This window comes from Furfurilactobacillus entadae (assembly GCF_045862745.1).
In the GTDB taxonomy this organism is placed as follows: domain Bacteria; phylum Bacillota; class Bacilli; order Lactobacillales; family Lactobacillaceae; genus Furfurilactobacillus; species Furfurilactobacillus entadae.
Genome location: NZ_BQXN01000004.1, coordinates 26,532 through 84,202, shown reverse-complemented (window position 1 = coordinate 84,202; position 57,671 = coordinate 26,532). Strand labels below are relative to the sequence as shown.

The following is a 57,671-nucleotide window of genomic DNA, read 5'->3' as shown; positions in this document are numbered from 1 at the left end:
AAGTCGTTATGGGGGCCCTTGGAACCCATAGCCTGACGGGAAACCTTCTTGGTTCCGTGACGGATTACGTCATTCGGCAATCAAGCAAAACAGTCACCGTCGTTAAGTAACACCAAAAAAGCAATCGGACTCATTTCATAATGAGCACGATTGCTTTTTTAATTTTAAATCATCGCTTTTAATGATGCTGATCTTCCTCGGTAGCTAACGCATTCAGTTGTTCCTCGGCCATGACCATCGTTTTATTAACCACGCCAAGACACTGGTCCAACATCTTTTCACCGGCAGTCGTAACTTGATAGTGCTTCAGTCGCCGATCACCATGAATCACCTGGACGGGGGCAATCAAGCCCGCTAGTAAGAGATTTGTCAGCGTTGCTGATAACATGCTCTTACTTAGTTGATAATGTTCACCAATTTCCGATGTGCCACATTCCTCGCGCAGTCCTTCTAGAGCAGCAATTTCAGCAAAGCCAACATCGAAACGATGCAGCTGTTTAATGGTCGTTAGGTAAACGTCACGGTATTGGTATAACCGGTTCACCATTTCAGCTGATTCTGTCACATTTTTCATCATTTTTAATCATCCTCTCCTAGACTTCCGTCGTATTTGACCTGTATCTCTTTCCGTTATGCACTTTGTTCAACGACTACCGGTTCACTCATCAACCGTTTTGTTCCGTCCAAGTTCACCCAACACGAGGGCCCCGCTAACAAAACCGCCGTTGTCGCTTCATGCGTTAGCTGAATTTCTAGCAGTGACGCGCCCACTTGAAGTCGGAACGTCAGGTCCGTTAATTCCGTTGGGAGGCGGTTTTGAACGGTAACCACCCCATCTGTGACGGTTAATCCGGCCAATCCGTTCGTTAACGTTAACCACGTACCGCCAAAATTAGCTTCATGCAAGCCATCCGCCGTGTTATGTTGCAGATTCGCCAAATCCAGTTGCGCCGTATGTTTCAGGTACGTCATCACCTCCTTTCGGTCACCCAACCGGGCTGCAATGATGCCAAAAATTGAGCGTGACAACGATGAATCATGGGTTGTCACCCCTTCATAATAGGTAAACTCACGTTGCACTTGTGCCAGCGAAACATCACCTTCAAACAGGTATTCGGCCATCAGCGTATCCGCTTGCTTAGCAACCTGATAGCGATAGATCACTAAGGGGTGGTAATACCGAAGGAGGGGCCGTTGATTGGTCGCCATCGTTTTCACCGGCCAGCGTGGTTTATCCAAGAAGTCGTCATCCTGGGCGTTAATTTTTCGCTGCTGGTCGTACGGTAAGTACATCGCGTTCGCAATTGCCAGGAGTTCGTTCACTTCCTCCCAGTCCGTGCCGTAGTCCGCCAGATTATGGTGACCACGCTCCGTTATGAGCCGCGCAATCTGGTGAACCAGGCGCAAATTCTCTTTCGCACACCGGTTTGTATAGTAGTTATTATTGACCATGGCTGTGTATTCATCCGGACCGGTCACCGTCCACAATTCAAACTGGCGGTGTCCATGGGTCGTTGCCCACGAACCAAATTCACGCCAAAACCGGGCCGTTTCCAACACCATTTCAAAACCCGCCGTTTCCAAAAATCCCAGGTCATTTGTTCCTTCATAGTAGCGCCACACTGACAGCGCAATGGCTGCGTTGATGTGATACTGCGCCGTTCCGGCCGGGAAAAAGGCTGATGTTTCCTCGCCACCAATGGTTCGCCACGAAAACAAAGCGCCCGCCGTTACCCCAAGTTCCCGTGCCCGGTGCCGGGCTGTTTTCAACAACCTGTAACGGTACATCAACAAGTCTTTAGCGACCGCTGACTGCGTGTGAATGAAGTACGGCAACATGTACATTTCCGTGTCCCAGAAGTAGTGGCCCTCATAGCCGCTCCCCGTCAGGCCCTTAGCTGGAATACTTGTCTGGCCTCCCCGTGGTGCCGCTTGATTCAGCTGAAACAGATCATAGTGGATGATCCGGTTCAGTGCTGGTGCGCCGCCTACCGTTACGGTCGCTGTCGTCCACACCTGTTCCCAATAGCGTTTCGCGGCGGCAGCCACCTCATCGTAGCTCCCAGGTTGGCGCGTTATTTTCGGTGGTTGGCTACCGCCCACTTCTGAAATTTGTGTGGTGTACACGAGCGTTGCCGGTTTCGCTACGTTGACCCGCTGCCCATGAAGGTGCGCGCCATCATGCACAGATTGTTGTAGCAAAACGGAGCGCTCACTTAGCGTGGCCACCACGGCCAACTGTTCCCTATCAGCCGCCAACCACCGCTTTTGGGTCGTTAACGTTGATAAGTGTCGTGATTGGCGCGGATCCGTCGACGCCACCTGTTTTTCTGTGGTCAGATAATCCAACCGTTTATCCACCACCACATCCCCATGGTAGGTGCCGGCCGACAACACGAGCTTCATCGCATACGTCGTTTCCGCCTCATGATCCATTACCGTCACAAGTTTGAGCTTAATCATTTCATCAAACGCTGTCACAGCGTCATACCACTCCATCAGCTCCCCAGTTTGGAGATTAAGCTTTGCGTTCGTCAAATGTGCCGTTGTGAACGGATGGTTTTCACTGGTCTTTAAGCTGAGTTGCCGCAGGTTCGGTAAATTCACGATGGTTTGATGATCTTTTGGGTACCCAACAGCCGTTTCACCATACACAATTGGGCTTATTTCGTAAAAGCCGTTCACTAATGTCCCCTGATTTATCGGTTCCCCCACCGGGCTTTGGGCCTGCACCCCCACCCGGCCGTTCGCAAGGGTAAAAATACTCGCTAGGTAGTTTGGCTCCCGTTGGGTAACCTCCGCCAATGTTAAAATCATGTCCGCTTCTGTCCTCAACTCGTGCCCCTCCATTCGTTACTGTCCCAGCCAAAAGTCATCCAGATGCCATAATTCAGTGAGCCACTGGAGCTCGCTTTCAAACCAGGTGGCCACTTGTGGCACCACGTAATCATGACCAAACGTTGGCCAGCCACGATCAAAGTTCTTGGGAAAGGCGGACTGTGCTGTTGCCAGTGAGAGACCATGTGGCCCCTGATTGTAAATCACGCTTTCAACCGGAATCCCCGCCTGATTAAGCGCTTCTACATATTTAATGGTGTTCACGACCGGCACCAATTCATCCGTTTGGGTTGCCCAGATAAACGTGGGTGGGTTCTTTTGATTAACCAGTTCATCAGCTTCGACGTTTTCTAAATCCCCCCGGATTTTTGTTGCGACACCTGCGTCGGTTGGCCAGCCTAAACGTAGTCCGATCACCGGATACCCTAGCGCAATGGCACTCACCTTCACGTCCTCATTGGCCGCCAATTCCAGTGGGGCGATCGTTTCCTCCGCCCACCACCGGTCAGCATACATCGCCGCAACGTGACCACCAGCTGAAAACCCAGCCAACAAGATGTGGTTCGCAGAAATTCTCAGTGAGCCAGCATGCCGTTTCAAATACAACACAGCGTTACCCACCTGAGTCAACACCGTTGGGTAAATGGGCCCGTCCTCTAGCAGCCGATATCCCAGCGTTACGGCGACAAACCCCTTCGCTAAGTAATTCAACGCAACCATCTCTTTTTCACGGTCAGACTGATATTCAAAACCACCGCCAGGAATAATGATGACGACGGGACGGCGGCGGGTCATGTTAAAATCCGCCACTTGATCCGGGACATAGATTTTGATTGTGGCCCCCGTTTTCATGAGTGAAACCTGCTTGATTTGCATGGATTACCCCTCCATCTCTTCACCGGTTACTGCTGTTGTTACTGAAGTGACTTCTTCCCCAACAGATTCAGCGTTAGGCAACTTCTTTTCATTTAAATGGTAGAACTGCAACAAGATGATGATGACAAACGCCAAAATAATTGGTAGCCAGACAAAGTCGAGATTAATCGCATGCATGGCACCCGCCGACTGAATCTTCGCCTTGGAGGCAAATCCACCAAATGACAGAACCCATCCGGCAATTCCACCACCTAGTCCCATACCAAGCTTTGCACCCACCATCGGTACTGATGACAGGAACCCTGGCTCATTGATTCCCAACCGCAACCGCGAATACTCTACGGTGTCGGACACCATCACGAAGATAATGGTGAAGATGATGCTCATGGCAATCATGGACAGAATGTTCCCACCAAACAGGATCACTAGACTTTGGGTCTTCACCCCAAGAGGCAAGACGCCTTCACCAACGATCATCAGCACCAAAGCCCCCGCCATGATGTGGCGGTTCTGGAATCGTCTGCTCAAGATTGGTACCAGCACGTTCCCGATGACTGCAATGATGTTTAAACTAACAAACAAACTTGTTAGATCCACCCGGTTATAAATAAACTGAAGGTAATAAATTTCCGTCGTCATCCGAACGACCCAAAACGTTTGAACCAGAATGCAGCTCACACTGAGAATGACCCACGGCCGGTTTGCCGCCGCTCCCTTCAGTGATTGACCGATTGATAACTTTTGCTTTCCTGGTTCCGTAGTCGCCGCTTTAGGCACTTGTTCATGCAGATTTAAGAACGCCAATGTGAACAAAACCGCAATCCCGATTCCAACGATGATGCCCCACAGCTGCCAACCGGTGCGGCTAGTATTCGATCCACCGAGCCACTTGACCATCGGCAGTGTTGCGGCGCCCATCAGTGTGGCCCCGATGTTTGTCATCACTAACCGGGCACTGGCTAGATTAGCCCGCTCGCCCGGATCCTTTGATAAATTAGGCAGGATGGCCGTAATTGGTGTGTTTGCCCCTGAGTAGGTCAGGCTAAACAACGTGTAGATCACACTCACCCACACCATTTCGAAGACCTTATTGCCGGCAAACGTTGGGTTGATAAACAGCGCTGCTGATAACACCCCAAGCGGAATCCCGAACCAGATAAAGTACGGTCGGGCCTGCCCATGTTTTGTATTGGTATGGTCAATTAGAAACCCGAAAAACATCCCATCAAACGCATCGATAAACCGAACAACCATGAACAAGGTCCCAACAAATGCTGCGGTCAGACCTAAAACCGACGTGTAGTAATACAGCAAGTACAGTCCAACAATTTGCCAGATAAAGTTTCCCGCCATATCCGTAGCACCATAGAAAATCCGTTGGCGCCACTTTCCCGTTGCCTTCATGATTTCATCTCCTTAATCGTTTATGAAAACGCTTTCGATACGAGTATAACGATAATTGGTCTAGGTTAAAATCCATTCACTTACTGAATTAATCCGGTTTTTTAACTTAAATAATTGAAGATTTGCAACCAGTGAATCGTTCCCGACCGTTAAGTTCTTCAAAAAATCGCTTCATAAAAAAGACTGCTTTCCCCAACAAGTTGAAGAAGCAGTCGTTTTATCGCAATGTCACCATTACCAGTCACCGGAGTTCATTTCGAGCCCGGCGGTACTGCGATGGCGTTTGCTCATAGTGCTTTTTAAACAGGGTGAAGAAATTCTTGGCCGATCCAAACCCCGTTTGCTCCGCCACTTCGTTAACCGTTAACGTCGTCGTTCGCAATAATTTCTCCGCCTGCTCTAACCGCACCGAAATGAGGTACTCCCTGGGTGAAACGCCGGCAAACGAACGAAAGTATTTTGAAAAATATTGTGGCGACAAATTATGGGCAGTACTAAACGCCTGAAGATCGATCCGTTCAGCATAGCGTTGGCGTAACTCCGCCTGGATCTGTTGGATATCCTCTGGAAGAACCGTGACATCATCCTCGCGTTTTGTCAGGATCAAAAAGCGACGTAAAATCTGACTGGCAATGTCATGCAAGTTTTGCAACATCTTGATCGACGCAACCGTTGTCGTTTCACCCTGCCGCTCCTGACTCGCAATGTTTTGTAAACACTGCCGAATTCGGGCGTAGTCACTGCCGACCAAACTTACCGGCTGATCCATGAACCGAATCTCATTTCGGGGAACCCGTTCGCTCACCAACCACTCTAACGGAAATAGCAGCGTCAGTATTTCATCATTCGGTGTAATGTACGTATCAAAGCTATGAATCACATTGGAATTAATGAGAATCATCATTTCTGTCGCTAATTGGTATGTTTGCTCACCAATGCGGGCAATGCCGGGCGTGCCTTTAAGCACATAGGTCATCTCCACTGAATTGCGCCAATGCGGATCAACAACCCGGTGTAACTGACCCTTGTGTAAAAGAATCCCCACCGGAAAATCCGTCTTATACACAGGTTGCTCGTGGCTAACCGTTTTCATAATCCGCCCCTCCGTTCATTTTTCAAAAACATTTATCATCCAATAAATTACCCAAACCATACGCCATTGGGTGTTGCGTGCTTTCTCACCTTTACGAAAGATACTGTTTTTTTGTATAAAATATTTTATAAAAAATAAAGCACGGTCCCATTCGTTAACTTTTTAATGGATTATCCACTAAATCACGTTTTTAGCGAAAAACTTTTTATCCCATAGACCAATCAGATTCATCACTCTTGTTTATCCATTAAAATGCTGACATGACGGGCATTCTAGTTGTAAACAACCTGTCGTAATTAGCCAAACCAATCAGTAGTTTTTAAATTAAATCATTCAATTCATTCGGTTATCAAGTGATTGTCGCTTTCATTGGTGGTATTATAATGATGTAAACGATTAACAAGTGCACAATTTATTTGAGCCCTACATAATCTGCTAATCTTAACCATGCACACATGGCAACTAACCACAGGTTTTATCCCAACGTGACGTTGGCTTACCGGAGGAACCCATTGATGGAAAAATGGACCATTGAACTCACAGAAGATGAGGCTGACCTAGTTAACTGGGTCTTTGCCGTCAAAAAATTTAAGCCCTCAGCCATTGATCTCTTTGATGACTTTGAAGATTATCAAGGCGAGTTGCTTCAAATTTTAGAAAAGGCTCGTGAACGTAATACCATGACAATCGTCAAAGAAGCTTAATTTTCAAGACCAAAAATAACGGACGGATTATCGAGAGTGACTTCTCGACGATCCGTCCGTTATTTTAATTGGCTTGTTATCCTAACAAAAAACCGTCAGCCACGGCCCACGGTCAATCGTTAGCATGAGGTGGTCACCTAAATGTCATTGGCTTTGAACAAGTAAGTGAAATTCATTAGGGAAAAGCTCGCCCGTGTGTTTACACGGCGATACAACCCTCAACAAAGCGTAGGGGATAATCCACGCTTACCGGTGACCTTCAACACTAATTGATGTCATGTCAACAGTCTTTGGCATGACTATAACAATGGTGTCATTGTAACGGCTTTTCCATAATCAAGCAACCGTTAATTTTGCCACCCGATCCGTTGCTACTCCTTTAATTGAAGACAAACGTTAATGGATCAACCATTGCCACAATTAACCAGAAGCAATAATAAAATTAACTTTCTTAAATTAGTTCTTCTTCTTGACACATAAAACATTAAACTATCTAATTAAAAACCATTTCCTGTCCCATCCAATAGTATGCCAGTACCTAGCCCTAACATTTGTCAAAGTGGGCATGGATGAACTAAGATACGGTTATTACTCGAACTGTCAATCCCATTGACAATAAGGCGGCCAGTTCATCCCCTTCGACCCTGATAAGGATATTAACCCATGTTTAGAGAACAATTATTGACCCCGCATGACACTTTGATTTTTAAACTCATCAACCGCGTCAACGCGCAAAATGGTCCCGTCCGAAAGGCCGATTTAGCGGACCACTTAAAGATCAATGCGTCATCATTAGCGGCGTTATTAAATGAAACACAGCAGTTCATTGATGCTGATGACCATCATGAAGCACTCTATTTCAAGGTTAATCCGCGCTCCGTTGAGTTGAACCTTAACGGCCAGTGTACCATTGCGGATTTTTTATACCCGCTTATCCACCGTTCCGACCTCTTTCAAATCATCATGCACCTGTACCACGCACCGACACTGACCATCACCCAATTAGGCACTGAGCTATTGGTGAGCGATGCCAGTATCAAACGCCGGCTGGCGGATCTTAATGACTTACTGGCCGAATTCAATTTATCCTTTCAGCAGGGGCGCCTCGAGGGTTCAGAACTTCAAATTCGTCACTTTGCCTTTGAATTCATGACCCATTTAATTCCCGAAAATCGACGCGCGCTCCCTGTACCTTCAGCCAACATTAACGATTTTATCGTGGCGTTTCAGCGGCTTTTCCACGTTACCCTAACGCCCATTCAGGAACAGCAACTAATTGTTTGGCTCCAGCTCTCGTTAACACGCACGAAGGCAAACCAGTCGCCAGATAAAACAACGCCTGACTTTAGCGCCCTCGCTGAATTTGACGACCTCACCATTCTCTTAAAGCGGTCCCTTTTTTACCAACGGGAAGACGCGCTCCCCTTTGAAGTCAACGCGTTACTATGTCACTGTTTCACTGACGACCTTTTTACCAGTAATGATGACCTCCTGACCCGCATGGTCACCATTATCGAAGCACTTGAACCACGAATCAAGAAGACGAACACCTTCATGCTCAGTGAAATGACCCTGTCCCACCTGACCTCAGACAATCAGGATCACTGGCTTCACCAAAACATTACGAAGACCCACTTTCAGGCCCGCGTTTTGCCGGGTTACATTTTCATCATGGACAAGCTCTACCTCCACTACTATTTCGAGGCCCACAAAAATCTGCTTGATCAAGCGTTTCTAACAGAACCCGTTATTCGTCAAGCAACAAAGCTTCTGGGCGTTCCGTATAGTCGTGAAGCGACCTACATCCGTGCCAGTTACACCCGGTTATCAGCGGATCTCATTCATCATCCAGATCATTACATTACGGTCGGGATCGACTTTACGTTCCCAATGTCGCTTGATGGCAACATTGCGCAGCAAATCCGCCACGCAATTTCGTCAGGGATCGACGTCGTCTTTTTGCCCAACTCACGGCACCAACAATTCGATCTCATGCTTATTGATCACTCGGTGCCAACGTTTCATCACCAATGTCCCCACTACTACATTTCAAATTATGGGACCCAAAAGGATTACACCAATCTTGCCCATCAGATTACTGCCCTCTATGCTGCCAAATACGCCTAATTAACGCCTTATGCGCCAACAATCAAGTTATATGTGACCGTTCCTGTATACGTTCCAGAATAGTTATCTGGATAGATCAGGAGGTCAACGCCGCGATAGTTTTTATCCCAGTTCCCTTTTTCCGATGAATTAGTCAACACGTAGGTTTCTTTATCGGAAACGACCGTGTGCGTTTCCACCACTTGTGGGGTTGTTGTTAACGTCGCGAACGTATCCGTTTGTAGATAAACTGGTGTGGCGTCTAACGTCCGACCTGTTGATGAATCGACAAACGGAGTGGACGCTACCGCAAGTTGCCAGTTTAGACCCTGGGCGTTATTACTAACGACCGATAAATTCCACGTATTGTTCGATCCTAGAATCGGTGTGGACTGCATCCGCCCAGCCAATTTGGATGAGCTTCCCAGTGAAATGCTGTTAAAGCGCATGTTTTCAGACTTATCAACCAGGGTGATCATCCCCACTGGCCCACTCAAGGCAATCTGGCGCTGATTTCCACTGTTATCCACTGTTCGGAGCAAAACACTGTTATAGTCCGTCGTACTCAGTTGGTCTGGCGTCAGTGTTAACGACCACTTGCCCGCATCCGCCTGGATTGCAACTGGGGTGCCGTTTACCGTTGCAGTAATTGTTTTTAGATTCGTCGTCACCGTCCCGGACAACGTGTTGGTAGTCTGAAGGTATTTCACCGTTTGAACAATTGCCGGATGGGAGGCCGTTGCTGCATAATTCACATCTTGCTGATTCATCTTGGTGACGGTAAAGTCACTATCTGCCCGTTCTAAATCACGTTTGGTTGTTGTGTCGTTATCGTCCGTGGTTTTCTTCTCATCTGACGTTGGTGTCTTTTCTTGGTCATCACTATTAGATGATGACGTTTCGGTTGTCTCTTTCTCGTCTGCCGGCGCAACCGTTAATGTCAGTTGATTCGTATTGAACTCTTGATCAAACCCCTTAGCTTGCCATTCAATAGCAAGCTTTTGTTGTTTTTCCACACTTTTTGGAAGCTGTAACGTTGCCTGAACTTCGACGGTGGTGGCCCCCGCCGCTAACTTATCAGAATTGAGCTTGATCTCTTTCTCGTTATTCCCATCAAACGACTTTGCAACAACTTCATGATTATTTTGCAACACCTTGACCGTTTTGTACTGACCACCCGTAATGCTTGGCAACACAATGGTAACGGCGTCTGCATCCTTTTCCGTTGTCACCTTGAGCGTTCCCGTTAACGTTACCGTGCTCTCGCCAGCAAGTTCATCTGTTGACGTAACGGCTTGTCCATCCGCATTTTTTGCCGCTAAGGTAAAGTCAGCCGTTGGTGCCGCTGGTTCGGTTGTTGTTTCTGTTGGCGTTGCGTCCGTCGCATGCACAATCACCCGCGCTGGCCAGTTGAACGTTGCCAACAGAATCAGCAGGGTCAAGATGATGGACAGACTTCGGTGCCGGTGATTTTGCATGACCTTCCTCACTTTCGTTTATTCTTAAACAACTGCCAAATGATGATTCCAAGCGCGATGATCACCACCGCGAGCAATCCAATGATCAACCAGCTATACCACGGCATTGAGACACTTTCACTCGCAACTGCCTGATTTTTAGCGCGGTTAACTTCGTCCTTTGAAACGGTAAAATCACGCTTTTCGTTCAGCAGCGTTTGGTTGCCCTGTTTAACCGTCACGGTTGCCTGATACTTCCCGGCGGCTAACTTTTTATCGTTGTACTGCGTCCCGAGCTTCATTGTCGACTGTGGTGCTAATGCCAACGCTTCCTTCTTAGCAGACACCTTGTCCTTCCCATTTTGCTTCGTCACGGTCGTGGTCACAGTCAGATTCTTTAACACTTCTGGTTGCTTGTTTTCGATGTTCGTCTGGATGACTGTGTGGGCGTTCACGGTACTAGCCTTAACCGCACCTAACGAAACGTCGTGTTTGACCGCTTTAGCTGATTCCCGAATTTCGACACCAATCACATAGGCATACTTATTGGTTAGGCTCAATTGGCCGTCCTGTTTGTTTTGATCCGCATTCTTTTGATCCACCTGTTCCACTAAAAAGCCGCCAAGGATAACCCCAGCAAACTGTTTTTTCGGTGTGGACAAGGTAAACGTGACCCGTTTGCTATCCCGTGCTGGCACCGTCACAGTCTGCTTTGCCGATAGTAACGTGTGCATGGGGGTCGTTTGGTCCGCAGTTTGTTTTTTGCTCGTTGCCGAGTAATCGATCGCCCCGTTCTCATTTGTCGTGGCGGACGTTGGCGTCACCGTGTACTGGGCTTCCTGATCCGTGTTATTTGCGATCACTAACGATAGTGACTGCTTCTCGTTTGGTTTAACCTGTAATTTAAAGAAGCTCGCCTGATTATCGTATTGGTTGCTTGGTAACACTGGTGACACGCTGAAACCAACCTGATTGTCATCCGCATGTGCTTGAAGGGTCCCAACCAAGAAAATGCTTAACAATAACGTTAAGACACCCACCCATTTCTTCTTCATAAGTTACCCTCCTTCACCATTAATGAGATACCACTGAACCGTCCCGGTGTAATGCACGTTTGCTTTCGCCGTACCGCCATAAATTCGTAATTTTGTGTCACTGGCGGAAAAGTAATCCTGCCAGGTCGACATCCCGGTACCCGCCGGGGCTGTAAAAATGGTGGCACTCTGATTATTCGTCGGAATGGTCACGTTTAGCGCTGTTGGGGCGGGCGTTGAGTTATCACCGGTCTGGTTGATCACATTACTGCCACCTACCTCAATTTGCGCGCCCGTCAGTTGGTCCTTCCCGTCCGTCGATGTTAACGGTGAGACACCAACCTGTAATTGCCAACCATCATAAGAAGCCGCGTCGTACGTTAACTGGATGAACGGCTTTTTATTGTTCAGCGCGTACGTTTTTGTTCCGGCTGAGACAGCGTCCGTTTTGAAACTAAAGTTTGGTAAGTAGTCGATCACAAGGTCCCCAATCGCACCGGTGACAACGCCGTCACCCGTATGGTCATCCGCCTTTTGCTGATTTGGATAATTGGGGTCATACACCTCGTTAGCGGCCGTATGGGCACCACTGAAGTCAATGTTCGCGTCCCGGTCGTGTTACTGCTGTACGGCACTGCCAGTGCCGTTGAGGCTAATCCTAGGCTCAGCAACGCCACGCAACTTGCACAAAGCCACTTTGCTCGATTTAACTTCATGTTGTTGTCACCTCGCCTTTACTCTGCTGCCGTTATGGTCCACGTCAACGTGCTGGTGTAAGACAGATCCTTTTTCACAGCGCCCTTTGGCACGGTCAACGTAATCAAATTATTGTTAAAGTGGTCATCCCACACCCCGATCCCGTTGCCGTTGGTTGCTGACAATAACTTCACTGAATCAGCTGATTTACCGCTGGCCGTGATGGAACCGGTACTTGCCGTGGGGGCGCCCCCAGTCGTTCCCGAATCCGCCCGGGTGATCGTCTGACCGGTAACGCCACTATCTGGATCGCCGAACGTCAGCACGGCGCCATCCAGGGTGTACGTTTTGTTGGACGGTAGTGGGAACCAGGTAAACTTTGTTTTAGAAAACTTGCTGGCCTTTACGCTAACACTCCATCCGTTCCCAAGCCCCCGCGTGTCTGCGACTTCCAGCTGACTAACAACTGTTTTAGCAGTGTACGTCTTTGCGGCACTACTCACGTCACTACTGTTTTGCTTACCAAACGCGAAGCTTGGGACACTGACCAAACTTAACTGTTTTGAGGCGCTATTAATCGTCACTTGGGGCGTCGTGGCATGGGTTGCGGCAAGCTCAGCGTCATCGGCATGGGCACTCATGCCCATCACTGCCATGCTGCACATCATCATTAAAAGCGTTCTCCACAGTCGCATTATTTTCTCCTTCCAACCTTAATGTGGTAGATCAGCCAACCAATAACACCGAGGAGAAGTAAGCAGAAGATACTGAGCGCAATGATCCATGTTGTCCGCCGTGAATCATTTTCGTACGCATTCTTGATTGCGTCCATCGTGCTCACGTGAAGCCGTTCTTCAAACGTCTTTTTGTACTTCCCGTTTTCAGCCGTGACTGCCACTTTCACCGTGTAATTACCAGGCCGTAGTGTTTTGGTTGCCGCGTCCAGCTTCATTTTCATCGTGGTCTGTGGCGCCATCATCATGTGTTCACGGGTGGTTGTTAGTTCTTGTTGAACCTTGCTTCCCCGCTTAACGGTCGCCTTGACCGTCACATCACTAAGCACGTTTTTCGTTTTGTTATTCAGTGGGACTTCCACATACGCCTGACGATCATCAGTGATGAGTTCCGGTGTCCCCATCGTCACCATTGGGTCAACCTTGGTGTCCTTTTCGTTTAGAACCACACCCATTTGGTAGGTAAAACGGTTGTTCAACGTTAAGCCCTGTTTCGTCGTTTTCTTGGTGTTTAAGTCGCCAACCTGTTGGAGGGTGATCCCCCCAAGGATGATGCCGTCGAACGATTTTTTCGGCATTTTGATCTTTGTTTGAACGACCTTTTTCCCGTTTGCTGGCACCGTGACTTTAAACGGTTTTGTTTGGTTCACGTCTTGGAACGTCGGTCCGCCCGTACTGCCTGTCTTTGGCTTGTACTTGTCGTAGGTGATGACACCATTTCCGTTTGTTAACGCATCATTTGGTGAAACTTTATATGTGGTTGCGGTGTTGCTGTTATTGATCACCGTCATCGACAGAGTCTGTGTCTGGCCCGGCTTCATTCGTAAGTTGAAGTAACCCACATTTTTTAAATGCTGATTACTTGGCTGCTGCGGGAGGACGACGGTTGCTGGTGAATCACCGTTTGTTTCCGCCTTAACTTGGCTCCCGCCAATCATCATTAAGCCAATGATCAGCGCCATCAATCCGGTCGTCACTTTTCCCCATTGTTTCATCATCCATCGCCTCCTTAACAGTTGTTATGCGTTTATGTAAGTGTGCACCTTTCGATGCACAGGTTGTCGTTCAGCAGATCAATTAAAAGGTTGATGAATCTGTCACACTGTTCGACAACTTCCAATCGATTGTCCCTGAATAACTCGCGTTCGCCATCGCCGTTCCTTGACGAACGTTCAGGGAAACATCATCTGCACCCCATGATTGAACCCATTCACCGGTTCCTTCACCCGTGGCAGCAGTCATCAGAGCCACTTCATCACCACCGGCAGTCAGCATGTTACTGGTGCTGACTCCAGATGGCGCCGTCCCAACCCCAGTGGTTGCAACATCACCGTTGTTGAAGTACAGCTGTGCGGCCGTCAACGTTCCTGATGTCCCTGCGTCATTGGTTCCCTTAATGGCGCCTAACTTAGCAGATAAACTCCAACCTGCCGCCGTTCCACGACCATCGACTAAGTCAACTTGAGGATCCGCCCCCGTTAACGTGTACGCTTGGTCAGAAGTCTTATTCCGATCAACCGACCCAAAGTCCAGTGTTGGTACGCTCTTTAGTTGTAAGTCTCCCTCTTCACCCGGATTCGTTTCTTCTTCTTTATTGAAGGCAATGCTAGCAGTCGTACTCTGCTGATCACTAGAAGTGTCCGCAAATGACGTTACCGCTGGTGCCAAAGTGAATGCGAGTAAAGCAGTTGTTGCTAATGCAGCTAATTTTTTGGTTGGTTGCATTGTGATTTCCTCCTAAGGATTCGTAGCGTCAACAATTTTAAAACTTAATTTATTCCCCGTTGATAACCGTCCAGGTTAAGGTGGCAGTGTACTGTCCGTTTACGTTCCCACCCGGGACGGTAAGTGAAACGTCAGCCGGCTGATAAGCCGCCGTCCACGTATTTGCCGGTAAGTTTTCGCTTGCTTGCATAATCGTTGCGGCTTCGTTGTTCGCCGATAAACTGACTGCATTTGTGGTTACTTTATTGGTTGCGGTTGCGTTACCAGTAACACCAACTTGATCAAAGGCCAGGGTAACTCCTTTTAATAAGGTACCGTCCGTAGTTGCAAACGGGCTTGCCGTGATCATGACCCGCCACGCCCCTGAACTACTACCGCTATCTTCAATCTGAAGCCCGGGGCTAACAGTAGCGGAACTGTACACCTGATTGCTTCCGGTACTACTCTTGGTTCCAAACTGAATCTGGGGTGCCCCAGCAATACTTAATGTTCCTGGCGTTAAAGTGATGTCAGCCTTTGTCGATTCTGCTTGTGCTGGCATGACCAGCCACATTAGAATCAGTCCGGCAATCAACCACCCGTGCAGCCATCCGTGCGCCAATTTTCTTACCAACGTTCACACCTCCGTCCAACCGGGTTGAGCGCGTCACTTGCCTCCTTTCCCTTTACGATGCCTATACTATACAAGGATTTTTATTGGTCATCGGCTCATGTTTGCAAACTTAATTTTGTAAAATTGACCTTCTTAATTGATCCGATAAATGATTTACTCACTAACCCAATCAATTAAAACAACGCGTCTTTCCTGATGGAGCAACACTAAATTCAATTACAAAAAAATGGTCAACCCATGTTTTGGGTTGACCATTTTAATTAACCAGTCATTTTTTCCGATTACTCAGCAAGCTCAGCAACTTCTTCGACATCAACAATGTTATAGATATTATCAATTAATTCATTGGTACTCTGCAAAAAGAGTAATCCAGTCGTCGTAATGGACATAATCGTTATCCGGCGATCATGGACATCATTTTTTAGTTTAATAAAATCACTCTTAAGGAGCCGCTTTACTTCCGTTGAGACTGCAGAACGGGTGACATCCAAATTAGCCGCACAAACATAAACGGGTTGGGGCCCATTTGTGTTTAGCATGTGCAGTACCTGAATTGCCAATAAGGACACGGGCAGATGGGCACCTTTAATGACCTCTGACACCTGTCGATACGTGTTCATAAACGCCGAGATGGTGTTTAACTCACTGCTCAGTTTATCGTTCATCGCCAGTTTACCCCCATTTTCAAACACTCACTTAATCATCAATGCCCTCTCAGTATAGTTGACAACGTTGATGGTTAATTCTCAAAAATATCGTTAAACTCGCAATTAATCAGAGCAATAAGGACCTGCCCCGCTAACCAGCCTGTTATTCATTATAGTGTGATGACGATTGCCACCACGATAAGTACGCCGCCTGTCACTAGAAACCAGCGATTCCAGTTTGATAATCGCAGCGGTTGATTCTTTTTGATCACAATGTCATTCATGTTCATCGGTTGGTCATCCTCATCAGCTGCCTGACCCTTAAGGCGCTTCCGTCGACGAAAGCCCGCAAACAGGTTTGCATGACTCAGCTGCATCACGGCCCCAATGGCAATCAAAAAGAGCCCACTCATGAAGAAAACGTTCGACACCGTCACGATTGTCACGTGGCAGGCAATCGCAACACCCCCACCGAGCAACATTAAGACCAGTAGTCCACCAAGCCACCACATGGGTTTTGTTTTCTGATTCATTTTTCACACCCCCATTTCTTTAAACTAAAAATGCCGCAACAAATTGCGACATTAACAGTTGATTCTTAATTGGTCCGGCCATCCCGACGGAAACGTGTCTTAAATAAAGGACTAACCGCTTTGTTTTCATTGATTCGTTTGATAGCATCCCCGACAAGTGGTGCGATGGAGACCTGCACCAACTTATCAAAATGCTTATCTTCTGGCAGGTTAATGGAGTCAGTGACCACAACCTGCTTAAACGCTGATTCCTTCAACCGATCAACGGCAGGGCCTGATAGAACCGCGTGAGAACAGCATGCGTACACTTCCTCTGCGCCCGCTTCCATCAAGGCTTTCGCCCCTAATGTAATGGTTCCGGCCGTGTCGATCATGTCATCGATCATGATACATTTTTTACCCTTAACGTCACCAATGATGTTCATGATCTCAGCAACATTGGCCCGGGGGCGCCGCTTGTCGATGATGGCAATAGGTGCTTTCAGAAATTCTGCTAAGGCTCGCGCCCGCGTCACACCACCATGGTCCGGTGAAACAACAACCGCGTTTTCAGCCACGTGATTAGTGATAAAGTAGTCCGCTAATAATGGGGCTGCCATCATGTGGTCAACCGGAATATCGAAGAATCCCTGAATCTGGGCGGCATGGAGATCTAACGCCAATAGCCGGGTTGCCCCTGCCTTTTCAAACATGTCGGCGACCAGTTTCGCCGTAATGGGTTCGCGTGACCGCGCCTTTCTGTCTTGACGCGCATACCCATAGTAAGGAACCACCAAGTTAATTGTGTTTGCACTGGCACGCCGTAACGCGTCAATCATGATCAACAATTCCATCAGGTTGTCGTTGACCGGGGCTGACGTCGACTGAATCAAGTAAACGTTATCCCCCCGAACACTTTCTTCGATGTTGATCCGGATTTCCCCGTCACTAAAGCGGTCAACCGAGGTCTTCCCCAGTTCCACGCCCACTTCCTTGGCAATTTTTTCAGCCAACGGACGGTTCGAATTTAGGGCAAAAATCTTCAATTTAGGATCAAAATATTGAGTTGACATGTTCCCTCCACAAGGATGATTTAAGTCTTCAAGCCAGTGTTTAACCTAGCTTAATGGTACTCATTAACGAATGTTGGCGCAACTAAGAACAATTTATTTATCTTCTGGTTTGTGTGGCAATTTGGTCCAGTAGTCTGGCTTGTTGGTCTGGCGTTCACGGGCGATGGCCATTTCATGACGTGCCACATCCTTCGTGATGGTTGAACCAGCCGCGATAAACGAATGGTCAGCCACAGTCAGTGGTGCGACAAGGTTGGAATTACTTCCGATAAAGCTGTGATTACCAACGACGGTGTGGTGCTTTTTAACCCCGTCATAATTAATGAAGACCACACCACAACCAACGTTAATGTCCGTTCCTAACGTTGCGTCACCAACATAGGTCAAATGGCCCACCTTGGTCCGCGCGCCAATGTCAGCCTTCTTAACTTCCACAAAGTTACCTAAGTGGGCGTCGGCACCAATATGAGCACCAGGACGTAAATGACTCATTGGGCCAATGTTTGAGCCTGTTTCCATTTCGCTATCTTCAATCATTGATGACGTCACGGTCACACCATCGTGAATGATGCCGTTGCGAATTTCGGAGTTCGCACCGATGACACAGTCCTCACCAATGACGGTGTGGCCCTTCAGCTGAACGTTTGGTTCAACAATGGTATCCGCACCGATCACCACATCACTATCAATGTAGGTGTGTTCGGGATCAATAAACGTCACCCCGTTTTTCATGTGCGCGTCGTTGATCCGTTTACGCATCACCTTCGTGGCTGTGGCAAGCGCCATCCGATCGTTGACCCCCATGGATTCACTAAAATCACTCATCCGGTAAGCACCAACCCGTTGGCCAGCGTGCTTCAAGATCTGGGCCACGTCAGTGAGGTAGTATTCCCCCTGCGCATTATCATTTTTAACCTGGTGAAGTGCGTTAAACAAGGCTTTGTTATCAAACACGTAAACACCCGTGTTAATTTCGTTGACGGCAGCTTCTTCCACCGTGGCGTCCTTTTGTTCAACGATCTTTTCAACCAGGCCAATGTCATTTCGGATAATACGGCCGTAACCGGTTGGATCTGGGGCAATTGACGTTAAAACGGTCGCAACGTCGCCCTTTGCTTCGTGGTAATCAAACAGCCGTTGCAACGTTTCTGCCTTAAACAGCGGTGTGTCACCACTCATGATCAACGTTACACCATCAGCGTCACCCAACAAAGGTTCCGTTTGAAGCACTGCGTGACCCGTGCCCAACTGTTGTTCTTGCATCACATATTGGGTTCGGTCGCCCAACTGTTTGCGGACATCATCAGCGCCAAAACCGACAACGGTCACAATGTGGTCCATGTTTGTTTGTTCCACCTGTGTTAACACGTGGTCAACCATGGTCTTGCCACACACCTGGTGCAGCACCTTGTACAGCTTTGATCTCATCCGGGTACCTTTACCCGCCGCCAGAATAATCGTATTCCGTGAACTCATTTTTCTCTACCTTTCGTTACCAAAGACCCGATCCAAGTAGTTTCCTGGGGTTGCTTTAATCGGTTCAGCTTCGCTTTGGAGTGTCTCAATGTGCAGTAATGACGTAAACGTCTCGGATTGGCGTTCACCGTTAAACCGACCCTCACCAAAAACAGTGACCCCGGCGACATCACAATCCAATTCGCGAACAAGACTTGCTAATCCAGAAATTGTTCCGCCACCCTTCACAAAGTCATCAACGATCAAGACCCGTGAGCCAGCTGGGAGCGCCCGTTTCGAAATTTGCATTTTTTCAATGGCGGTCGATGAACCAGAAACATAGTTCACGCTGACCGTTGCGCCATCTGTAATCGCGCCATCCTGACGTGCAATGACAAACGGGACGTTGAGTTGTTCTGCCACCGCCTGCGCAATCGGAATTCCCTTTACAGACACCGTTAAAACAACATCGATGGTTTGGTTCATGTACTGGGTAGCAATTAAGCGACCAATTTGGCGTAACACGCTGGGTTGCCCCAGTAAGTCAGATAGGTAGACATAACCACCAGGCATCACCCGGTGAGAGTCAGAAACTTGTTGGCACAGTTCGGCAATGTAATCCTCAGCATCTTCTTTCAAGATGTACGGAATGAACCTGGCCCCACCAGCGGCACCAGGTAATGTCTCTAATAAACCAGTTCCGCGTTCCTGGAACGTTCGTTTTAAAATCGTTAGATCCTCACTAATGGAGGATTTCGCAGATTCATATCGTTCCGCGAAAAAAGAAAGTGATACTAGTGTCCGCGGCCGCTCTAATAAAAAGCGGGTCATGTCAATTAAGCGATCTGATCGTCTAACTTTCACCTTTAGCTACCTCATCCTCATGAATTATTTTGATTGAACGGAAAAAACGTTCTTTGCTTGCTTTATTTTAGCACAACGTTCGTGAATTCAGTCAATTCAATTGAAAAGAGTTTGCGATATTCGGACAACTTTCTGTCATTTTAATCGCCAAACGTTATCTGGATGATAATCATTACCGAAAATCAAAGTGCAGACCGCGATTCTTCTAACAGAAAAGCCCACTTATGGACTAAAACCGTTTTTTAGTCGTTCATTACTGCCATAAACGCGAAACAAAGTGCAGACCGCGATTCATCTAACAGAAAAGCCCACTCATGGACTAAAACCGTCTTTAGTCGTTCATTACTGCCATAAACGCGAAACAAAGCGCAGACCGCGATTCATCTAACAGAAAAGCCCACTTATGGGCTAAAACCGTCCATAAGTGGGCTTTTCTGTTAGATGAAGGGGCCTTAACGCACTTTGTTTCGCTCTCATCTTTATTTCGTTGTCCACCAATTCATTACCAAACCACCAAAGTAAAAGAACACCTCAATCACCGCGATGAAAAAGGACACCGGCCAATTGGTCCAGTAACTTAACGCCAATCCTAGCCACACGCCCACCAGTGCAAACGCGATTGCCACAAAAATCATTTTTCCGACCCCGTGGGCAAAATACTTTGCCGCAGCCGCCGGTAACGTTAGCAAGATGAAAATTAGTAAAGAACCAACGATTTGCGCCGCGACGCTCACGGAAAAGGCCAAGGCCACTAAGAAAACAATTGATAACAACGTTTGGTGCAAACCGGCCACCCGAGCGCCAACCGCGTCAAATGAATCAAATTTGAGTGCGCGGTACACACCCATAATCACGATAACCACTGCGGCTGCCAGCAAAGTGACCTGTGCCACCGACTGGCGGCTAATCCCGATGACCGACCCAAACAAGATGTTGGTGGCTGAACTGGCGTTTTGGTTGGAAAGTGAGAGAAATAAAATTCCCAAACCAATTGCCAACGCTGAAATTGAGGTAATCGCTGCTTCTCGCCGTGAGGCCTTCGTGCTTAACTGTCCCACCGCAACCGAACTGACCGTGGTGAACACCAGCATTCCTGCTAACGGTGTCCACCCAATGAATAAGCCAAACGCGGCCCCGGCAAACCCGATTTCGGACAGTGTATGGGTCAAGAAGGACATGTTTCGCGCAACAACAAACACGCCAACCAAACCGCTAACGATCGCAATCAGCGTCCCCGCGGCAAACGCGTTTTGCATAAATGGATAACTAAGCATGAGCCGCCTCCAGTACCGTTTCTTTCAAATCGTGAATGTCCCCTTGGCGATAACGACCCGGTTCCATCAGTAAAAAGTTTGTCGAATATTGTTGTGTTAGTGGTAAATCATGCGTGACGAAAACGACCGCTGCTTGCGTTCTCAGCTGATATTGCTGCACAAGATCCAACAACTCATACTTCATATTGTTATCTAAACTTGCCGTTGATTCATCCAGGATCAATAATTGCGGTTCCCGAATGAGGGCCTGTGCTAAGTATGCTTTTTGTAATTCACCGCCCGACACCTTACCAAGCGGCGTTTGGGCAATTTTCGTGAGATCCGTTTGAACCAGTGCATGCTCAATTTGTGCGCGTTCGCCAGCTGACCACCATGGAACTAGCCGGGTTGGCAATGCCAACCCAACAAAGTCGCGAACCGTCAGCGGATACTCTGCATCAACATTTCGGAACTGGGGAACATACCCCACGTTGACTGCCCGCCGTTCTGGCAAGTAGGTCACTTGCCCCGTGGTTGGTCGTAGCTGACCGAGTAAGAGTCGAATCAGGGTCGTTTTTCCCACGCCATTTTCACCCAAAATGCTTAAAAATTCTCCTGGACGCACCTGAAAGGAGAGGTCAGTGAAGACCGTCTTATTGGGGAAACGCATCGTTAACTGCTCAACGCTAACGAGTGGTGTTGCCCCCGCACCTTTATCTGTCATCTTCTTTTGCCTCCTTTAAAGCCGCCTGAACCTGCGTCAATTCTGCCGTCATCCACTGAGCGTACGTTTTCCCCCGTGGCAGTGTTTCCGTTACCTTAACAACCGGTACATGGTAGCGCCGGGCTGTTTTCGTCATGTTATCCACGATTGTCTGTGAATTTTGCGTGTTCTCCACCCACATGACAACCCGATGATGTTTAAAATCTGCAGTCAATTTTGCAATGTCTGCCGGTGATGGGTCCGTTCCTTCTTCCACCGACCGGGCAAAATGGTCGTTTGTTACCTTCAGACCAGCCGCCGTCAGCATGTCATTTGCCACCGGTTCACTCACCGCGACCCGTTGGTTTTGACTCGTTTTCCGGATCTGCTGTGTCAGCTGGTGCCACGGTGTTAACGTGGCTAAGTAGCGCGTCGCATTTTGCTGAAATTGGCGTTTTCGCTGTGGCTGCAACCGACTAAACCGGCTGACCAGTTGCTTAACCACCAACGGCATTGTCTTTTTGTGATACCACACGTGGGGATTGTCCCCTGCTTTTCGGGAAAGCAGCTGATCACCCACCGTAATTGTTTGCCGTTGCTTATTGTTCGCCGTTGCAACGCGTGTCAACCAGTCGTCATAGCCAACCCCGTTAGCGATAACAACGTCTGCTTTAGCCACCTGTTTTGCGGTGGCCGTTGTGGGCTCGTAGTCCTCTGCGTCAATCGACGGACTGTTAATGATGGCGGTTGCTGTTCCAGCGTGCCCAAGCACTGCCTGTGCGGCCTCCGCGTACACGTCTAGTGAGCTCACGACGGTAATGGATCGTGACCGCGCGTGCGCTGATTGAACGTGCCCCATCATCAACCCACCCATCAGGCTAGCGGTCAGTAATGTTATAATGAATCCAATTCGCAATTGCTTCATGACCGGTTCCTTTCAGGTAATTATTCTAAAACGTAATGATTACTGTTTAACAGTTTACAGAATCTCATCCATGAATGCAATCCACAAATTATTTCGAGGTTAATAACAATGCGGCAATCACTGACGTTTCACCACATCGGCAAACCCGTTCCGCTCGCCGATATTAAAGACGCACCGGCCGTTAAGTACGCCAAAATTTATGACATGTACTCGCTGGACCAACTAAATGAACTGGGAATTCCCATTGAACTTCACGCGTTTGGTCCTGACTGCCCACTCGATCCAATCATTCAAGCCCAGACGCACGTCGCCTTTAAGGTTGCTGACATCCGCGCAGCACTGGTTGATCAAGATATCGTCATGCCCCTTTACCAACCCTTTGCCGGTTACGAATGTGCAATGATCATGTTAAAGCAGGTTCCCATTGAGTTGATCGAAACCACCCTTTCTGAAGCAGAAATTTGGGGCGACGGTCCGTTTCATAACAGCATTCTTTACCCTGAAAATCGGCGTTAGCTTGACAGGTTACCCTACAAGCAGTTATAGTGCCACTAAATTCAATTCATTCGGAGGACTTCAGCCAATGCGTAACTAAGCCTTGTTGGATCACCAATTAAACAGCCTGTAAATCATCATTCACACCCTTGATGGGTCGTGTTTGGCGTGTGTTTTCATGCTGATTAATTGGTTGACCATGGCTTAGGTACAACGCAGGGGTGGAGTCCTTTTTTGTGCCGTTTTTGGTCATGGTTACACACTGGTCACCAGTTAACGGAGGCATCCGACCATGAAGAACTAACTTCTTGTTGAACCACAACGCATTTATAACAAGGAGGTACCCCCTTATGTTTAGTTTACAAGCAACCAATTTATCGATCACACGGCAACAGCACGTTTTATTTACCATTCCTCAGCTGATCATTAACCCCGGCGACCGCATTGGGCTCGTCGGTGCAAACGGCGCCGGAAAGACAACGCTCATCGGTTTGCTTACCGGGACCGTTAGCCTCACCACCGGGACCATCGACCGGCGGATTGATCCCGTTGTTGTGCCGCAACTACACCACGATGACACAAAGAGTGGCGGTGAGCAGACGAAAATGGCTATTTTAACGGCCCTTCATCAACACCCCCAGTGGTTAATTTTAGATGAACCTAGCGCCAACCTCGACGTCAATAACCAAACATGGTTGATCCAGCAGTTGCAGCGCTTTTCTGGCACGTTACTTCTCATTTCCCACGATCAGCACCTGCTGGATGCCGTCACCACCAGTACCTGGCAATTAGCTGATGAAACGGTCACCCCGTTTGCTGGAAAACTTTCAGCCATGCAAACCATGCAGGCAGCTCAACGTGATCACCAGGCGGCAGCCTATAAAACGTACCGAAAACGCCAGCATAAATTAGCCGTTGCGGCCCGAAAACGTGAAGAACGCGCTGCCAAAATCACCAAGCCGAATCCGCATAACCACAGCGCTAACGAGCTCCAGGACATTAAGAGTGCCCTTCGCAACAATCAGGGCAAAATGGCCAAAACGGCACGGGTGCTCAGTCAACGCGGCGATGATCTTGCCCCCGTGGCTAAACCAAAGACCGCTGCCCACACCACCCTCCGTGCAACTCAGTTTGCCACATTGGGGCGGCACGTTCCCGTCCGCATTGAAAAGCTCCGCCTGACGATTGGGTCAACCACACTCAGTGACTCCCTTTCACTGACCGTTCGCCCCGGCCAGCGGGTTGCCATTACTGGTCCAAATGGTTGTGGAAAAACAACCTTACTGCGTGCCATCATGGCCCATGAACAACCGGCCATTCACGTTAACGACGCTGTTTCATTTGGGTACTTTGCCCAGGACATCAGCACTTTGATCCCAACGGACAGTGTTTGGACCACCGTTCGTGCGCGCAGTAGCCAACCCGATGCGACCCTGCGAACGATTCTGGCTGAATTTGGGTTTTCTGCTGGCATGCTTGATCAGCCAACCGCATCTCTTAGCGGCGGGCAGCGCGTCAAACTCAGTCTCGTTGCCGTTTTGACTAGCGAGGCCAACGTTTTGGTGTTGGACGAACCCACCAACTATTTAGACTTGCCCACACTTCAAGCACTCACCACGTTTCTTAGTGAGTACCCCGGGACCGTTTTATTTGTTTCCCATGATCAGCAGTTTGTTCAGTCGGTTGCCACGAACATCTATGACCTAACGCCCCATGGATTAGTTGATCCAACCCATGCGGTGGCGCGACAAAAACCACGGTCATCTGCAACTCGTCAGGCCGAAAACGACGCTCTGTTGGCTTCATTTCGGCATTTGGATTAAGATCACACATAACGTCGCCAATAGAAAAGCCCACCTGTGGACAAGTTGTCCACAGGTGGGCTTTTCGTTAACCATTGGTATCCGCGTATCGGTCACTTAGCGCGACACGTTGCGCGCGATTGTCGGCAAAGTTAATGGGGCGCACCACGTACACTTCTCGGCAAAAACCCGCCAAGCTATTTGCAACGTGTTGTGCCCGCGATTGCTTTTTACACAATCCGTAGACCGTTGGCCCTGTCCCGCTCATTTCAGCAGCATCTGCACCAAACCGCAACATCTGTTCCTTCAGATGATTGATCGTTTGGTGGTGCCTAGCCGTAATCGGTGTTAACACATTGGTCACGTTCTGACAGATCCCCTCATAATCGCCCACCTCAATGGCCGCGATCAAAGCATCGGGCGTCGCGTGTTGCAAGGCCTGGTAGTCGATCTGCCGTAAGATGGACGGTGTCGACACACTCACCTTTGGCTTGGCAATCACGATCCACAGCGGTGGGAGCTTTGGCAGCAGTTCGATCTGCTCACCACGTCCCGTCACGTGCGCCGTTTGGCTCCACACGCAATACGGCACGTCTGCGTCGATCTTTAACCCAAAATGACATAATTCTGTCCGGGTCAAACCGAGTTGCCACAGATCGTTTAGTCCCCGAAGGACCGCAGCGGCATCCGAGGATCCGCCACCCATCCCGGCCGCCACCGGAATGTGTTTTTCGATGTGAATGTTAACAGCCTCATGACGATTAAACGTGACCGCCAGTAAATGGGCAGCCTGATAGGCTAAATTTCGATGATCATTGGGTAAAAAACCACTATCCGTGCTCACCTTAATGCGGCCGTTTCGCCCCAGCGTCTTAATGGCTACATAATCGGCTAAATCAACGGACGTCATCACCATATCCCACTCTTCGTCACCATCTTTATGGTTAAACGGCGTGTCCAAATTCAGGTTGAGTTTGGCAGGCGCCTTTTCAAGAATTTCCGTGGTGTCACCCCCAGTCTGTTCGCAAGAAAATAACTACCGTTAGTATATTACAGACGCTAGCTTAACGTCTATACCGGAACATCACATCGGTTAATTCCACAAAAAAAGCGCCCCATTTATTGAGGGCGCTTTTTTGCGATTTCACCGGATGAACAGATTATTCTTCATCAAAGGCAATTTCAATATTTTTTGTTAACACATCTGTGTAACTGTAAGAGACTCGTTCAAATGAATTCTCCTCTTGGTCGAGGTCAACCACAAAAACAGCCGGATACGTTTCCCGCAGTGTGCCACGGCGCTTTGTCACTTTCTTGCGACCGGCCTGAGCGACAACCATTAACTTTTGCCCTAATTTGGCATCCAGTTTGGTCTTGATACTTTGTAATGTTGCTGGCATGCAATTCACCTCACATGCATAACAGTATAGCACGGTCAACCCTTAAAAACAATTGTTCCGTAGTAGAAACCCCGGACATCCATCGCTTAACTAAAAGACATCGTGCGTGTGTAAACCGTTTGCCAACGCGATGAACTCGTCTAGTGACAGGCGTTCAGCCCGAATTGACTGTTCAATATTTAATTCAGTTAATGTTTCTGCCATTGCTAATTTTGTTTCATCTGCTTTGCCAAAAATGCTTTGCAAATTGTTCCACAGACTCTTCCGCCGGTGTGCAAAACACCCGCGAATAAGGTGAAACAGCGCGCTTTCACTAAATGGCAACACTGCCAATGGTTCACGTGGCGTTAACGCAACGATGGCTGAATCTACATTGGGTTGAGGAATGAACGCGGTGCGAGGCACCGTGAAGGCCAATTTAGCCTGCATTTTATACTGCACTGCTAACGTCAATGCACCGTAAGCCTTCGTTCCAGGCTTGGCACTCAACCGTTCCGCCACTTCCTTTTGCATCATCACCACGATGGCATCAAAATCAATTGGTGCACTGACGAGTCCCATCAAGATTGGGGTTGTGATGTAATACGGTAGGTTAGCCACCACCTTGACCGTGTGCGCATCCGGCAAGTGTTCGCTAATTGCAGCGGGCAGATCCACTTTAAGGATGTCCGCGTTCACAATTTCAACGTTGTCGTATGGTGACAGCGTGTCAGCCAACACCGGCAATAGCTGCCGGTCAATTTCAAATGCCAGCACACGATTGGCGTTTTTCGCCAGTTGCTCCGTTAATGCCCCGATCCCGGGGCCCACTTCGATCACATCGTCTGCCGGTGTAATGTTAGCTGCTTCCACGATGTTGTGCAAAATGTTGATGTCAGACAAGAAGTTTTGCCCGAGACTCTTTTTCACGGCGATGCCGTAAGTATTCATGATGGCGCGTGTTCGGACAGGGTTTGCAATGTCCGGACGGGTTGCGTGGTTCTTGTCAGTCATGTGTGCTCCTTGAATGTTCCTGTTATGAATGCGTTAACGGTGGCAGACTGGCAACGGCCGCGGCAAAGTCTTGCCGTGACACTTGAAACAACTGCAATCGTTTTAACAATTGCTTTCCGTTGACGTAGCCTAAATTGAGTTGTTCACCCAATTGTTCCCGCCGTTTCCGTGAATCTGGTTGACCAATCAACCCAGCTGCCAATAGATCCGTTTGGTTGATCACTGGTGTAAACGTACTCGACCCCGTTGATAAATGGGCCAGTGCGTCCTTAATCACATCCGGGGTTGCGTGTTCAACGCCCAGACTTCCACCAGCATTTTCTGGTACCCCCTGCTTTTTGGTGATAAACGCGTGCTTTGCCTCAGGCACCGCCGCAGTAATCAGTTTTCGCAGGCGCTCACCGTTGAAATCAGGGTCCGTCATCACAATAACGCCCCGGGTTGCTTGCAACTGCTTAATCTGTGCTAACATCGCTTTATTTAGCGCTGAGCCATTCGTTTCAAACGTGTCAGCGTCCACCGCTTGCAGGATCCGTTTGGTATCGTCCTTGCCCTCAACGACCAGAACTTCTTTAATTTTCGTCATTAATCCTCAATCCCAAAGAACCGATTAGCATTGGCATACGTGTGATCCGCAATGGTTAATGGATCCTCATCACGAAGTTTTGCGATGGCCTGCACCGTAAAAATCACGTTTGCCGGTTCATTTTGTTCACCACGGTGCGGTTCTGGCGTCAGGTATGGGGCATCTGTTTCCACCATCATGGCGTCTAACGGTGTTGCCCGAACTGAATCGTGAACCTCGTGTGCATTTTTAAAACTCGCAACACCCGAGTACGACACGATCATCCCGAGATCAAGGAACCGCTTCAGCCATTCAGGATCACCGTTAAAACTGTGCATTACCCCGCCAACATCACGAATGTCGACAGCCTTTAAAATCTTGTACACGTCTTCAAAGGCGTCGCGATCATGAATGATGACTGGCTTGTGCAAGTCCTTGGCAAGGTTAAGTTGCCGTTCAAAAATCCGTTTTTGATCCGCCACCACTGCATCTAAATTATCAACGTGATAGTCCAACCCGATTTCACCCAGTGCCATCACGCGGTCATCTTGTAACTGACCAATCATTGTTTCTTCCACAGCATCGTTATAATGAGCCACTTCCTCTGGATGCCAGCCCACCGCCGCCCACATGTTAGCGTGCCGGTGTGCCAGCTCGATTCCGCGTTCATTCAACACTGCGTCCGAGCCAACGTTCATGATTCGGGTGACATGGGATGCGCGCGCATGTTGATCAAACACCGCCACGTTTTCATAAAACGAATCATCATTTAAATGTGTGTGCGAATCAAAAATTTCCATTTGCTTTGTCTCCACTCAGGTAACGACTGGCTAGCCCAGCACGTCCCCGTTATTCAATCCTGCTGGTACTTCAACTAACGTGACCTGACCGTCATGCTCCGTTGATAACAGCATTCCCTGACTGATTTGACCACGCATTTTCCGTGGCTTCAAATTCGTCACAGCCAACACCTTTTTCCCGATCAACGTTTCGTAGTCAGGGTACCATTCGTGAATCCCTGAAAGGATCTGCCGGTTTTGTTGGTCACCCGCATCAAGCCGGAATTGTAACAGCTTGTCAGCACCCTCAACGGGCTTCACGTCGATCACTTCTGCAACCTTGATTTCTGTTTGGTCAAAGTCCTCAAACTTAATCTCTGGTTTCGTTAAGGATAATGTGACGTTTTCTGGTTCCCACTTGGCGTCGGCATCGGCAGCCATGGCGGCCCGGCCCTTCTTCTTATCAGACTTAGTCATTTGTGCTTGAATGAAGTCCGTCTCAGCCGCGGCATCTAGGCGGGGGAAGATCGGTGTTCCCTTGGCGATCACCGTACTGCTTGGCAAGTCACCGAAGGTTAACCCCATGATCTGCATGTCTTCTGGTTCCGTTGACAAGCCCAATTGACCCAAGATTTCCTTCGGTGCGTGGGTCATCACTGGTTGTAACAGCAACGCGATCACGCGCAAGCTAGCAACCAAATGGCTCATGGCTGATGCTAGTCGGTCTGCATCACCAGCCTTTTCACCCTTTGCTAACGTCCATGGTTCCGTTTCATCAATGTATTTATTGGTCCGCGCAACCAGTTTCCAAATGGCGGACAGGGCGTCAGCGTAGTGCAAACTTTCCATCAATTCATGGTACTCAGCGATGACCGTCGCTGCCGTTTCCTCTAAGTCAGCGTCAGGGCCGTTAACGCCCGCCGCAAACGTTGGCACCGCACCATCATAGTACTTGTTGACCATGGCGACCGTCCGGTTCAACAGGTTCCCAAGGTCATTTGCCAGATCATAGTTGACCTTATCGACAAAGTCTTCCGGCGTAAAGTTCCCGTCGTTTCCAAACGGCATGGCCTTAAGCAGGTAGTAACGCAAGGCATCCAAACCGTACCGTTCAACCAGTGTTTCTGGATAGATGACGTTCCCCTTAGACTTACTCATTTTGCTGTCTTTCATTAACAGCCAGCCATGACCGACCACGTGTTGTGGTAACGGAAGGCCCAGTGCATGTAACATGATTGGCCAGTAGATCGTGTGGAACCGGACGATTTCTTTACCAACCATTTGCACGTTTGCTGGCCAGAACTTGTCAAAGTTTGTCTCGTCCTTGCCTGCGTAACCCAACGCCGTAATGTAATTAGAGAGGGCGTCGATCCACACGTAGATCACGTGCTTAGGGTCGGTCCGAACGGGCACACCCCATGAATAACTGGTCCGGGAAACAGAAAGGTCTTCCAAACCAGGTTCCAGGAAGTTTTTCACCATTTCGTTCATCCGCGTACTTGGAATGATGAAATCAGGATGTTCCTTGTAGTAGGTCATCAACCAGTCAGAGTATTTACTCATCTTGAAGAAGTAAGACTCTTCATCCGTCCACACAACGTCGTGACCAGATGGCGCTTTCCCACCCGTAACGTTACCGTCTGCATCATGTTCAACTTCAGCCAGCTGTGATTCCGTGAAAAATTCTTCATCATCCACGGAGTACCAGCCTTCATAACGGCCTTTATAGATATCACCCTGCTTTAATAACCGGTCAAAAATTTCTTGAACGGCGGCTTCATGATCCGCATCCGTTGTCCGAATGAACTTATCGTTACTGATCTCCAGTAATTTCCATAAGTCCTTGATCTGGTCAGCCATGCCGTCAACGTATTCCTTTGGCTGTTTGCCTAAGGAAGCCGCTTTTTCTTCAATTTTTTGGCCGTGTTCGTCCGTCCCGGTCAAGAAGAAGACGTCATTGCCCATTAAGCGACGGTACCGTGCCTCTGCGTCCACCGCAATCGTTGTGTATGAGTTCCCAATGTGCAGCTTCCCTGAAGGGTAATAAATTGGCGTTGTAATGTAATAAGTCGGCTTTTTTTCTGCCATGAAACAATCTTCTCCTTTGATCCGTAAGTGCTGGGCCGCTCAGTGGTTCACCTGGCACCATAACACTTCTTATTAGTCTGAATAAGTATACCATAGCACTTTATGTCGCTTCGCAACTTTCTTGGCCGTAAATGGCTAAAATAAGTCCATCTGTGTCGGGCCCAGTCCAGTAAAGGACAACCCTAACTGATCGCGCAACGTTTCGGCATTTCCGGCCGCATCACGGTGCCCGTTATTATTGAAAATAACGTAAGTATTATCCACCCGTTCGTTTACTGCATTAATTGATTTTGCCAGTGCAGCGAGTTCGTCGTCAGAGTAGTGATAATTCGTTCGCTCCGTTTGCCAGCCACCCTCACGGTTCAACCAGCCCCGCCGATTTTGCCCATGAAGGCGAAAGTAGGCCGCACTGGGTGTTGTGACCGCAGGGGTAAACGGGACGCCCTGATTGCCATCAAACGGTTCATCCGCGATGACATACGTGAGGTTCAAACTGGTCAAATAATCAAGCACATCCTGGCTAAGTCCGCTAGCATACCAACTTGGATCACGAAATTCAACGGCAACCGGTAACGTTCCCATTCGTTCACGAACCTCACGCAGATAGCGAATGTGGTCGACCGTCCGCGTGAAGAACGGCGGAAACTGAAATAGCACCGTGGCTAGTTTCCCCGCCTTAACCAAGGGGGCAACGGCCTGGCGAAACTGAGTAAATGTTTGCCAGCGTTCACTGTCGCTCACCGGTTCATTTCGATCATCATGGTGTGTCATCACCTGGTGCGCTTTTAAGATGTACTGAAATCCGTCTGGTGCTTGGTGGGCCCACTTAGTTACCGTACTCACGCTAGGAACCCCGTAAAACGGTGTATCCAGTTCAACCAACGGAAACACACCCACGTATTCATCAAACCGAACTGGGCGATCTTCATCATGGATCAAGTGCGGATGACGCGTCCACGTTGATAAACCAATTGTAATCATTTTGCTTCCCCCTCGACTAAAAATGAGTGTTAAAGAAAAGCAATCAATCTCCCGAAACTTGGGAAGTTGATTGCTTTGATTTAAGCGGAATGCCGTGGCCGTTGGCGCAGGTTATTAACGATCCCCCTGCGTCGCAACCCCTCTTCGTGCATTCGACTGCCCTAACAAGCTTATTTAAACTGCCGGACAACGCTTGATTCCTCTTCGGAAAGCTGATGCCCCTGAAGGGTACTGATCAAGGCTAGTCCTTGTCGCCGGTAGTTGCCGCGGATGCCAGAAAATGACCAGCTAATCACCGCAAACAGCATTGTGACAACACCAGCATTTGTCCGTGACATTGCAACACCAAACAGCATTGCTTGTTGTGCACCGAAGAACACCTGCCACGCACCGTAAAACATTAGGAAATCAAACAGCAACTGAAATCGGTTCATCCACCGCATTTGTGCAAGTAGGTTCCCCAAACGGGCAAACACATCTTCTCGTGTCATTTCTGTCACCCACCTTTCATCTTAATTACATTAATTGTAAGAAACCTAACTTAAAAACGCAATTGATTTAGCCTCGGAGCGCTTGGAAAAAGTCGGTGGCGTCACCTTGGTACTGAGCAGTTACATCACCCGCTGTAATGGGTTCATTGTTCACAACAACTAACTTAGCAGTCGGTTGGCGGTAGTTGATCAACCCTGCAAACGGATACACCCGAAATGACGTGCCCACGATAACCAATAGATCCGCTGCTTCAACGGCCTGAACGGAGCGCCGTAAGACGTCATTGGCAATGCCTTCGCCGTACAACACGATGTCCGGGCGAATCACCCCATGATCAGGTTCATGAATCATGGACGTTAAGTAATCCTGCCAGGCAATTGGCGCCTGATCAACCGTGCAGAAACAACGGTACAGGTTGCCATGAAATTCAACCACCTGCTCATTTTTGGCGCGGCGATCCAAATTATCCACGTTCTGGGTGATCAATGACGCCCGCCCCTGATTGCATAAATCTGCGATCACTTCATGGATCACGTTTGGCTGGGCCTCTGGAAAGTACATATTATCCTTTACAAAGGCGTACAGAAGCTCAGGTTGGTTCACCAAACAATCATGGCTCAGCAAATACTCAGGCGGTAAGCCGTGAAATTTATCCGCGTACAGGCCGGTTTTAGACCGATAATCCGGAATCCCTGAGGCCGTTGACACTCCGGCCCCCGTCATAAACGTAATGTGGTTTGCTTCGTCAAATAACTGGCGAAGCGCCTCACTCATTTCCGCTGCCATGAATGTGCCCCCTTTTATCAATTAATCACGAACACTGTATGCAATGTGCTGCTGTTCCAAAAAGTCTTTGACCGTCATGTCATAAATGCCTTTAAAGTAGCTTGCCCCTTCATCGTCTGCTTGCGCAGGTGGTGTTAAGACAAACGCATTTTGGCGATCAGAACGATTTAACCCCACATAGGCGCGTTCACCCGTGGCCTTGTTTTGCAGGTCGGAATGGAAGACCTCAAATAATTGCCGAACCTCTAGACGTAACTGCCGGTCACTCAGAACACTTGTCACGGAGGTGAAGGCCGTACTGTTCAACGCTGGTAGACCCCAATCCGTCAGCTGATCATCAAACGCTTTGAACAGTTTAACCAATGCCCGCCGCATGCCAAATGGACTAGTCACTGGTTTTTCCGTGATGGTGGCAAATAACTTTTGGGCAGCCGCAAATGTTAGTGGGAAGTTTGTTTGTAACTCATCTTCATGGTCGCTAATGGCGTCACCAAAGAACACGAGCGCGTCTAACATCACCAGTAACCGCAGCGCATTCTGATCGTCATCACGCTTCCCAGTTTCTGGTTCAACCGTCGCAAAGATTCCGTCGTAATACTGACTCTTAACGGTGTCATCAATCAAATCATGCCCCGCCAAGGCTGGGAAAATCACCATGTGGTTTGCAATGTTGTACAGCTGGGTGGTCAATGCCATCAGCTGTGTATCCAGTGCCTCATCGCCCAGCGTCAGGTTAAAGTACACCTGTGGAAAACCTTGAAGCAACAGCAGTAGATGGGTTAATTCATGCGCCGCTGAGTACTGTGGTGCGGTGATGTCGTCCACCCAAATCAACAGGCGATCCTTCAACACATGTTGTTGAACCTGATCATCGCGCACGTAACCGGCATGATGATCCCCAAATTGAACCATCACGGTTCCGGGAAACAGGTCGTTAACTTGATCCAGCAATGCCTGGACCGCTGGTGTTAGTTTAATGTCTGCCATAAAAAGCTCCTTTTTAATGTTCATTCAGTCGTAATGACTTCTCCTTGACTAATCAGACGATTCCGTCTTATTTAACCTTGCCACGATGGCTGTTGCCAACGCCGCTGACGGATGCTCATGTTCCTGTAATTCCGTAACAACGAGTGGCACTTGGGCAACCGTTGCGCCCGCCGCCACCGCTAAATTGCGGTACTGAAGGCGCATGTGTCCTTGCTGAATCCCCTCGCTCACTAACGCCCGTAACGCGGCCAAATTTTGTGCAAGCCCGACCGCAACGGCCACCTGATTCAGTTCAGAGACGGTCGTTACGTCAACCACCTGGCGATTGACCGTTGCTAACGGCAACGATGCGGTTGCCCCGCCAACTAGGCCGAGGTGCATGGGCATGGTCACCCGACCATGTAATTCATTGCCAACCACCTGCCACTGGCTTAACCCACGGTACTGACCATCACGGGCCGCGTACGCATGGGCACTGGCCTCAACGGCACGCCAATCGTTTCCGGTTGCCATGACCACTGCGTCCACGCCGTTCATCAGCCCCTTATTATGGGTCGTTGCCCGGCTAACGTCTAATTGGGCAATGCGGCTTGCCGCCTCGATGCGTTGGGCCACAGCTAAACCATCCGTTGCGTTCCCTTTGGCAAGGTCAGCAACCGTCACCGTTGCCGTCACGGTCACCACGTTGGCCTGCCCGTCATTTGCCAAAATTGCCATGACCGGGTGGTGTTTCAACACGTCCTGTAAATGGTGACCAAGGGCCTCTAACATGCTGTTCATTACATTAGCCCCCATAGCCGCCGCAGTATCAACGAAAAGGTCAACGCTAACGAACCCCTCGCCTAATCCACGAACTGCTAACCGTTTCGCACCACCACCATGACGCTTGATCGATGGATGGGCGGCATCCGCTAAGGCCAATAATGCCGGCGTCGTTGCCGTAACCACCCGCTCAATCTCAGCGACCGTCACCGTTTGAAACACAACTTGGCCCATCAGCAGGTTCGTCACTTGCTGTCCGTGCATCCCCTGACCTGTACTGGTCATTTTACCACCATAACTTGCAGCCGCCACAACGGACGGTTCCTCCGTCACCATGGGAACCAGGTAGTCACGGCCATTAAGCCGAATACCGGCTGCCAACCCCGTTGGCAACCGGTAACTTGTTAGATAGTTTTCAATTAGCAGTGCTTCTCTTTCGCTCGCACTGTCTGCCACTTCTTGCCGCTGCATTGCTGTCAGCGTCCCAACCTCGGTGGCTAGATCGACCCGTTCCTGCCATGTTAGGTTGCGAACGTTTGCAAACCGTTTATCCACAAGGGCCTCCTCCTTACTGTTGATACTGTGGGCGTTGACTGACGTACTCTGAGACCAGTCCTTCACGCACACCACTTTCCGAGAAAATCACCCGGTCCGAATCAAGTAATTGCAGTAATTCAACCAGTGGCAGCATGCCACCAACGATAATGTCTGCCCGGTCGTACTCAAGCCCGTCAATTCCTTGACGCTGCTTGTTATTTTTTGAAATCAATTCATCAAACGTGTCAAACACCGTTTCCGTTTTTAACCGGTAGCCGTGAATGTCTTCGACCCGAACCATTTTCTGCGCTTTCCGGTTGATTCGTGCCAATGTCCGGTTAGCCCCGCCCAGCAACACAATCGGTAAATGCATGGCTGCACTCAGCCACCAGATGTCTTGGAGCCGTTTCCGAACAAAGACCTGACCAGAAAACAAGTTCCCGGCCGTAATCACATCGCCAAAATGGAATTGCTCAGATAAGTTGACCGCACCAAACGGAACGCTGATGAGATTTTTTGCCTTTCGGTTGACCACGTGGATCAACTCGCAACTGGCCCCACCCGTGTCTAAAATCACGCAATCATCCAGTGGGAGCGCGTTAACAGCCCCTAAAAAATCATAGTACGCCTCGTCATCACCTGACAGGACTTGTAGGTTAATGCCTGCTTCATGTTTGACCCGGGCCAAAAAATCGGCCTGATTGACCGCCTGCCGAACCGCCGCCGTTGTGATCGCCCGAACGGTCAAATTCGGCAACCCAGCGTAGAGCCCCTTAAAGCTATTCATTGCCTTAATGGTTCGATCCATAGCCACCTTTGTTAACTTTTTTTCTGGGCCCATGCCCTCCGAAATCCGCGTGTCTTCTTTGACTCGCTTGACCTCTTTAAAACTGCCATCACTTTCGATTTGGGTGATTCCCATTCGCACCGAATTGGAGCCCAGATCCACAATTGCTAAATTTTCCATGTCTGCTTTGCCTCGCTCATTTCGTCCACAGTCTGTCTATTAGCCAGTTTCTCGTGGTTAGCGTTGTGTAAAGTAGTTGATCCCCATTGCGTCACGAACTTCTGTCAGTGTGGCGTTGGCCACTTCGTTTGCGTGAGCGGACCCTTCTTCAAGCACCTGGCAAACGTAATCCATGTTGGCCGCAAATTCTGCGCGGCGTGTGCGGATGGGCGCTAGTGTTGCTTCCAATACTTCGTTTAAGTACCGTTTGATCTTCACATCACCCAGACCGCCAGCTTGATATTCGGCCTTTAAATCAGCAACATGGGCCTTATCAGGATCGAAGATATCAAGGTAGGTGAACACCGTGTTGCCCTCGACGTGGCCGGGATCACTGACCTTAATGTGCTCAGGATCTGTGTACATGGACATAACTTTTTTCGTCACCGTATCCGCATCATCTGATAGATAGATGGCGTTTCCAAGCGATTTACTCATCTTGGCGTTCCCGTCAAGACCAGGGATCCGGCCTTCACCCTTTGGTGGAAAGACGCCTTGTGGTTCAACTAAGATGTCCTTGTTGTACGCATTGTTAAACGAACGCACCAGTTCACGGGCCTGTTCCAGCATCGGCTCCTGGTCGTCACCAACGGGAACCGTTGTGGCCTTAAACGCCGTGATGTCCGCTGTTTGGCTCACGGGATACGTTAAGAAGCCGGCCGGAATACTTTGACCAAACCCTTTTTGAGCAATTTCTGTTTTAACCGTTGGGTTCCGTTCCAACCGTGCTAACGTTACCAGGTTCATGTAAATCATCGTCAGCTCGTTTAGGGCCGGAATCTGTGACTGAACAAGGATCGTTGATTTTTTCGGGTCGATTCCCACGGCAAGGTAGTCTAACGTCACTTCCGTCAAACTCTTCCGAATCTTTTCGGGATCGCGCGCGTTGTCCGTTAGGGCCTGCATGTCCGCGATCATAACAAACGTCTCGTAGTCCCCAGAATTTTGAAGGGCCACCCGGTTTCGCAACGACCCCACGTAATGTCCAATATGTAACTTACCGGTTGGCCGGTCACCCGTTAAAATAATTTTTTTTGCTGTCATCTTTTAGCATCCTCCTCAAAAAAATTTACAAACACAAACCACGAAAAAACCGCCCAATGAATGAACACCGTTTACATTAATAAACGGTTCATTGCATAGGACGGTTACCCGCGGTGCCACCTAAATTGATCACTGTTGATTTCCAAGACAATCCCCGGTCCAACAACGATCCCCTTCATTATTAGCATGATTTAACTTCATCAGTTACGGCACACAAACGCCCACTTCGCGACCACTGGTTGTCTCTCAACACCACAACCTTGCTGTTGTTGGTCCTACTATACGTTGCCACCTTCAGGTAAAGTAACCGATAAATTAAGTATAACGGCTTTTTAAAAGCCTGTCAAAACCCATCATGCCGCGTCATCGAACTGTAATGCAACATCATTGACAGGCACCGCTTTGGCGCCTAAAATTGTTGAAGCTTGTGGGTCTGATCCCCACACCACGGTACGTTTAACCACCACCGGTGACGCATAGCTGTCCTGGTGGTGCTTTTCACGTCCCATTGTCGTCACTCACACCTTCAGGAGGGCCATGGAATGGAAAACAAAGATCGTCAGCAAGAACAACAACGTGTTGATCACGTCATGGCTGAAATTGACCGGCAACTCACAGAAAGTGAAAAGCAGTTGACCCGCGCGCATGATGAAACAAGCGCCATTCAAAAAAACTACGCGGATAATGCGTCGGTCAATACGTTTGAAATCGATGACGCCATGGAAACGAACGCACAACTGCAACAACAGCGGCAGTTAGTATACCTTGCCGTCACAAATGAAACCACGATCAGACAGCAACTCGGAAACCTTCAGGAGCTTCACGCCTCACCTTACTTTGGCCGAATCGACATTCGCGATGCTGGTGACACAAGCGACGAATCACTCTACATCGGTACCTTCTCGCTCACTGACCCTGACCAAAATTTCCTCGTTTACGATTGGCGGGCCCCCATTGCCAGTATCTACTACAACGGTACGTTGGGCGATGTGACTTACACAACGCCAGCCGGTCCCCAACACACCACGTTGAACAAAAAACGCCAGTTCACCATTCAAAATGGTCAGATCAAAAACATGTTTGATACCAACGAGACGGTGGGCGACGAAATGCTTCAGGCGGTTCTTGGTCAGCAAAACGACGCCGTGATGCAAAACATTGTTGCAACGATCCAAAAGGAACAAAACGACATCATCCGTGATACACGGTCTGACTTACTTGTCGTTCAGGGCGTAGCTGGTTCTGGGAAGACATCCGCCATTTTACAGCGAATTGCGTTTCTGCTTTACCATAGTCGTAACGGCGGTGGCAGCGAACTGCAAGCCGATCAAATGGTGCTCTTTTCGCCCAACCGCCTGTTCAGTCACTACATTTCAGAGGTGCTACCTAGTCTTGGTGAACGCAACATGCGGCAGGTCACCCTGGCTGAATTCCTTAGCCATCGATTGCAGGGCATCACCGTTCAAAGTTTGTTCGAACGCTACGAGGCCGACGCACAACACATCAATCCTGTTACAGCTGACGTGCGTGACTATCTTGAAAGCACACAATTAGTCGATGACGTGACGGCTTACAGTCACCGGATCGGCACTGGTAACTTAAAGTTTGCAGACATCTTATTAGACGGGCGTCTCTTCTTCACAAAGGAAGCAATTGCGGCCATTTACGCTGACCAGCCCGAAAACGCGGCGACCGCTGACCGGTTCTTAGCCACTAAAAACGTGCTGATCAAACAATTAAAGGCACGGATTCGGACCGATGCCAAGGAAGATTGGGTGCGCACTGAGCTGGACACCCTTGATGAGGAACGTTACCACGATCTTCTCATTAACCATGACGGAAAGTTTAAAACGCTTGATGCAGAAATTGCCTACGCCAGTCGTGAAATTGTTCGCCGCCGGTACCGCACCATCTACGACGCCCTTTACAATAACTACTTTCTGGATATTTACCGTCAGTACGACCACTTCTTAGAAACGGTGACCCCAACGACTGTCACAACGGCCAACTGGGCAAAGCACCGTCAGGACGTGGCAATGGCCGTTGAGTACCACCAGTTAGGGCTAAGTGACGCAGCACCACTCCTCTTTTTACGGGACTTCATTACCGGTGGTGGTCAAAATCGCGGCATCGCCTACATCTTTGTCGACGAAATGCAGGACTATTCTTTGGCACAAATGTGCTACCTGCACCATGCCTTTCCACGGGCTAAGTTTACGTTACTTGGGGACAGTGAGCAGGCCCTCTTTAATCCGCTTCAAGAACCACACGTATTAATGGACCGGTTGGCTGAAGCCTTTAACGCGAAACGACCAAACCTCATTTCATTGAACCGTAGTTACCGGTCGACGCTGCCCATCACCAATTTTGCTAAGGACCTTCTCCCGGATGGTGATCAAATTCAGGCCTTTAACCGTCCGGGCGATTTGCCCCGAATTTTATTGCGGTATAATGAAGTCGACGCCCTAGAGGCCACATTAAGTTCTGCCGAGGCCGAGCTGGCTGAATTTGGCACCGTCGCCGTTTTAACGAAGGATTTGGCGGATGCACGTAACGTTTATCAATCACTCCACGGACATGTGCCTGTGACCCTGCTCAATGATGCGGATCGAACACTGCCACAAGGCGTGGTTGTCCTTCCCGTGTACCTTGCGAAGGGATTGGAGTTTGACGCGGTCATTGCTTACGATGTTTCTCATGATACTTACCCAGATGAATCATCCATCGGCGCGTTATACACCATTGCCTCCCGGGCCATGCACCATCTGGTGTTAATTAGTGTCGGTGAAGCCAGTCCACTGATCACGGGGGTGACCCCTGAATTATTATCCATCGAGCACGAATTGTCATAACCACATTTACGGTGCAAAAGTCACCGTAAATTAGAAAGAGGCCCTTATGAAACTAGATTTTTCCGTCGCTGTCCACAGTCTGCTTTACCTGGATGAACACAGTCCCCGCAAGGTTACGAGCGCTGAACTGGCCAAATCATTACACTTGAATCCCGTCATGATTCGCAACATTCTGTCCGTTCTTCATAAACAGGGCTACATTGAGGGATCAGTGGGCAAAAACGGTGGCTATCTGCTTCATCAAGCCCTTTCCAGCATGAACGTTGGTGACCTTTACGACCTAACGATTCCACCAACCATCAGTTATGCGCGCTTTATTACCGGTGATTCAAAGGGCTTAGCCACGGATACGCCTGACGCTAACGACATCTCAGCTAATATTAGTGAGACCCTGACCGACCTTTTTACCTTAGCCGACGCAGACTACCGTAAGTTCTACCACCGGTTTACCATGACCGATCTTAAAGAAGACATGACCAACCACGGCCACTTTACGCGGCTGACCGAAGATAAATAACGTGCTAATAAACAAAAATCGTGCTCACTAAAGTGAGCACGATTTTTAATTGTCTTTAACTGCCGCATGTTGACGCGCCAGCGTCCACCGAAGGAGCAGTGGCGCCACCAACGTTGCCAACACGATGACAAAGATCATATCCACATACAGGCCACGCGCCAACAAATGGGCGTTGAACCCAATTTGTGCGGTAATCAAGGCCATTTCGCCGCGGGCAATCATCCCGGTTCCCACAACCTGACTACTTGGCCGGTCAAAACCAGTCAGGCGGGCACCGATTTCCCCACCCAAACATTTTGTCAAAACGGCCAAAATGGTCATTAATAAGATGAATGGTAATGAATCGACAAAGTGCGTAAACGAAACGTTTAGGCCAATACTAACGAAAAATACGGGGACAAAAAAGGCGTTACTGATTGGTTCAATGTGGTCATCGATTGCTTGTTTAACCGGTGTTTGGGCCACTGCAATTCCAGCAAAGAAGGCGCCAATCGCCCCAGACAGCCCCACGAGTTCGGCTAACGCCGCCATTCCTAAACAAATGACCACGGCCGTGACTGTCCGGGCTGTCGGAATCAGTAATCGTTCACTCAGACGCATTAGCATCGGTGCAATCCACCGAACCAACAAGTACGCACCCACAAAAAACGCCGCCTGAAAGACCAACTGAACGCCCAGGCTGTTTGAGGCCCCGTGTGTTGCCCCACCGATCAGTGACACCATCAAACTTAGTAACAGCACGCCTAAGATGTCATCGGCGACGGCTGCACCCAAAATGGTTGCCCCTTCACGTGAATCCAACGCGTTAAATTCACGCAGGACCACCACGGAAATACTGACCGAAGTTGCGGAGAAGACGACGCCAATGAAGAGAGCCTCCGTCCAACCATACCCAAACAGGAAGCTCGTCGCCCCCATTAAGGCAACTGGCAAGATGACCCCGCACACCGCGACCGCCAATGCAGGCCGCAGATACTTTCGAAGCCGACCTAAATCACTTTCAAGTCCCGCCATAAACATCAGTAAAATAACACCAATGTTTGCAAACTGGGTTAAGACAAGTGATTCATGAACCCACCCGAGAACCCCCGGGCCAACCACAATCCCAATCAATAGTTCACCAATGACCGCTGGAATCCCGATCCGCGCCGACAAGTGCCCTGCAAGTGTCGTCGCTACCAGAATTAAAATCAGTGTGCCAATAAACGCCATTAACTTTACGACTCCTTTATTCGGATGTCTGCCACATCACCCGGTTCCAAGTTCAACTCGTCATTAAAACGGACCCTAACTTGCATTCCATTATAATACGGATCTACTCCACCAGTCACCTTTAAGGAACCCATCACCAACCGGTAAATGCAAAGAATTTGCTTTCACAGCGACCCTCAGCGCCACAAAAAAGCCTGATTACAAACGCCCTTGTAAAAGGCCATTTGTAATCAGGCTTACTTGTTAACAACTATAAATACACTAGATCTGACGCCGGTGTTGGGTACGCCATGATGACATCGTCGAGCGTTAGGTGTTTGTTAACCACTAACGTTAGGTAATTGATCATCTCGTCCGCTAAATTGCTAAGGACCGTTGCCCCAACAATTTGCCCCTGGGCATTCGTAACCACTTTGGCCTGTGCCGTGGCCTCCTCAATTCGCTGATACGTGTACCAGTGCGTCATATCAAGCGTTGTGACCCGTAATGTATCGTCGGCCTGTGCAGTCGGAATGGCTACACCCACTGCCGCAAGCTTGGGTGCCCCAAAGACTACGGTTGGAATTGCTGGATATGAAATTGGTGCCGTGGTGGCACCCGTTAACTCACCGACTAAATAGCGGGCGTCAAATCCGGCAACCGGCGTTAGTTTGGGCTCGTCACGCTTTGCCACAACATCTCCCAGTGCATAAATCTGTGGATTAGTTGTCTGTAAATGGTCGTTAACAACCACCCCATGCCGATTTGCTTCAACACCCACAGCGTCAAGGTTCAACGTGTCCACATTAGGAATCCGGCCCGTAGCCCCAACAATGGCATCCGTAGTTAATTCAAACCCGTCCGCCGCGGTCAGTGTCAGCCCATCATCTGTCGCGGTAACAGCTTCAACAGCAATGTTCATGTCAAAGTGAACGCCTGCCGCCGTCAACTGCGCCACTAAATCATCCGCAAGATCTGCATCAAAGGCCCTTAACGGCCGATCATTATGCAAAACGACGTGAACATCTGCCCCGGCCGCATTAGCGATGTCAGCGAGTTCAAAGGCAATGTACCCGCCGCCGATAAACGTCACTCGGTTTGGCAGCGTCTGCCAGTTTAAAAAGTCCGTACTGGTCTGGATGTGGTCTGCACCGGGAATTGTGAGCCGGGCTGGTCGTTGACCGGTTGCTAAGGTAATCGTCTTGGCGCTCACCGTTTCGGTCCCCACCTGGACAGTGCCATCTGCATTGAACTGTGCGTGCCCGTTCAGGGTCGTCGCACCGCTTTGCTGAAGACCTGCAAGGGTTCCCGTGGGAACAGTTGAAGTGTAAGCCGTCTTTTTGGCCATTAAATCAGTCCAGTTGATGGTGGGCACACCGGTTAAACCGTGGCCCGCCATCTGTTCTGCGGCACGTTTAGCTTCCACAGCGGCTAACAAGATTTTCTTTGGATCACAGCCTCTGTTTGGACACGTTCCTCCCCACAGATTTTCCTCAACAATCGCCACTTGCTGGCCCGCTGAGGCGAGCCCCTCGGCTAATGCAAGCCCACCTGGGCCACCGCCAATTACTAACTGATCAAATGAAGTCATTCCCATCATCCTTTCTGTTATCTTCTCCAAACCATCATTACTTTTAAGTGTAACGAATCACTCAGATTCCCCCAAACATTCTGTTTTACGCTGGGGAACTCGTTTCGTTGTGGCGGGCACTAAGATACGCCACAACGTTAGCGGCGTTGATGTATCCCACCTGACGCTCGCCATCCATGACCCTCAAGTACTCACTGTGATTTAAATCATCAAAAACATCACTGAGTGTTTGGTCTGAACTAATGTCCGTCGGCGCTGTCTTTCCGGCCGGCAATGTGGTCATGGCATAACCCATCATCACCAATTTACCCACGTACACATCGTCAACATTTTTGGCCACACTTTGTGAGAAGAACCGTTCCACAAAATCATTTGCCGGTTTCTGGGCGATGTTTTCTGGTGTATCCACTTGCAGAATCTCACCATCGTTCATGACGGCAATCCGATCCCCAAGTTTAAGGGCCTCATCCATATCGTGGGTCACAAAGATCATCGTGTCATGCCGAACTTGGTGTAAGTGAAGGACAAGGTCTTGCAGCTGGGTCCGCGAAATCGGGTCTAACGCAGAAAACGGTTCGTCCATGAGCACCACCGGTGGCTCGGAGGCAATGGCCCGACAGATCCCGATTCGCTGCTGTTCACCACCGGACAGTTCGCTTGGCATCCGGTCACGATAGGTTGCCGGATCTAACCCCACCTGCGTCAACAATCGATCAACCGTGGCGTCAATTTCCTCACGTTTGACCCCCTTCATTTCTGGGATCACCGCGATGTTTTGTGCAACCGTCATGGTCGGAAACAGCGCGATTTGTTGAAGAACATACCCAATGTCCCACCGTAGTTCTTGCAGGTTTGTTTCGGCAATATTTTGATCCTTAATAAAGATCTTCCCGCCGCTTTGCGGTTGCAGTTGGTTAACCATCTTTAGGGTCGTCGTTTTCCCACTCCCAGAGGTCCCAACCAACACAAACAGTTCACCCTGATTAATGGTGAGGTTTAAATCAGGAATAACAAGGTTCCCGTTAAACGTTTGTTGGACGTGTTCAAACCGGATGTACGGTTCTGAATGCTTTCCTGTTTCTGTCATCTTAACGGCCCTCCTTCAATAGGTGATGCGTCACAAGGTAGTGGTGGGCCACACTCTTTGCAGATTTCTTCTGAACGTTCACTTCATAGTTCATTTCTTGCATATCTTGTTCTGAAATTTTACCGGAAAGTTGGTTCAAGCTCTTCACAATGCCCGGATATTTTTTTGCGAGGGCCGCTTTCATCAGGGGCGCCCCTTGATAGGCTGGGAAGAAGTGCTTGTTATCCTTCAAGACTGTCAAGTCGTACTGACGTAACTCGCTATCCGTAGAATAAGCATCCACAACGTTAATGTCGCCGTTATGAATCGCCTCGTACCGAAGCTTGGGTTCCATAGATTTAGCCGTCAAATTAAGCCCATAGGTCTTATTAATGCCTGGCAGACCATCACTTCGATCAATAAATTCCAGGGTCATCCCAGGCTTCAACTGACTCTCGACCGTCTTCAAATCGCTAATGCTGTGGACGTCCCACTTATCAGCGTCACTCTTTCGAATGGCGAGGGCAAACGTATTGTTGTAAGCCATTGGTTTCAGGTAATCCAGGTCAAATTGCTGACTTAGATCCTTCTTAGCATCCGTATAAGTTTCGGTCGCCGTTAAGCCCTTATCACTTTGCGGATTCTTAACCAAACTCTCCAAGACGGTGCCTGAAAATTCAGGATAAATGTCAATCTGATTGTGGTTTAACGCATTAAATAAGAAACTGGTTTTCCCAAAGTTTGGTTTTAACGTGACGTGCACCCGCTTATTATCCTGTTCGATTAAGTCCTTATACATATTGATCAAAATATCTGGTTCAGAGCCCATCTTCCCGGCAATCACGATGTTATCCTTTGGCTGCTGGGCGATCCGATACCCTTCAAAACCACCGAACCCCACCAGTAACACAGCGAGCCCCGCAATCAAATAGCGCGGCCGAACGTGCTCTAACCGGTTGATCAGCCAGCTTAAAACAATGGCTAACAATGCTGAACTCAATGCTCCGATTAAGGTCAGCATTGTATCGTTACGATCAATCCCTAGTAAGATGAAAGTCCCTAATCCGCCGGCCCCAATCAAGGCTGCCAGGGTTGCAGTTCCAATAATCATTACCAAGGCTTGCCGAACACCAGAAATGATCACTGGAGCCGCCATTGGGAGTTCCACCTTAAACAATTTCCGCATTTGGCTCATTCCAAATGCCGTTGCCGCTTCTTCGATGGACGGGTCAATTTCATCGATCCCGATGTATGTATTTTGAAAAATTGGTAACAGCGCATAAATCACAAGCGCAATAACTGCCGGAATCGTCCCGATCCCAACTAGGGGAATCAATAATCCCAGCAGTGCAAGTGACGGAATGGTTTGCAAAACACCCGCAATTTGAAGCATCACGGAAGCAAACCGCCGGTGGTGTGTGGCCCAGATGGCCAGTGGAATTGCAATGGCCATGGCAATTAACAGCGAAATAATTGAAATTTCAACATGCTGACCTAGTGCCGTTAATAGCGCGCCCCGCCGATCCACTAATGTCTGAATAAAAGCATCCATAGCTAATCTATACCTCGGTTTCTAACAATGAAATTCACTAATTTGATTATGTTGTGATGACAAGAATACAACCCGAACGTATGTTTGTCAAACAAGGGCCAATGTTCAGGCCACAAAAAAATACACACCATGTTCGGTGTGTATTATAAACTTACCTTTTTTCAATCACCAACAAGACGCTCTTACTGAATCCGGGCAAGGAAGTACTTCTTCTTTCCCCGGCGAACGATCACAAACTTCCCGTCAAACATTGCGTTGGGATCGACCACGGCTTCAAGGTCCGTTTGCTTGTCACCATTGATGGTAATGGCCCCGTTTGTCACATCTTCACGCGCTTGGCGGCGTGACTTTTCAATGCCACTTTCCGTCAAAAAGTCCACCACATTTTGGGGAGCTGATGTTGTTTCAACACTTGGGAAGGCTTTAAATCCTTGTTCGATTTCGTCAGCCGTCAGTTCCTTCACATTCCCTGAGAACAAGGCATCCGTAATCTTTTGCGCCTGCGCTAACGCATCCTCACCATGAACAAACCGGGTCACTTCTTCAGCTAACCGCCGTTGGGCCGTCCGCTTCCACGGTTCTGCCTTTACTTGGTCAGCCAGTTCATTGATCTCAGCTTCATCTAAGAACGTAAAGTAGCGTAAGAACTTCACGACGTCATTATCTTCTTGGTTCAACCAGAATTGGTAAAATTCGTACGGTGTTGTCTTTTCAGGGTCCAACCAAATGTTGCCCCCTTCGGACTTCCCAAACTTTGTTCCATCAGCCTTTAATAACAGCGGAATGGTCAGCGCAAAGACCTCGGCCTCTGACCCTTCGACCCGGCGAATCAAGTCCAGGCCAGCTGTGATGTTGCCCCACTGGTCACCACCACCGATTTGAAGTTGAACATCATGTTCACGGTACAGCGTCAAGAAATCAATGGACTGCAAAATTTGGTACGTGAACTCTGTAAACGAAATCCCCACTTCCAACCGTGAAGCCACGATTTCCTTGTTCAGCATGGTCTTCACGTTAAACAGTTTCCCGTAGTCACGCAAAAAGTCTAATAGTGATAATTTTGAGAGCCAGTCGTAGTTATTGACCAACCGGAACTGGTCTTCACCAAAGAGCCGAACCATCTGGCCCTTCAAGGCCTCCTGGTTATGCTGAACCTGGTCCATCGTTTGCAGCACCCGTTCAGCCTTTTTCCCTGATGGATCCCCGATGGACCCTGTTGCACCACCAATAACGATTACTGGTTTGTGACCCATCAGTTGGAACCGTTTCAAGATCATGAACGGAATCAAATGACCGATGTGCATGGAGTCCCCGGTTGGATCGATCCCACAGTACAGACCGATCGACTTTTTCGTTGTTAGCTCACGGAGCCCGTCTTCGTCACTGGTTTGGTTAATGGCACCACGCCATTTTAGTTCGTCAATAATGTTCATTTATACTTCCTCCTCATTAATTAGCGGTACAAAAAAAGTCCCCTGCAATCACTGCAAGGGACGAAAATTTTCCGCGGTACCACCCAAGTTATCACCAGTTTGGTGACCACTCAACGCATCGATAACCGCGATGCACCGTTATAGTGAGCGCAAACGCTGTATTTCACACCGTTAATGTGACTAGTTTCCACAGTCCACTAGCTCTCTTTACAGGGATTAACGATCCTACTTGATTAGCACACGGCCAATCACGTTTTCACTATTTATATTGGTATTTATTGTACTAACCCCTAAAACGCTTGTCAACCAGCGCACGCTCTAGTTGACGTAGAAAACGTAGTCCAGTGTGGTGGGGTTTTCTTCTGGTTGGAACCGGGCTGGGTCATACCGTTCGTACGCGTAGGCCAAATTGTCCCAGTCTGCATCCGTCATCAGGTGGCGGAGAATCAACTCTTTCTTAGCCATTTCCATCGCCCGTTGACCAAAAATGTCGCCAGTATCAGGATTCCCGTTTACCCACGCAACGGCTGCTGAACTTGCTGGAACCGTGATGGCTTGAAAGCCTTCAGGTACTTGCTGACCCTTTCGGAACCATTTTCCGATCCAGTATGTCGGTTCATCCCCATCAAACACAAGCAAGCCAATTTTTGCTGGGTCCAACGGTTTGTTAATGGTTTCCAGTTTTTTAAACTTATCGGTCATTTCCCAGTCAAGCCATGCATAGTTATATGACCCATTTTTCTGCTTACTGTAGGGTAAACCAAATAATTGACGTTCTGGTTCAGAAATTAAATTACGGTGTGTCACCTTCATATGGGTGCCTCCTTAGTTTGCCGTTCAACTACATCTTGTAACGTTTCGTGCGCCCGGTCAAGTCGCCATAAATACGGCGAAACCTGTGCCGGAAAGGTTGGATCAATTTTTTGACACCATGTCGTTGCCGTTTTTTGGGTGATTCGTTGATTCAGCTCGTCGCCCAAAATGTGTTGGAGGTGCCCGTCATACAACGCTTGCGAGTTTTCTAACCCCGTTAAGTGTCGGTGCTCATCCAGTACCAAAATGAGTAATAATGCGTTCACCTTTTTTAACCCAACGCCCAAGAATGGCTGTAACCGGTCTAACAATGTTTGATAGTCCGTCACGGCTAACAACGCGTCTGCATCACCGTCATGCGCCATTACCAGTCGACGGCCCAGTTCACTTAAATAGTGTGCCATCGTTGTTGGAAACCGGTGAAGCGCCGGCCGTTGCTGAATTGCAGCCAGCATGGTGGTTTCATGCGTTGCCAACCATACCGCCGTCAATTCAGCTTGGCCCGTTCGCTGACATAATTGGGCGGGTAACTGCCACGCCTTGCTCGCTGCCATTGACTGATCAGCAATCACCCCACACAGGAGTGCAAGGTGGTTGGTTAATAGTCCCGTCTTTGTATCAGTTGGCAAGTCGAAGTCACCAATAAACGTTGTTGGGCGGTGCTGTTCATAATCACGACGAATCAGCGCCAGCCGCGTTACTGCCTCAGTAACTGCCATTATGCGTCCGCCATGGTCTTCAAGAACCGGTTAATCACCGTTAGCTCCGCCTCCGAAAACTGGGCCATTCGCTCGGCGTTTTCACGATCAATCTCCGCGTGCATGGCCGCGTGACAGGTCGCAATCGTCATCCCCGTTGCCGTTAACTCATAGAAAACTTCCTTCTGGTTCTCAGGCCGTTTCCGCATGACGATCACCCCTAGGTTTGCTAGGCGTTTTGCAACCCGCGATATTCCGCCACGCGTGACAGCCAGCTGATCCGCTAATGGCCGCCCGTTTTGAGGACCAGCCTGTAATGCCGCCAAAAAATGGAGGGCTAACATTGATAGTTGCGGAATCAACTGCACAAGAGTTTCGTCATCAATGTGCGCCATCATCCACTGATGTTCTCGATCCGGTTGATCTGTTTCGGAGGCGAGGGTCAGCAACTGCCCCGAAATTTCCTTTACCAATCCTTCTTTTGTCATGATTACCATTACCTCGTAGGCTTATCTTAGCATTGTCGCACGAATAACATAAGCCTCGCTTAACGTTTTCTTTTCATTCCTGCCAGTCCGGCCTTTTTTACTGATTATCAACGGACTTCTTTTTTTGCCATCGCTCCTAGGCGGTTAAGTTGAAGCCCGAAAAAATTGCGTGCTACACTGACTAAAAGGGTTCCAGCACCAACAATTTATTGAAAGTCGGGGTGACCGTCATGCACGTTGTCCTAGTCAATCGTGAAACCAATCAACGCCACGAAATTCCTGACTGCGAAGCCATCGCCCTCGTGGACCTAGACCACCAACCACATGCCCCCCAATATTACGTTCCCAATGCCCGGCAACAGCAGTCTGCAACGGCGGTCATCATTACCCGGCGGCGAAGTCGGCCCTTAACCTACAAAACCGCGTTGTGGGAGTTACGTAAGGATTAATTGACCACCAAATCAAAACGACGACCTTTCCGGAAATTTTTCGGAAAGGTCGTCGTTTGTCGTACTTGAATGTGTTTTTAAAATAGAATAATTGCAAGTTCTTAATAAAGATGATTCTGGCTAAACGTCGTCTTAACGTGTTTAGTGTTTGTATAAATAGGTGTACGTCCCGTCTTCATTTTTTCTAAACGTAAACTCATGGTCTGTTGTATCCTTGGCCCGCCACCGCGTAACCCCGTAGTGGACCGTATCCGAATCTTGTAGCCGTGTGATAACGCCACCCACAAGTTCACGGTCATCACTAAACGAGCCTCGTAAAACACCTTTTAGTTGTGGTAAAAATTCTTCAGCATTTGTAATCTTCATTCTTCTCATCCCCAATCACTTATTTACAAAATCAGTTTAGCAAATCTTACTTAAAATGTGAACGCTTTCATTAAATTTAATTGACTACCGTTAATCATTTCCCCACTCAATCCTTAATCTATTGCCGTTCTCACCTTTATAGTTATTTTCCAATAAGCTGATTCGGTTCGGCCGCACCACATTTAATCACAAAGAGCCTCACCGTCACTGAACAATTAGTTCAAAAACGGTGGGACTCTTTTCGTTTACAACCTATTTACTTTCAGACAGTGTGTTTCGTAGTTGCTCACGAAGCGCATTGGCTGGCGCCAACCGACTGGCACGTTTGACCGATGGATCTGTGGTCACATATTGATAAATCGCGTGTAGAAGGAGCCCGGCCACAAAAATCAGTGGAAAACCGGCCACGGTACAAATCGCTTGGACCGTTTCAAAGCCGCCCACCAACACGATCCCCAGTGAAAAGAGGATAAAAATCACAACCCACGCCATCCGGTTCCACCTTGTCGGTTGCTGTTTACCAGTCAATTCCAAACTGGTAAACGAGGACACGATAAATGCGGATGACGAAATTGTGGTGGCCAAAAAGACGAAACATGATAAACAAAACAGAATCAACATCAGAAGTTTTAACGGTAACGTCTGAATGATGGCGGCAAGCACCGCTGCCTGCCCCTGGCCGTTCAAAATGTGGACGAGATCAACTGCACCAGTTTGTTGTAACCACAACGCGTAGCCACCCAACACTGCGTAAAAACTCAAACAACCACCGACACCATACGTCAGCATGCCAACAATGACCTGGCGGATCGTCTTTCCTCGCGAAATTCGGGCAATAAATAATCCCATTACCGGCATGTACGATAGCCACCAGCCCCAGTAAAACATGGTCTGGTGCTGAGCAAACGTGTTACCACCAGTACTGGCCCGGTTAAACGACATGGCAATAAAGTGCTGGCCCATCAACGTCAATGTTTGAACTTCACCGCCCAGTAAACGCATAGTGGGGCCAACTAACAATACAATGATCAAAAAGCCAATGGCGAGGTAAATGTGCCAAGCTGATAACTTTTTGATTCCTTTATTCAGCCCAGCATACACGGTTAACGCAAAGAGGATGAACAAAACACCAAACAGGGCTAGCTTCAACCCCATGTTGTCTGGAATGCCAGTGATCACGCTCAACACCTTTGCAATCACCGGAATTTCCATCCCGATGGAAGAACCAATTCCGCCCATGATTCCAAAAATCACCAGAAAATCAATCACCTGCCGTAACGTTTTCTTCCCAACGTTTGCGCCCTGTAATGCTGGAATTGCAGCACTTAATCGCTGAACGTGAAGTTGCTTGACATGCATGGCGTACGCGATGGCAATGGTCGCTGTCGCAAAGATCATCCACGCCATGGGGCCCCAGTTAAACTGGCCACACACGCTTGCGTATACGTAAGCCGCTGATGACATGGGTTTCGCACCAAATGCCGGGTGCTGGAGGTATTGCAGCGGATCCGTTGCACTCAGCATCAGGATACTAGCGTCAATTCCCGTCGCAAAGACCATGCTTCCCCACTGAAAACCACTGTAATCGGCTTTTTGCCCCGGTTTACCAAGCGTTATCTTCCCATATTTCGACCAGGCCAACCCCATAAAGAAAATGAAATTGGCGATGTACACGAGAAGATACAGCCACTCCAACCGACTGGTGAGGAAATTCAAAACCGCGTTCATGGCTTGCTGAACGGCTGAACCGCCAATGATCAACACCAACGAAACCAGTCCGAAAAGGACCATGGTTGGTACAAAGACAGTTCGATCGACATTTTGACGCTTTAAAATAATTTACCCTCCTAGAAATTGCTTAATTTTACCAATGTGGTTTATTAATTATCAGCCACCGGAATCGTTTTAATGATCCGGGCCGGATTGCCAGCTAACACCACGTTATCGCCGAAACTTTTCGTCACCACCGAACCGGCACCAACGACCACGTTATCGCCTAGCGTTACACCAGGTAGAATCGTGACGTGCCCACCTAACCACGCGCTGTCACCGATGGTAATTGGTGCGCCTAATTCAACGTCCGCATTTCGAGCGTGCGGATCCAATGGATGAATTGGCGTATACAGACCAACGTCCGGGCCAAAATAACAGTGGGCGCCAATCGTAATCGGACACGTGTCCAAGAACGTGTTGTCGTAGTTTGCATAGAAATGGTCCCCAATGTGAATGTTCCAACCATAATCAAACTTAAAGTCGCTCTCCACAAAAAAATCCGGACCACTATCTGCTAACAGTTCTTGAAGGCCATGATTTCGTTTACCATCATCTGCCTCTGCGTTGATTGGCGGTAACACCCGTCGAATCAATTTCCGTCGTGCAATTAATTCCGGATCAAATTGGTTATAGGATTCCCCCGCCGTCATTAACGCCCGGGCCGTTTTCAAAGTTTTCATAGATTTAACGCTAGCACTGTTTTCATTTTCATGCAAAATTGGTTTTGGATGCGGTGCCCGCTCATTACTAGCGCCGCACCAGCCGTCGCCATTTTGACTAATTTAATTTTCCCGGTCAAACCCCGATTCTACCATGCATAAATCGGCTTGAAAAAAGTAAGTACAATCCTTTGTGTTCGTCCAAAATTTCGAGTATCTTTTATGCAGATTCAAATTGAATCTAGCAAAACCGATGCAAGTAAGACAAAACTCATTCAGTTTTTTTGGGGAAGCCTTCATTCGTTTTTACGTAAATTATTTTTGTTTTCGCCATTATTGACGTCAGCATAACGTCACTGAGGCAGAGAAAAGGAGCGATTATTATGATGAAGAGTAAAATTGTTACAGGGTTAGTTTTAACGGTATTGCCATTGACACTAGCAACAGTTGGAACAGCAAGTGTTAGCGCTGATTCAACTCATGCAACCACGTTTAAAGTTGCCGACAAAACGTCGACCAAGATGACAGGTGCCATTGTTGGTTCATATAACAGCAAGGACAAAAAGGTTGTCGGCGCAACTCAGCCTGGTAAAAAGGTCACGTTTAAAGCCACAATGGCTAAGGGCGATTCAACCTATTTACACTTTGCATTTATGCACGCCGCTTCCGCAGCTAAGGGCTGGTACTTTGCACCCACTTCCGAAGATGGGATCAAGCTAACCAAAGCTGATTTCAAGAATGGTGCCACTAAAGACATTACTAACGAAATCGGGTTGTTTGCAGCACCCGACGCTTCAACCGTTAAATCAGTCACCGCTGATGATGGCACGTTGAAGTACGAAAAGACTTCAATGTTCTTAAAGGCAACGGTCAAGGAATCTAACGGCAAGTACGTTGTTACCATCCAAAACAAGTCAAAGGATGACTACAAGACACCATTCTCATCTGGTGTTTGGGGCACACAAGCAAAGGGTGAAAAGGCCTTTGACCACACGCCTTCTAACGCATTAAGCGAGTTAGCCACAATGGGTCACCGTGACGATCTCCTTAAGGCAGCTGAAACAAAGTAATCATTATCTTAAAATAACAGCCACCGCCGTAATTATGGCAGTGGCTGTTATTTTTGTGTAACCTTCATTTTTTCTGGCGAAACAAAGCGCAGCCTTCGTCTCATCTAACATAAATAGCCCCCATGGACATCAACCGTCCATGCAACTCTTGTTCTAGCTGCCATAAACGCGAAACAAAGCGCAGCCTTCGTCTCATCTAACGCAAATAGCCCCCATGGACATCAACCCGTCCATGGGGGGCTATTTGCGTTACCTGAGCAAGCCTAAACGCGCTTTGTTTCGCTCTTTAATTTTTAAACTGTTCCTTTACGTATTCCCGGTACAGATCATGGCTTGCCAACAATTCCTTATGCGTTCCCTGGCCCGTGATCGTGCCGTGTTCCACAAAGATAATGTTATCAGCATCGACCACCGTCGATAACCGGTGGGCAATGATTAACGTCGTCTGGTTCTTCATCAGGTTATTCAAGGCCCGGTGCACCATTTCCTCTGATTCGCTATCCAAGCTGGCGGTTGCTTCATCCAACATCAAAATCTTTGGATCGCGTAAGAACGCCCGCGCGATCGCCAACCGCTGCTTTTGACCACCGGATAACTTCACACCTCGTTCGCCAACCTCCGTCAGTAATTGTGCCGGCATTTCGGCAACAAACTGCTTTGCGAAGGCCAATTCAAGCACGTGCCACAACTCATCATCACTGACCGGGTGGTCTAATCCATACGTCAGGTTATCCCGGATGGTTCCGACCAAAATGGCACTATCCTGAGCCACATACCCAATTTGACTGCGCCATGAAGCCAGCGAAATATCCGCCACATCACGGTTTCCCAGTTTAACTTTTCCACTCGTGGGTTGATAGAACCGTTCCAATAACGCAAAGATCGTTGATTTCCCAGCCCCACTTGGACCGACAAACGCAATCGTTCGGTTTGGATGAGCCGTAAAACTCATGTCGTGCAGGATTGGTTGGTCCTTTTCATAACCAAACGTGACGTGGTCCATGCTTAACGTTTGCCCGCTCACATCAACTTCTTTTTGTTGATCGGCTTGTTCTGGTTCTGCATCCAAAATTCCGGCGATCCGAACCGTTGCGCCCTTCGTCTTCTGCAATTGACTAAAGAACTGAGCAAATTGCGTTGCGGGTGCAATCACTTGAAACAGATACAGTAAAAAGGCAACCATTGTTCCGATGGATAACGACCCTTCACTGACCCGAACACCGCCGTAACCAATAACCGCCACCATCATGCCCATCATGGCTAAGAGCATTAATGGGCTGATGACAGACATCGTTTTGGCCTCACTAACACCTGTCTTAAACAAGTGCTCAATGCCTGCGTTGCCGCGCTTTGTTTCGTTTGCTTCCCCGTTTGAGGACTTCACAAGTCGAATTTCGCTGAGCGTCTGGGTTGCGATCCCGTTAAAATCAGCCGTTTGTGTTTGTAATTGAATGGATAACCGCCGCATCATGTTCCCAATTGGGGCGATAATCAATCCGACAACCGGCACCGCCAGTAAAATAATGATCGTCATCCGCCAGTCCATCACCAGCAGAATAACGACGGCACCGACCATCGACACAATTCCACTGACAAACGATGGTAGTTGGTCCACAATCAGTGATTTCCACACGGTTGTATCATTCACGAGGTGACTCGCAAGTTCGCCCGTTGTGTGGTCGTCATAGTATGGAACGCTTAAATGAAGCAGCTTTTCCCACACCAGTTTTCGTAGCTTCATGACCACCTGTTCACCCATGTAACCCATCATGTAGTTAGAAACACAACTTGCGATGGCTTGCAGAATAAACGCCCCAACCAGGGCGGCCACCAGTGTGTAACTCAGGTGTGCCAGTGAAAAGTGATCCACCAATCCTTTTGTAAACAGGGGGATGACCAACCCGATTCCCGTCCCCACTAGACTAATTAGGAACCCAATGATCAGCATCGCCATATTTGGTCGCGCCTGCTTTAAAATCTTAAAAAATTCACCCCAACTAAAGCTTTCTGTTGCGGTCCGGCCGTTTCGTTGGCCCCCCGTTGGTAAACTACGCATCATGTCTACTTGCCTCGATCGTTTAATTTGTTAGATTCATAAAAATTAGGCACCTAACTGAATGACCATTACTATAATCACCTTGCTTCTGGAAGTCAACACGTTCGGAGAAAATATTTCGCTGCCTAACTATTTTTTATTGGTGCGCCCGCTCCGTGTCACTTATCATCTCCTAAAAACCTCATCACACAAAAATGACGCCTTCCCAATGATTGGAAAGGCGTCACGTCTGTTAATTATTCCTAGATCACGTAGACCATTATCACCGTTTTTCTGTTACCCCTTACTTATCAGCGCCTTGTTGTAACAGCTTCCCAACGACGGGTAGCTTACCGAAGTCGGCCGCCCCATCACTTGGAACCACCACAAGATTCGTTTCTGAACTTGCTAGTTGTGAAAAGGCATTGATCGATTGGTTTTCAAAATATTTATCATCGGCGTTGGTTAACCCCGTTTGCACCGTATCGATTCGGTAGCGTTCAGCATCCGCACGGGTTCGTGTTGCCGTGGCTTCGGCAGTGGCCGTTGCCATCAACGCGTCATTTTTAGCTTTATTTGTTAACTGAATGGACCGGGCCTCCCCTTCAGCTTGCGCAATGGCCGCAACCTTTTCCCGGTCCGCCGTTAATTGTTTATCCATGGCCGCTTGAATTGCCTTGGATGGCGTCAGTTCATCAATGTTAATTCGGTCCACATTAATTCCGTACGTATTCGTCAAATCACCAATAGCCAAAGTCAATTCTTGGTTAATTTTGGCTGTGGATCCTAGTGCCTCATTTAAATCCATCCGCCCAATGATGTCCCGCAAGTGGCCCCGAACAAGCTGTGCCATTGATTCAACTGAATCTGTATTTTCATACTGGTACTTCACCGCATCCGTAACGTGAAAATTCAGCGTTAAACTGGCAGACACATCTGCATTATCCTTGGTGATAATGGAGTAGTTTGGTAATGCCAACGGTTCCATGGCCAAACTCACTTTACGAATTTTCTGCACGATCGGAATATACATATGAAACCCCGACTCCACCGTTTGCCGGTAGCGACCCAACGTTTCCACCAACCCCTGATTATTCTGTGGAACAACCTTAAATCCAAACATAATGAGCTCCCCCTTAATTTAAAGACGTTTTAACGTCAAAATATTACCCTGATTTTCCAAAACCATGTATCGGGCCGTCGCATCGATTGGATCATTATTATCAATCAAATACCGATAATAGATTCCGGATAGTGCCACCAACCCGTTTTGAGCATTTAATGCTGTACCACTAATTGTTTGACCAATAATTTGCCGGCCTTCAAACGTCGATTGGTCAACGCTCGCCGCAAGTAGTGTCACAATGTGGGCGTTGACACTCCGATTTTCGCGTTGCGCTGCCGAAGCGATTTTGTCATACAGCGACTGATCTAATCGCAGTAAGAACCGCTTTTCCTGTGAATTGTCGGCCATTGTCAGCCTCCTTAATTGATACTTTTAATATCGAAATGATATCAAACTGATATTGTAATTTTATCGAGGCACTTTTACAATGTTTTTCTGCTCTTGGGATCCTCATAATATGCGCTTTTAAGCGAGTTATCAAAAAATCTGCCGATGGCCCCGTCGCAGTCCTTCTGGCTCTGACTGCCGAAACCGCGAAATAAGGCGCAGGCCTCGTCTCATCT

The 57,671-nt window shown here is 48.6% G+C and carries 57 protein-coding genes (1 of these 57 only partly in view); 9 read left to right on the top strand and 48 right to left on the bottom strand.

Annotated features, from left to right (window positions below):
• Positions 1-110 carry the end of a universal stress protein gene (locus tag ACKTR5_RS03085; protein ID WP_407879086.1) on the top strand. 355 nt of this gene lie to the left of the window's left edge, so the window shows 110 of its 465 coding nt (coding positions 356-465); its start codon lies beyond the left edge, outside the window; the stop codon is at positions 108-110.
• A 68-nt stretch (positions 111-178) separates the two neighbouring features.
• On the opposite strand, the gene ACKTR5_RS03080 is transcribed toward ACKTR5_RS03085, so the two are convergent.
• From ACKTR5_RS03080 to ACKTR5_RS03060, 5 genes are all read right to left on the bottom strand, one after another.
• Positions 179-577 carry a hypothetical protein gene (locus ACKTR5_RS03080; protein ID WP_407879084.1) on the bottom strand — a complete coding sequence of 133 codons (399 nt, stop codon included), beginning with the start codon at positions 575-577 and terminating at the stop codon, positions 179-181.
• Between the two features lie 53 nt (positions 578-630).
• A complete protein-coding gene (locus ACKTR5_RS03075; protein ID WP_407879083.1) occupies positions 631-2,835 on the bottom strand; it encodes a glycoside hydrolase family 65 protein in 2,205 nt (734 codons plus the stop codon).
• A gap of 18 nt (positions 2,836-2,853) precedes the next feature.
• The gene (locus tag ACKTR5_RS03070) at positions 2,854-3,714 is read right to left on the bottom strand and encodes an alpha/beta hydrolase (RefSeq protein WP_407879081.1); all 861 of its coding nucleotides are present in this window, start codon (positions 3,712-3,714) and stop codon (positions 2,854-2,856) included.
• Between the two features lie 3 nt (positions 3,715-3,717).
• The gene (locus ACKTR5_RS03065; RefSeq protein WP_407879080.1) at positions 3,718-5,118 is read right to left on the bottom strand and encodes an MFS transporter; all 1,401 of its coding nucleotides are present in this window, start codon (positions 5,116-5,118) and stop codon (positions 3,718-3,720) included.
• A gap of 241 nt (positions 5,119-5,359) precedes the next feature.
• Complete coding sequence (locus tag ACKTR5_RS03060; protein ID WP_407879078.1) at positions 5,360-6,211, bottom strand: helix-turn-helix domain-containing protein; 852 nt, start codon at positions 6,209-6,211, stop codon at positions 5,360-5,362.
• A 515-nt stretch (positions 6,212-6,726) separates the two neighbouring features.
• On the opposite strand from ACKTR5_RS03060, the gene ACKTR5_RS03055 reads away from it, so the two are divergent.
• Together ACKTR5_RS03055 and ACKTR5_RS03050 are read left to right on the top strand one after the other, a co-directional pair.
• Positions 6,727-6,915, top strand: a complete 189-nt coding sequence (locus ACKTR5_RS03055; RefSeq protein ID WP_407879076.1) for a hypothetical protein — start codon at positions 6,727-6,729, stop codon at positions 6,913-6,915.
• A 663-nt stretch (positions 6,916-7,578) separates the two neighbouring features.
• A complete protein-coding gene (locus ACKTR5_RS03050) occupies positions 7,579-9,042 on the top strand; it encodes a helix-turn-helix domain-containing protein (protein WP_407879075.1) in 1,464 nt (487 codons plus the stop codon).
• Positions 9,043-9,050: 8 nt separating this feature from the next.
• Here the strand turns inward: ACKTR5_RS03050 and ACKTR5_RS03045 are convergent, their stop codons facing one another.
• The 15 genes from ACKTR5_RS03045 to ACKTR5_RS02975 all read right to left on the bottom strand — a co-directional run bounded on the left by ACKTR5_RS03045 (position 9,051) and on the right by ACKTR5_RS02975 (position 22,712).
• The gene (locus ACKTR5_RS03045) at positions 9,051-10,499 is read right to left on the bottom strand and encodes a hypothetical protein (RefSeq protein WP_407879073.1); all 1,449 of its coding nucleotides are present in this window, start codon (positions 10,497-10,499) and stop codon (positions 9,051-9,053) included.
• 8 nt (positions 10,500-10,507) lie between these two features.
• The gene (locus ACKTR5_RS03040; RefSeq protein ID WP_407879071.1) at positions 10,508-11,533 is read right to left on the bottom strand and encodes a DUF916 and DUF3324 domain-containing protein; all 1,026 of its coding nucleotides are present in this window, start codon (positions 11,531-11,533) and stop codon (positions 10,508-10,510) included.
• Between the two features lie 3 nt (positions 11,534-11,536).
• Positions 11,537-12,112 (bottom strand): WxL domain-containing protein, encoded by a 576-nt coding sequence (locus ACKTR5_RS03035; protein ID WP_407879158.1) that lies wholly within the window; start codon positions 12,110-12,112, stop codon positions 11,537-11,539.
• 134 nt (positions 12,113-12,246) lie between these two features.
• On the bottom strand, positions 12,247-12,864 hold the full coding sequence (locus ACKTR5_RS03030) for a WxL domain-containing protein (RefSeq protein WP_407879069.1): 618 nt from the start codon (positions 12,862-12,864) through the stop codon (positions 12,247-12,249).
• 38 nt (positions 12,865-12,902) lie between these two features.
• Positions 12,903-13,940, bottom strand: coding sequence for a DUF916 domain-containing protein (locus ACKTR5_RS03025; RefSeq protein WP_407879068.1), 1,038 nt, complete (start codon positions 13,938-13,940; stop codon positions 12,903-12,905).
• A 79-nt stretch (positions 13,941-14,019) separates the two neighbouring features.
• Positions 14,020-14,667, bottom strand: coding sequence for a WxL domain-containing protein (locus ACKTR5_RS03020; protein WP_407879066.1), 648 nt, complete (start codon positions 14,665-14,667; stop codon positions 14,020-14,022).
• A gap of 49 nt (positions 14,668-14,716) precedes the next feature.
• On the bottom strand, positions 14,717-15,280 hold the full coding sequence (locus tag ACKTR5_RS03015) for a WxL domain-containing protein (protein WP_407879065.1): 564 nt from the start codon (positions 15,278-15,280) through the stop codon (positions 14,717-14,719).
• 281 nt (positions 15,281-15,561) lie between these two features.
• A complete protein-coding gene (locus ACKTR5_RS03010; protein ID WP_407879063.1) occupies positions 15,562-15,945 on the bottom strand; it encodes a MarR family winged helix-turn-helix transcriptional regulator in 384 nt (127 codons plus the stop codon).
• 152 nt (positions 15,946-16,097) lie between these two features.
• Positions 16,098-16,460: a DUF3899 domain-containing protein gene (locus ACKTR5_RS03005; protein ID WP_407879061.1), complete on the bottom strand. Its 363-nt coding sequence runs from the start codon at positions 16,458-16,460 to the stop codon at positions 16,098-16,100.
• Between the two features lie 65 nt (positions 16,461-16,525).
• Positions 16,526-17,512, bottom strand: a complete 987-nt coding sequence (locus ACKTR5_RS03000; protein ID WP_407879059.1) for a ribose-phosphate diphosphokinase — start codon at positions 17,510-17,512, stop codon at positions 16,526-16,528.
• Positions 17,513-17,605: 93 nt separating this feature from the next.
• The gene (gene glmU, locus ACKTR5_RS02995) at positions 17,606-18,988 is read right to left on the bottom strand and encodes a bifunctional UDP-N-acetylglucosamine diphosphorylase/glucosamine-1-phosphate N-acetyltransferase GlmU (RefSeq protein WP_407879057.1); all 1,383 of its coding nucleotides are present in this window, start codon (positions 18,986-18,988) and stop codon (positions 17,606-17,608) included.
• 6 nt (positions 18,989-18,994) lie between these two features.
• The gene (gene purR, locus ACKTR5_RS02990) at positions 18,995-19,831 is read right to left on the bottom strand and encodes a pur operon repressor (RefSeq protein ID WP_407879055.1); all 837 of its coding nucleotides are present in this window, start codon (positions 19,829-19,831) and stop codon (positions 18,995-18,997) included.
• Between the two features lie 479 nt (positions 19,832-20,310).
• Positions 20,311-21,105, bottom strand: coding sequence for a metal ABC transporter permease (locus ACKTR5_RS02985; RefSeq protein ID WP_407879054.1), 795 nt, complete (start codon positions 21,103-21,105; stop codon positions 20,311-20,313).
• On the bottom strand, positions 21,098-21,808 hold the full coding sequence (locus ACKTR5_RS02980) for a metal ABC transporter ATP-binding protein (protein WP_407879053.1): 711 nt from the start codon (positions 21,806-21,808) through the stop codon (positions 21,098-21,100). Before ACKTR5_RS02980 ends, ACKTR5_RS02985 begins: the two co-directional genes overlap by 8 nt.
• Positions 21,798-22,712, bottom strand: coding sequence for a metal ABC transporter solute-binding protein, Zn/Mn family (locus ACKTR5_RS02975; RefSeq protein ID WP_407879051.1), 915 nt, complete (start codon positions 22,710-22,712; stop codon positions 21,798-21,800). Before ACKTR5_RS02975 ends, ACKTR5_RS02980 begins: the two co-directional genes overlap by 11 nt.
• A gap of 108 nt (positions 22,713-22,820) precedes the next feature.
• Here ACKTR5_RS02975 and ACKTR5_RS02970 point away from each other — a divergent pair, with 108 nt between their 5' ends.
• A complete protein-coding gene (locus tag ACKTR5_RS02970) occupies positions 22,821-23,228 on the top strand; it encodes a hypothetical protein (RefSeq protein WP_407879049.1) in 408 nt (135 codons plus the stop codon).
• A gap of 329 nt (positions 23,229-23,557) precedes the next feature.
• Entirely contained in the window at positions 23,558-25,030 is a 1,473-nt protein-coding gene (locus ACKTR5_RS02965; protein ID WP_407879047.1) for an ABC-F family ATP-binding cassette domain-containing protein, read from the top strand.
• Positions 25,031-25,097: 67 nt separating this feature from the next.
• Here the strand turns inward: ACKTR5_RS02965 and ispE are convergent, their stop codons facing one another.
• The 14 genes from ispE to ACKTR5_RS02895 all read right to left on the bottom strand — a co-directional run bounded on the left by ispE (position 25,098) and on the right by ACKTR5_RS02895 (position 37,947).
• Complete coding sequence (ispE, locus tag ACKTR5_RS02960) at positions 25,098-26,006, bottom strand: 4-(cytidine 5'-diphospho)-2-C-methyl-D-erythritol kinase (protein WP_407879157.1); 909 nt, start codon at positions 26,004-26,006, stop codon at positions 25,098-25,100.
• A gap of 163 nt (positions 26,007-26,169) precedes the next feature.
• Entirely contained in the window at positions 26,170-26,409 is a 240-nt protein-coding gene (locus tag ACKTR5_RS02955; protein WP_407879045.1) for a Veg family protein, read from the bottom strand.
• 90 nt (positions 26,410-26,499) lie between these two features.
• Positions 26,500-27,402: a 16S rRNA (adenine(1518)-N(6)/adenine(1519)-N(6))-dimethyltransferase RsmA gene (gene rsmA, locus ACKTR5_RS02950; RefSeq protein ID WP_407879043.1), complete on the bottom strand. Its 903-nt coding sequence runs from the start codon at positions 27,400-27,402 to the stop codon at positions 26,500-26,502.
• A gap of 22 nt (positions 27,403-27,424) precedes the next feature.
• On the bottom strand, positions 27,425-27,988 hold the full coding sequence (rnmV, locus tag ACKTR5_RS02945; protein WP_407879041.1) for a ribonuclease M5: 564 nt from the start codon (positions 27,986-27,988) through the stop codon (positions 27,425-27,427).
• Positions 27,988-28,767 carry a TatD family hydrolase gene (locus ACKTR5_RS02940; RefSeq protein ID WP_407879040.1) on the bottom strand — a complete coding sequence of 260 codons (780 nt, stop codon included), beginning with the start codon at positions 28,765-28,767 and terminating at the stop codon, positions 27,988-27,990. The genes rnmV and ACKTR5_RS02940 overlap by 1 nt, the downstream gene beginning before the upstream one ends.
• A gap of 30 nt (positions 28,768-28,797) precedes the next feature.
• Positions 28,798-30,834: a methionine--tRNA ligase gene (gene metG, locus ACKTR5_RS02935; protein ID WP_407879038.1), complete on the bottom strand. Its 2,037-nt coding sequence runs from the start codon at positions 30,832-30,834 to the stop codon at positions 28,798-28,800.
• Positions 30,835-30,969: 135 nt separating this feature from the next.
• The gene (locus ACKTR5_RS02930) at positions 30,970-31,815 is read right to left on the bottom strand and encodes a DUF72 domain-containing protein (protein WP_407879036.1); all 846 of its coding nucleotides are present in this window, start codon (positions 31,813-31,815) and stop codon (positions 30,970-30,972) included.
• Positions 31,816-31,985: 170 nt separating this feature from the next.
• Complete coding sequence (locus tag ACKTR5_RS02925; RefSeq protein ID WP_407879034.1) at positions 31,986-32,306, bottom strand: hypothetical protein; 321 nt, start codon at positions 32,304-32,306, stop codon at positions 31,986-31,988.
• Between the two features lie 67 nt (positions 32,307-32,373).
• Positions 32,374-33,093: an NAD-dependent protein deacylase gene (locus tag ACKTR5_RS02920; protein ID WP_407879032.1), complete on the bottom strand. Its 720-nt coding sequence runs from the start codon at positions 33,091-33,093 to the stop codon at positions 32,374-32,376.
• Between the two features lie 21 nt (positions 33,094-33,114).
• Positions 33,115-34,080 carry an IpaB/EvcA family protein gene (locus ACKTR5_RS02915; RefSeq protein WP_407879030.1) on the bottom strand — a complete coding sequence of 322 codons (966 nt, stop codon included), beginning with the start codon at positions 34,078-34,080 and terminating at the stop codon, positions 33,115-33,117.
• A 48-nt stretch (positions 34,081-34,128) separates the two neighbouring features.
• Complete coding sequence (locus ACKTR5_RS02910) at positions 34,129-35,397, bottom strand: hydroxymethylglutaryl-CoA reductase, degradative (RefSeq protein WP_407879028.1); 1,269 nt, start codon at positions 35,395-35,397, stop codon at positions 34,129-34,131.
• Between the two features lie 13 nt (positions 35,398-35,410).
• Complete coding sequence (locus ACKTR5_RS02905) at positions 35,411-36,346, bottom strand: Ppx/GppA phosphatase family protein (RefSeq protein WP_407879026.1); 936 nt, start codon at positions 36,344-36,346, stop codon at positions 35,411-35,413.
• A 57-nt stretch (positions 36,347-36,403) separates the two neighbouring features.
• Positions 36,404-37,429, bottom strand: a complete 1,026-nt coding sequence (trpS, locus tag ACKTR5_RS02900; RefSeq protein ID WP_407879025.1) for a tryptophan--tRNA ligase — start codon at positions 37,427-37,429, stop codon at positions 36,404-36,406.
• Between the two features lie 353 nt (positions 37,430-37,782).
• Positions 37,783-37,947 (bottom strand): hypothetical protein, encoded by a 165-nt coding sequence (locus ACKTR5_RS02895; protein WP_407879023.1) that lies wholly within the window; start codon positions 37,945-37,947, stop codon positions 37,783-37,785.
• Between the two features lie 24 nt (positions 37,948-37,971).
• Here ACKTR5_RS02895 and helD point away from each other — a divergent pair, with 24 nt between their 5' ends.
• A complete protein-coding gene (gene helD, locus ACKTR5_RS02890) occupies positions 37,972-40,281 on the top strand; it encodes an RNA polymerase recycling motor HelD (protein WP_407879021.1) in 2,310 nt (769 codons plus the stop codon).
• Between the two features lie 46 nt (positions 40,282-40,327).
• Positions 40,328-40,798 (top strand): Rrf2 family transcriptional regulator, encoded by a 471-nt coding sequence (locus ACKTR5_RS02885; protein WP_407879020.1) that lies wholly within the window; start codon positions 40,328-40,330, stop codon positions 40,796-40,798.
• A gap of 45 nt (positions 40,799-40,843) precedes the next feature.
• Here ACKTR5_RS02885 and ACKTR5_RS02880 read toward each other — a convergent pair whose 3' ends face one another.
• The 8 genes from ACKTR5_RS02880 to ACKTR5_RS02845 all read right to left on the bottom strand — a co-directional run bounded on the left by ACKTR5_RS02880 (position 40,844) and on the right by ACKTR5_RS02845 (position 49,630).
• Positions 40,844-42,010 (bottom strand): cation:proton antiporter, encoded by a 1,167-nt coding sequence (locus ACKTR5_RS02880; protein ID WP_407879018.1) that lies wholly within the window; start codon positions 42,008-42,010, stop codon positions 40,844-40,846.
• A gap of 250 nt (positions 42,011-42,260) precedes the next feature.
• Positions 42,261-43,580 (bottom strand): dihydrolipoyl dehydrogenase family protein, encoded by a 1,320-nt coding sequence (locus tag ACKTR5_RS02875; protein WP_407879016.1) that lies wholly within the window; start codon positions 43,578-43,580, stop codon positions 42,261-42,263.
• A gap of 85 nt (positions 43,581-43,665) precedes the next feature.
• Complete coding sequence (locus tag ACKTR5_RS02870; RefSeq protein ID WP_407879015.1) at positions 43,666-44,667, bottom strand: ABC transporter ATP-binding protein; 1,002 nt, start codon at positions 44,665-44,667, stop codon at positions 43,666-43,668.
• A 1-nt stretch (position 44,668) separates the two neighbouring features.
• On the bottom strand, positions 44,669-46,198 hold the full coding sequence (locus ACKTR5_RS02865; protein WP_407879013.1) for an ABC transporter permease/substrate-binding protein: 1,530 nt from the start codon (positions 46,196-46,198) through the stop codon (positions 44,669-44,671).
• A gap of 182 nt (positions 46,199-46,380) precedes the next feature.
• Entirely contained in the window at positions 46,381-47,631 is a 1,251-nt protein-coding gene (gene tyrS, locus ACKTR5_RS02860; protein WP_407879011.1) for a tyrosine--tRNA ligase, read from the bottom strand.
• Positions 47,632-47,949: 318 nt separating this feature from the next.
• Entirely contained in the window at positions 47,950-48,444 is a 495-nt protein-coding gene (locus tag ACKTR5_RS02855) for a hypothetical protein (RefSeq protein ID WP_407879010.1), read from the bottom strand.
• Positions 48,441-49,163: an HhH-GDP family DNA glycosylase gene (locus ACKTR5_RS02850; protein ID WP_407879008.1), complete on the bottom strand. Its 723-nt coding sequence runs from the start codon at positions 49,161-49,163 to the stop codon at positions 48,441-48,443. The genes ACKTR5_RS02855 and ACKTR5_RS02850 overlap by 4 nt, the downstream gene beginning before the upstream one ends.
• Positions 49,163-49,630, bottom strand: a complete 468-nt coding sequence (locus tag ACKTR5_RS02845) for a MarR family winged helix-turn-helix transcriptional regulator (RefSeq protein ID WP_407879006.1) — start codon at positions 49,628-49,630, stop codon at positions 49,163-49,165. The genes ACKTR5_RS02850 and ACKTR5_RS02845 overlap by 1 nt, the downstream gene beginning before the upstream one ends.
• Before the next feature lie 230 nt (positions 49,631-49,860).
• On the opposite strand from ACKTR5_RS02845, the gene ACKTR5_RS02840 reads away from it, so the two are divergent.
• The gene (locus tag ACKTR5_RS02840) at positions 49,861-50,079 is read left to right on the top strand and encodes a hypothetical protein (RefSeq protein ID WP_407879004.1); all 219 of its coding nucleotides are present in this window, start codon (positions 49,861-49,863) and stop codon (positions 50,077-50,079) included.
• A gap of 141 nt (positions 50,080-50,220) precedes the next feature.
• Here the strand turns inward: ACKTR5_RS02840 and ACKTR5_RS02835 are convergent, their stop codons facing one another.
• The 3 genes from ACKTR5_RS02835 to ACKTR5_RS02825 all read right to left on the bottom strand — a co-directional run bounded on the left by ACKTR5_RS02835 (position 50,221) and on the right by ACKTR5_RS02825 (position 52,898).
• The gene (locus tag ACKTR5_RS02835; RefSeq protein WP_407879003.1) at positions 50,221-50,445 is read right to left on the bottom strand and encodes a hypothetical protein; all 225 of its coding nucleotides are present in this window, start codon (positions 50,443-50,445) and stop codon (positions 50,221-50,223) included.
• A 252-nt stretch (positions 50,446-50,697) separates the two neighbouring features.
• Complete coding sequence (locus tag ACKTR5_RS02830) at positions 50,698-52,284, bottom strand: BCCT family transporter (RefSeq protein WP_407879156.1); 1,587 nt, start codon at positions 52,282-52,284, stop codon at positions 50,698-50,700.
• Between the two features lie 41 nt (positions 52,285-52,325).
• Complete coding sequence (locus tag ACKTR5_RS02825) at positions 52,326-52,898, bottom strand: sugar O-acetyltransferase (protein ID WP_407879001.1); 573 nt, start codon at positions 52,896-52,898, stop codon at positions 52,326-52,328.
• Between the two features lie 362 nt (positions 52,899-53,260).
• Between ACKTR5_RS02825 and ACKTR5_RS02820 the strand changes: the two genes are divergently transcribed.
• A complete protein-coding gene (locus tag ACKTR5_RS02820) occupies positions 53,261-53,947 on the top strand; it encodes a hypothetical protein (RefSeq protein WP_407879000.1) in 687 nt (228 codons plus the stop codon).
• Positions 53,948-54,233: 286 nt separating this feature from the next.
• On the opposite strand, the gene ACKTR5_RS02815 is transcribed toward ACKTR5_RS02820, so the two are convergent.
• From ACKTR5_RS02815 to ACKTR5_RS02805, 3 genes are all read right to left on the bottom strand, one after another.
• A complete protein-coding gene (locus tag ACKTR5_RS02815) occupies positions 54,234-56,006 on the bottom strand; it encodes an ABC transporter ATP-binding protein (protein WP_407878998.1) in 1,773 nt (590 codons plus the stop codon).
• Positions 56,007-56,286: 280 nt separating this feature from the next.
• On the bottom strand, positions 56,287-57,105 hold the full coding sequence (locus ACKTR5_RS02810; protein ID WP_407878996.1) for an SPFH domain-containing protein: 819 nt from the start codon (positions 57,103-57,105) through the stop codon (positions 56,287-56,289).
• Between the two features lie 18 nt (positions 57,106-57,123).
• Positions 57,124-57,456, bottom strand: a complete 333-nt coding sequence (locus tag ACKTR5_RS02805; protein ID WP_407878994.1) for a toxin-antitoxin system HicB family antitoxin — start codon at positions 57,454-57,456, stop codon at positions 57,124-57,126.
• Positions 57,457-57,671: the final 215 nt, after the last annotated feature.

Excerpts from the sequence above, each read along its gene's own strand:
- ACKTR5_RS03080 (WP_407879084.1), bottom strand. The coding sequence starts at position 577 with ATGATGAAAAATGTGACAGAATCAGCTGAAATGGTGAACCGGTTATAC.
- ACKTR5_RS03070 (WP_407879081.1), bottom strand. The coding sequence starts at position 3,714 with ATGCAAATCAAGCAGGTTTCACTCATGAAAACGGGGGCCACAATCAAA.
- ACKTR5_RS03065 (WP_407879080.1), bottom strand. The coding sequence starts at position 5,118 with ATGAAGGCAACGGGAAAGTGGCGCCAACGGATTTTCTATGGTGCTACG.
- ACKTR5_RS03060 (WP_407879078.1), bottom strand. The coding sequence starts at position 6,211 with ATGAAAACGGTTAGCCACGAGCAACCTGTGTATAAGACGGATTTTCCG.
- ACKTR5_RS03055 (WP_407879076.1), top strand. The coding sequence starts at position 6,727 with ATGGAAAAATGGACCATTGAACTCACAGAAGATGAGGCTGACCTAGTT.
- ACKTR5_RS03050 (WP_407879075.1), top strand. The coding sequence starts at position 7,579 with ATGTTTAGAGAACAATTATTGACCCCGCATGACACTTTGATTTTTAAA.
- ACKTR5_RS03045 (WP_407879073.1), bottom strand. The coding sequence starts at position 10,499 with ATGCAAAATCACCGGCACCGAAGTCTGTCCATCATCTTGACCCTGCTG.
- ACKTR5_RS03040 (WP_407879071.1), bottom strand. The coding sequence starts at position 11,533 with ATGAAGAAGAAATGGGTGGGTGTCTTAACGTTATTGTTAAGCATTTTC.
- ACKTR5_RS03030 (WP_407879069.1), bottom strand. The coding sequence starts at position 12,864 with ATGGCAGTGATGGGCATGAGTGCCCATGCCGATGACGCTGAGCTTGCC.
- ACKTR5_RS03025 (WP_407879068.1), bottom strand. The coding sequence starts at position 13,940 with ATGATGAAACAATGGGGAAAAGTGACGACCGGATTGATGGCGCTGATC.
- ACKTR5_RS03020 (WP_407879066.1), bottom strand. The coding sequence starts at position 14,667 with ATGCAACCAACCAAAAAATTAGCTGCATTAGCAACAACTGCTTTACTC.
- ACKTR5_RS03010 (WP_407879063.1), bottom strand. The coding sequence starts at position 15,945 with ATGAACGATAAACTGAGCAGTGAGTTAAACACCATCTCGGCGTTTATG.
- ACKTR5_RS03005 (WP_407879061.1), bottom strand. The coding sequence starts at position 16,460 with ATGAATCAGAAAACAAAACCCATGTGGTGGCTTGGTGGACTACTGGTC.
- ACKTR5_RS03000 (WP_407879059.1), bottom strand. The coding sequence starts at position 17,512 with ATGTCAACTCAATATTTTGATCCTAAATTGAAGATTTTTGCCCTAAAT.
- glmU (WP_407879057.1), bottom strand. The coding sequence starts at position 18,988 with ATGAGTTCACGGAATACGATTATTCTGGCGGCGGGTAAAGGTACCCGG.
- ACKTR5_RS02985 (WP_407879054.1), bottom strand. The coding sequence starts at position 21,105 with ATGCTTAGTTATCCATTTATGCAAAACGCGTTTGCCGCGGGGACGCTG.
- ACKTR5_RS02980 (WP_407879053.1), bottom strand. The coding sequence starts at position 21,808 with ATGACAGATAAAGGTGCGGGGGCAACACCACTCGTTAGCGTTGAGCAG.
- ACKTR5_RS02975 (WP_407879051.1), bottom strand. The coding sequence starts at position 22,712 with ATGAAGCAATTGCGAATTGGATTCATTATAACATTACTGACCGCTAGC.
- ACKTR5_RS02970 (WP_407879049.1), top strand. The coding sequence starts at position 22,821 with ATGCGGCAATCACTGACGTTTCACCACATCGGCAAACCCGTTCCGCTC.
- ACKTR5_RS02965 (WP_407879047.1), top strand. The coding sequence starts at position 23,558 with ATGTTTAGTTTACAAGCAACCAATTTATCGATCACACGGCAACAGCAC.
- ACKTR5_RS02955 (WP_407879045.1), bottom strand. The coding sequence starts at position 26,409 with ATGCCAGCAACATTACAAAGTATCAAGACCAAACTGGATGCCAAATTA.
- rsmA (WP_407879043.1), bottom strand. The coding sequence starts at position 27,402 with ATGACTGACAAGAACCACGCAACCCGTCCGGACATTGCAAACCCTGTC.
- rnmV (WP_407879041.1), bottom strand. The coding sequence starts at position 27,988 with ATGACGAAAATTAAAGAAGTTCTGGTCGTTGAGGGCAAGGACGATACC.
- ACKTR5_RS02940 (WP_407879040.1), bottom strand. The coding sequence starts at position 28,767 with ATGGAAATTTTTGATTCGCACACACATTTAAATGATGATTCGTTTTAT.
- metG (WP_407879038.1), bottom strand. The coding sequence starts at position 30,834 with ATGGCAGAAAAAAAGCCGACTTATTACATTACAACGCCAATTTATTAC.
- ACKTR5_RS02930 (WP_407879036.1), bottom strand. The coding sequence starts at position 31,815 with ATGATTACAATTGGTTTATCAACGTGGACGCGTCATCCGCACTTGATC.
- ACKTR5_RS02925 (WP_407879034.1), bottom strand. The coding sequence starts at position 32,306 with ATGACACGAGAAGATGTGTTTGCCCGTTTGGGGAACCTACTTGCACAA.
- ACKTR5_RS02920 (WP_407879032.1), bottom strand. The coding sequence starts at position 33,093 with ATGGCAGCGGAAATGAGTGAGGCGCTTCGCCAGTTATTTGACGAAGCA.
- ACKTR5_RS02915 (WP_407879030.1), bottom strand. The coding sequence starts at position 34,080 with ATGGCAGACATTAAACTAACACCAGCGGTCCAGGCATTGCTGGATCAA.
- ACKTR5_RS02905 (WP_407879026.1), bottom strand. The coding sequence starts at position 36,346 with ATGGAAAATTTAGCAATTGTGGATCTGGGCTCCAATTCGGTGCGAATG.
- trpS (WP_407879025.1), bottom strand. The coding sequence starts at position 37,429 with ATGACAGCAAAAAAAATTATTTTAACGGGTGACCGGCCAACCGGTAAG.
- helD (WP_407879021.1), top strand. The coding sequence starts at position 37,972 with ATGGAAAACAAAGATCGTCAGCAAGAACAACAACGTGTTGATCACGTC.
- ACKTR5_RS02885 (WP_407879020.1), top strand. The coding sequence starts at position 40,328 with ATGAAACTAGATTTTTCCGTCGCTGTCCACAGTCTGCTTTACCTGGAT.
- ACKTR5_RS02880 (WP_407879018.1), bottom strand. The coding sequence starts at position 42,010 with ATGGCGTTTATTGGCACACTGATTTTAATTCTGGTAGCGACGACACTT.
- ACKTR5_RS02875 (WP_407879016.1), bottom strand. The coding sequence starts at position 43,580 with ATGACTTCATTTGATCAGTTAGTAATTGGCGGTGGCCCAGGTGGGCTT.
- ACKTR5_RS02870 (WP_407879015.1), bottom strand. The coding sequence starts at position 44,667 with ATGACAGAAACAGGAAAGCATTCAGAACCGTACATCCGGTTTGAACAC.
- ACKTR5_RS02865 (WP_407879013.1), bottom strand. The coding sequence starts at position 46,198 with ATGGATGCTTTTATTCAGACATTAGTGGATCGGCGGGGCGCGCTATTA.
- tyrS (WP_407879011.1), bottom strand. The coding sequence starts at position 47,631 with ATGAACATTATTGACGAACTAAAATGGCGTGGTGCCATTAACCAAACC.
- ACKTR5_RS02855 (WP_407879010.1), bottom strand. The coding sequence starts at position 48,444 with ATGAAGGTGACACACCGTAATTTAATTTCTGAACCAGAACGTCAATTA.
- ACKTR5_RS02850 (WP_407879008.1), bottom strand. The coding sequence starts at position 49,163 with ATGGCAGTTACTGAGGCAGTAACGCGGCTGGCGCTGATTCGTCGTGAT.
- ACKTR5_RS02845 (WP_407879006.1), bottom strand. The coding sequence starts at position 49,630 with ATGACAAAAGAAGGATTGGTAAAGGAAATTTCGGGGCAGTTGCTGACC.
- ACKTR5_RS02840 (WP_407879004.1), top strand. The coding sequence starts at position 49,861 with ATGCACGTTGTCCTAGTCAATCGTGAAACCAATCAACGCCACGAAATT.
- ACKTR5_RS02835 (WP_407879003.1), bottom strand. The coding sequence starts at position 50,445 with ATGAAGATTACAAATGCTGAAGAATTTTTACCACAACTAAAAGGTGTT.
- ACKTR5_RS02825 (WP_407879001.1), bottom strand. The coding sequence starts at position 52,898 with ATGAAAACTTTGAAAACGGCCCGGGCGTTAATGACGGCGGGGGAATCC.
- ACKTR5_RS02820 (WP_407879000.1), top strand. The coding sequence starts at position 53,261 with ATGATGAAGAGTAAAATTGTTACAGGGTTAGTTTTAACGGTATTGCCA.
- ACKTR5_RS02815 (WP_407878998.1), bottom strand. The coding sequence starts at position 56,006 with ATGATGCGTAGTTTACCAACGGGGGGCCAACGAAACGGCCGGACCGCA.
- ACKTR5_RS02810 (WP_407878996.1), bottom strand. The coding sequence starts at position 57,105 with ATGTTTGGATTTAAGGTTGTTCCACAGAATAATCAGGGGTTGGTGGAA.
- ACKTR5_RS02805 (WP_407878994.1), bottom strand. The coding sequence starts at position 57,456 with ATGGCCGACAATTCACAGGAAAAGCGGTTCTTACTGCGATTAGATCAG.